The 55,566-nt window shown below is 64.2% G+C and carries 52 protein-coding genes, 1 tRNA gene and 1 pseudogene (1 of these 54 only partly in view); 34 read left to right on the forward strand and 20 right to left on the reverse strand.

All coding sequences use genetic code 11. The features are described from left to right. Positions 1–302: 302 nt before the first annotated feature. From POR01S_RS00005 to POR01S_RS00015, 3 genes are all read right to left on the reverse strand, one after another. Positions 303–758: a GNAT family N-acetyltransferase gene (locus tag POR01S_RS00005; RefSeq protein WP_042132860.1), complete on the reverse strand. Its 456-nt coding sequence runs from the start codon at positions 756–758 to the stop codon at positions 303–305. A 48-nt stretch (positions 759–806) separates the two neighbouring features. Further along, on the reverse strand, positions 807–1,940 hold the full coding sequence (locus POR01S_RS00010; protein ID WP_042132862.1) for a GGDEF domain-containing protein: 1,134 nt from the start codon (positions 1,938–1,940) through the stop codon (positions 807–809). A gap of 191 nt (positions 1,941–2,131) precedes the next feature. Beyond that, a complete protein-coding gene (locus POR01S_RS00015) occupies positions 2,132–3,043 on the reverse strand; it encodes a hypothetical protein (RefSeq protein WP_042132864.1) in 912 nt (303 codons plus the stop codon). 504 nt (positions 3,044–3,547) lie between these two features. Between POR01S_RS00015 and POR01S_RS23595 the strand changes: the two genes are divergently transcribed. Next, positions 3,548–4,447, forward strand: a complete 900-nt coding sequence (locus tag POR01S_RS23595) for a GIY-YIG nuclease family protein (protein ID WP_156044989.1) — start codon at positions 3,548–3,550, stop codon at positions 4,445–4,447. A gap of 52 nt (positions 4,448–4,499) precedes the next feature. Here POR01S_RS23595 and POR01S_RS00020 read toward each other — a convergent pair whose 3' ends face one another. The 3 genes from POR01S_RS00020 to POR01S_RS00030 form a co-directional block, all read right to left on the reverse strand. Beyond that, the gene (locus POR01S_RS00020; protein ID WP_042132867.1) at positions 4,500–5,750 is read right to left on the reverse strand and encodes a ribonucleotide-diphosphate reductase subunit beta; all 1,251 of its coding nucleotides are present in this window, start codon (positions 5,748–5,750) and stop codon (positions 4,500–4,502) included. Positions 5,751–5,930: 180 nt separating this feature from the next. Next, entirely contained in the window at positions 5,931–8,846 is a 2,916-nt protein-coding gene (locus POR01S_RS00025) for a ribonucleoside-diphosphate reductase subunit alpha (RefSeq protein ID WP_042132869.1), read from the reverse strand. A gap of 608 nt (positions 8,847–9,454) precedes the next feature. Next, on the reverse strand, positions 9,455–10,195 hold the full coding sequence (locus POR01S_RS00030) for a 4'-phosphopantetheinyl transferase family protein (RefSeq protein ID WP_042132871.1): 741 nt from the start codon (positions 10,193–10,195) through the stop codon (positions 9,455–9,457). A 376-nt stretch (positions 10,196–10,571) separates the two neighbouring features. Between POR01S_RS00030 and POR01S_RS00035 the strand changes: the two genes are divergently transcribed. Next, positions 10,572–11,921 carry a dicarboxylate/amino acid:cation symporter gene (locus tag POR01S_RS00035; RefSeq protein WP_027598064.1) on the forward strand — a complete coding sequence of 450 codons (1,350 nt, stop codon included), beginning with the start codon at positions 10,572–10,574 and terminating at the stop codon, positions 11,919–11,921. A 414-nt stretch (positions 11,922–12,335) separates the two neighbouring features. On the opposite strand, the gene POR01S_RS00040 is transcribed toward POR01S_RS00035, so the two are convergent. The 3 genes from POR01S_RS00040 to fabA form a co-directional block, all read right to left on the reverse strand. Continuing rightward, positions 12,336–13,550 carry a sugar MFS transporter gene (locus POR01S_RS00040; protein ID WP_027601621.1) on the reverse strand — a complete coding sequence of 405 codons (1,215 nt, stop codon included), beginning with the start codon at positions 13,548–13,550 and terminating at the stop codon, positions 12,336–12,338. Between the two features lie 253 nt (positions 13,551–13,803). Next, positions 13,804–15,021, reverse strand: a complete 1,218-nt coding sequence (gene fabB / locus POR01S_RS00045; RefSeq protein WP_027598063.1) for a beta-ketoacyl-ACP synthase I — start codon at positions 15,019–15,021, stop codon at positions 13,804–13,806. Between the two features lie 11 nt (positions 15,022–15,032). Beyond that, on the reverse strand, positions 15,033–15,548 hold the full coding sequence (fabA, locus tag POR01S_RS00050) for a 3-hydroxyacyl-[acyl-carrier-protein] dehydratase FabA (protein ID WP_007160484.1): 516 nt from the start codon (positions 15,546–15,548) through the stop codon (positions 15,033–15,035). A gap of 377 nt (positions 15,549–15,925) precedes the next feature. Here fabA and POR01S_RS00055 point away from each other — a divergent pair, with 377 nt between their 5' ends. The 6 genes from POR01S_RS00055 to POR01S_RS00080 are packed head-to-tail and all read left to right on the forward strand — an operon-like array spanning position 15,926 to position 19,924. Then, positions 15,926–16,948: an NAD(P)H-dependent glycerol-3-phosphate dehydrogenase gene (locus POR01S_RS00055; protein WP_042132876.1), complete on the forward strand. Its 1,023-nt coding sequence runs from the start codon at positions 15,926–15,928 to the stop codon at positions 16,946–16,948. A gap of 31 nt (positions 16,949–16,979) precedes the next feature. Further along, positions 16,980–17,279, forward strand: a complete 300-nt coding sequence (locus POR01S_RS00060; RefSeq protein WP_007160482.1) for a DUF4389 domain-containing protein — start codon at positions 16,980–16,982, stop codon at positions 17,277–17,279. Next, positions 17,276–17,731 carry a phosphohistidine phosphatase SixA gene (gene sixA, locus POR01S_RS00065; protein ID WP_042132878.1) on the forward strand — a complete coding sequence of 152 codons (456 nt, stop codon included), beginning with the start codon at positions 17,276–17,278 and terminating at the stop codon, positions 17,729–17,731. The genes POR01S_RS00060 and sixA overlap by 4 nt, the downstream gene beginning before the upstream one ends. A gap of 20 nt (positions 17,732–17,751) precedes the next feature. Continuing rightward, a complete protein-coding gene (locus tag POR01S_RS00070; RefSeq protein WP_017641977.1) occupies positions 17,752–18,195 on the forward strand; it encodes a hotdog fold thioesterase in 444 nt (147 codons plus the stop codon). A gap of 31 nt (positions 18,196–18,226) precedes the next feature. Then, positions 18,227–19,108, forward strand: coding sequence for an alpha/beta fold hydrolase (locus tag POR01S_RS00075; protein WP_042132880.1), 882 nt, complete (start codon positions 18,227–18,229; stop codon positions 19,106–19,108). Between the two features lie 6 nt (positions 19,109–19,114). After that, entirely contained in the window at positions 19,115–19,924 is an 810-nt protein-coding gene (locus tag POR01S_RS00080) for a DUF4892 domain-containing protein (protein ID WP_042132883.1), read from the forward strand. Here the strand turns inward: POR01S_RS00080 and POR01S_RS00085 are convergent. Continuing rightward, positions 19,921–21,111: a CynX/NimT family MFS transporter gene (locus POR01S_RS00085; RefSeq protein ID WP_255211778.1), complete on the reverse strand. Its 1,191-nt coding sequence runs from the start codon at positions 21,109–21,111 to the stop codon at positions 19,921–19,923. The genes POR01S_RS00080 and POR01S_RS00085 overlap by 4 nt on opposite strands. A 343-nt stretch (positions 21,112–21,454) precedes the next feature. Here POR01S_RS00085 and selD point away from each other — a divergent pair, with 343 nt between their 5' ends. The 5 genes and pseudogenes from selD (at position 21,455) to POR01S_RS24155 (ending at position 26,058) form a co-directional block, all read left to right on the forward strand. After that, a complete protein-coding gene (gene selD, locus POR01S_RS00090; RefSeq protein WP_027601626.1) occupies positions 21,455–22,489 on the forward strand; it encodes a selenide, water dikinase SelD in 1,035 nt (344 codons plus the stop codon). Continuing rightward, positions 22,489–23,589: a tRNA 2-selenouridine(34) synthase MnmH gene (gene mnmH / locus POR01S_RS00095; protein WP_042132886.1), complete on the forward strand. Its 1,101-nt coding sequence runs from the start codon at positions 22,489–22,491 to the stop codon at positions 23,587–23,589. The genes selD and mnmH overlap by 1 nt, the downstream gene beginning before the upstream one ends. Before the next feature lie 77 nt (positions 23,590–23,666). Then, on the forward strand, positions 23,667–23,957 hold the full coding sequence (locus POR01S_RS00100; RefSeq protein WP_042132888.1) for a hypothetical protein: 291 nt from the start codon (positions 23,667–23,669) through the stop codon (positions 23,955–23,957). Between the two features lie 1,027 nt (positions 23,958–24,984). After that, a pseudogene (locus POR01S_RS24150) lies at positions 24,985–25,173 on the forward strand (HAMP domain-containing protein); the annotation flags it as partial. Between the two features lie 42 nt (positions 25,174–25,215). Next, complete coding sequence (locus POR01S_RS24155) at positions 25,216–26,058, forward strand: methyl-accepting chemotaxis protein (RefSeq protein ID WP_371099733.1); 843 nt, start codon at positions 25,216–25,218, stop codon at positions 26,056–26,058. Positions 26,059–26,067: 9 nt separating this feature from the next. Here POR01S_RS24155 and POR01S_RS00110 read toward each other — a convergent pair whose 3' ends face one another. From POR01S_RS00110 to POR01S_RS00125, 4 genes are read right to left on the reverse strand one after another with little or no spacing between them, the layout of a single operon-like run. Then, the gene (locus POR01S_RS00110; RefSeq protein WP_042132891.1) at positions 26,068–26,802 is read right to left on the reverse strand and encodes a YciK family oxidoreductase; all 735 of its coding nucleotides are present in this window, start codon (positions 26,800–26,802) and stop codon (positions 26,068–26,070) included. Positions 26,803–26,810: 8 nt separating this feature from the next. Then, positions 26,811–27,482 (reverse strand): N-acetylmuramic acid 6-phosphate phosphatase MupP, encoded by a 672-nt coding sequence (gene mupP, locus POR01S_RS00115; protein WP_027601630.1) that lies wholly within the window; start codon positions 27,480–27,482, stop codon positions 26,811–26,813. Positions 27,483–27,485: 3 nt separating this feature from the next. Next, complete coding sequence (gene ubiG, locus POR01S_RS00120) at positions 27,486–28,184, reverse strand: bifunctional 2-polyprenyl-6-hydroxyphenol methylase/3-demethylubiquinol 3-O-methyltransferase UbiG (protein ID WP_007160470.1); 699 nt, start codon at positions 28,182–28,184, stop codon at positions 27,486–27,488. Positions 28,185–28,216: 32 nt separating this feature from the next. Beyond that, positions 28,217–29,542 carry a TRZ/ATZ family hydrolase gene (locus POR01S_RS00125; protein ID WP_042132895.1) on the reverse strand — a complete coding sequence of 442 codons (1,326 nt, stop codon included), beginning with the start codon at positions 29,540–29,542 and terminating at the stop codon, positions 28,217–28,219. Between the two features lie 118 nt (positions 29,543–29,660). Between POR01S_RS00125 and mtnA the strand changes: the two genes are divergently transcribed. From mtnA to pheA, 4 genes are all read left to right on the forward strand, one after another. Beyond that, on the forward strand, positions 29,661–30,734 hold the full coding sequence (mtnA, locus tag POR01S_RS00130; RefSeq protein WP_007160468.1) for an S-methyl-5-thioribose-1-phosphate isomerase: 1,074 nt from the start codon (positions 29,661–29,663) through the stop codon (positions 30,732–30,734). Positions 30,735–30,966: 232 nt separating this feature from the next. Next, positions 30,967–33,798 (forward strand): DNA gyrase subunit A, encoded by a 2,832-nt coding sequence (gene gyrA, locus POR01S_RS00135; RefSeq protein WP_027601631.1) that lies wholly within the window; start codon positions 30,967–30,969, stop codon positions 33,796–33,798. Then, complete coding sequence (gene serC / locus POR01S_RS00140) at positions 33,798–34,883, forward strand: 3-phosphoserine/phosphohydroxythreonine transaminase (RefSeq protein ID WP_007160466.1); 1,086 nt, start codon at positions 33,798–33,800, stop codon at positions 34,881–34,883. The genes gyrA and serC overlap by 1 nt, the downstream gene beginning before the upstream one ends. Before the next feature lie 2 nt (positions 34,884–34,885). Beyond that, on the forward strand, positions 34,886–35,980 hold the full coding sequence (gene pheA, locus POR01S_RS00145; RefSeq protein ID WP_027598051.1) for a prephenate dehydratase: 1,095 nt from the start codon (positions 34,886–34,888) through the stop codon (positions 35,978–35,980). A 24-nt stretch (positions 35,981–36,004) separates the two neighbouring features. Here pheA and POR01S_RS00150 read toward each other — a convergent pair whose 3' ends face one another. Next, the gene (locus POR01S_RS00150; RefSeq protein ID WP_042132897.1) at positions 36,005–36,481 is read right to left on the reverse strand and encodes a DUF4124 domain-containing protein; all 477 of its coding nucleotides are present in this window, start codon (positions 36,479–36,481) and stop codon (positions 36,005–36,007) included. A 288-nt stretch (positions 36,482–36,769) separates the two neighbouring features. Between POR01S_RS00150 and mgtE the strand changes: the two genes are divergently transcribed. Beyond that, the gene (mgtE, locus tag POR01S_RS00155; RefSeq protein WP_186354089.1) at positions 36,770–38,215 is read left to right on the forward strand and encodes a magnesium transporter; all 1,446 of its coding nucleotides are present in this window, start codon (positions 36,770–36,772) and stop codon (positions 38,213–38,215) included. 51 nt (positions 38,216–38,266) lie between these two features. On the opposite strand, the gene POR01S_RS00160 is transcribed toward mgtE, so the two are convergent. Continuing rightward, positions 38,267–38,581, reverse strand: coding sequence for an Arc family DNA-binding protein (locus tag POR01S_RS00160; protein ID WP_007160462.1), 315 nt, complete (start codon positions 38,579–38,581; stop codon positions 38,267–38,269). A 259-nt stretch (positions 38,582–38,840) separates the two neighbouring features. Between POR01S_RS00160 and POR01S_RS00165 the strand changes: the two genes are divergently transcribed. From POR01S_RS00165 to POR01S_RS00205, 9 genes are all read left to right on the forward strand, one after another. Continuing rightward, positions 38,841–38,917 (forward strand) — tRNA-Arg (locus POR01S_RS00165). A gap of 245 nt (positions 38,918–39,162) precedes the next feature. After that, complete coding sequence (locus POR01S_RS00170) at positions 39,163–40,185, forward strand: glycosyltransferase (RefSeq protein ID WP_027598048.1); 1,023 nt, start codon at positions 39,163–39,165, stop codon at positions 40,183–40,185. 47 nt (positions 40,186–40,232) lie between these two features. Further along, positions 40,233–41,297, forward strand: a complete 1,065-nt coding sequence (locus POR01S_RS00175) for an FAD-dependent oxidoreductase (protein ID WP_037006948.1) — start codon at positions 40,233–40,235, stop codon at positions 41,295–41,297. Next, positions 41,278–42,909, forward strand: a complete 1,632-nt coding sequence (locus POR01S_RS00180) for a hypothetical protein (protein WP_222932029.1) — start codon at positions 41,278–41,280, stop codon at positions 42,907–42,909. The genes POR01S_RS00175 and POR01S_RS00180 overlap by 20 nt, the downstream gene beginning before the upstream one ends. A gap of 5 nt (positions 42,910–42,914) precedes the next feature. Beyond that, positions 42,915–43,703 (forward strand): NAD-dependent epimerase/dehydratase family protein, encoded by a 789-nt coding sequence (locus POR01S_RS00185; RefSeq protein WP_042133248.1) that lies wholly within the window; start codon positions 42,915–42,917, stop codon positions 43,701–43,703. Further along, positions 43,703–44,536 (forward strand): sugar phosphate isomerase/epimerase family protein, encoded by an 834-nt coding sequence (locus tag POR01S_RS00190; protein ID WP_042132901.1) that lies wholly within the window; start codon positions 43,703–43,705, stop codon positions 44,534–44,536. The genes POR01S_RS00185 and POR01S_RS00190 overlap by 1 nt, the downstream gene beginning before the upstream one ends. Then, positions 44,533–44,889, forward strand: coding sequence for an SMR family transporter (locus POR01S_RS00195; RefSeq protein WP_027598043.1), 357 nt, complete (start codon positions 44,533–44,535; stop codon positions 44,887–44,889). Before POR01S_RS00190 ends, POR01S_RS00195 begins: the two co-directional genes overlap by 4 nt. A 13-nt stretch (positions 44,890–44,902) precedes the next feature. Next, complete coding sequence (locus POR01S_RS00200) at positions 44,903–45,751, forward strand: glycosyltransferase family 2 protein (RefSeq protein WP_027598042.1); 849 nt, start codon at positions 44,903–44,905, stop codon at positions 45,749–45,751. Positions 45,752–45,795: 44 nt separating this feature from the next. Beyond that, complete coding sequence (locus POR01S_RS00205) at positions 45,796–47,151, forward strand: MFS transporter (protein WP_042132903.1); 1,356 nt, start codon at positions 45,796–45,798, stop codon at positions 47,149–47,151. 42 nt (positions 47,152–47,193) lie between these two features. Here the strand turns inward: POR01S_RS00205 and POR01S_RS00210 are convergent, their stop codons facing one another. From POR01S_RS00210 to flgA, 4 genes are all read right to left on the reverse strand, one after another. Then, positions 47,194–47,928: a flagellar brake protein gene (locus tag POR01S_RS00210; protein ID WP_027601637.1), complete on the reverse strand. Its 735-nt coding sequence runs from the start codon at positions 47,926–47,928 to the stop codon at positions 47,194–47,196. Between the two features lie 88 nt (positions 47,929–48,016). Next, positions 48,017–48,484 (reverse strand): flagella synthesis protein FlgN, encoded by a 468-nt coding sequence (locus POR01S_RS00215; RefSeq protein ID WP_042132905.1) that lies wholly within the window; start codon positions 48,482–48,484, stop codon positions 48,017–48,019. Between the two features lie 60 nt (positions 48,485–48,544). After that, a complete protein-coding gene (gene flgM / locus POR01S_RS00220; protein ID WP_027598038.1) occupies positions 48,545–48,853 on the reverse strand; it encodes a flagellar biosynthesis anti-sigma factor FlgM in 309 nt (102 codons plus the stop codon). A gap of 160 nt (positions 48,854–49,013) precedes the next feature. After that, positions 49,014–49,742: a flagellar basal body P-ring formation chaperone FlgA gene (gene flgA, locus POR01S_RS00225; protein WP_081875130.1), complete on the reverse strand. Its 729-nt coding sequence runs from the start codon at positions 49,740–49,742 to the stop codon at positions 49,014–49,016. 98 nt (positions 49,743–49,840) lie between these two features. Here flgA and POR01S_RS00230 point away from each other — a divergent pair, with 98 nt between their 5' ends. The 7 genes from POR01S_RS00230 to flgF all read left to right on the forward strand — a co-directional run. Beyond that, a complete protein-coding gene (locus POR01S_RS00230; RefSeq protein WP_007160449.1) occupies positions 49,841–50,773 on the forward strand; it encodes a chemotaxis protein CheV in 933 nt (310 codons plus the stop codon). Between the two features lie 42 nt (positions 50,774–50,815). Next, on the forward strand, positions 50,816–51,643 hold the full coding sequence (gene cheR / locus POR01S_RS00235) for a protein-glutamate O-methyltransferase CheR (protein ID WP_027601640.1): 828 nt from the start codon (positions 50,816–50,818) through the stop codon (positions 51,641–51,643). Positions 51,644–51,865: 222 nt separating this feature from the next. Continuing rightward, positions 51,866–52,288, forward strand: coding sequence for a flagellar basal body rod protein FlgB (gene flgB / locus POR01S_RS00240; RefSeq protein WP_042132910.1), 423 nt, complete (start codon positions 51,866–51,868; stop codon positions 52,286–52,288). Between the two features lie 2 nt (positions 52,289–52,290). Continuing rightward, positions 52,291–52,728 (forward strand): flagellar basal body rod protein FlgC, encoded by a 438-nt coding sequence (gene flgC / locus POR01S_RS00245; protein ID WP_027601641.1) that lies wholly within the window; start codon positions 52,291–52,293, stop codon positions 52,726–52,728. A 12-nt stretch (positions 52,729–52,740) separates the two neighbouring features. Beyond that, positions 52,741–53,451: a flagellar hook assembly protein FlgD gene (locus POR01S_RS00250; RefSeq protein WP_042132913.1), complete on the forward strand. Its 711-nt coding sequence runs from the start codon at positions 52,741–52,743 to the stop codon at positions 53,449–53,451. Between the two features lie 26 nt (positions 53,452–53,477). After that, positions 53,478–54,827: a flagellar hook protein FlgE gene (gene flgE / locus POR01S_RS00255; RefSeq protein WP_027601643.1), complete on the forward strand. Its 1,350-nt coding sequence runs from the start codon at positions 53,478–53,480 to the stop codon at positions 54,825–54,827. A gap of 169 nt (positions 54,828–54,996) precedes the next feature. After that, positions 54,997–55,566: the 5' portion of a flagellar basal-body rod protein FlgF gene (gene flgF, locus POR01S_RS00260; RefSeq protein WP_042132915.1), read on the forward strand. The gene runs 174 nt beyond the window's last position; only the first 570 of its 744 coding nucleotides appear in the window; its start codon is at positions 54,997–54,999; its stop codon lies off the right edge, out of view.

The raw sequence follows: 55,566 nt of genomic DNA on the forward strand, positions 1-55,566 counted from the left end.
CTACAAAACCCGTAGCGTGGAAAACGGCGCAGCCTTTTCCACTGACGCCCACAGCGCACGGCCCAAAGCTCCCACATGGACAAGCTTCGCGTTGTCCACCCTACAAAACCCGTAGCGTGGAAAACGGCGCAGCCTTTTCCACTGACGCCCCCAACGCAAGGCCCCAAAGCTCCCGCATGGACAAGCTTCGCGTTCTCCGCCCTACAAAACCCGTAGCGTGGAAAACGGCGCAGCCTTTTCCACTCATGCCACCAACGCACAACCCCAGAGCTCCCGCGTGGACAAGCTTCGCGTTGTCCACCCTACGCCTCCAGTCGCTTCTCCATGAACACGCTCAACGGATCCTCCCGATACGCCCCAAAAGGACCACGCCGCTGGTAACCCGCAGACTCATAAAGCCTCAAGGCCTCCGGCTGATAAGGCCCCGTCTCCAGTCGCGCCAGCTCACACCCGCGGCCTGTCGCTTCACGCTCTAGCTCCGCCAACAGGCGACCGCCCAACCCTTGCCCGCGACCCCTGGGGCTCACATACATCCGCTTGATCTCGCCATAGTCGTCCTGCAGCACCATGGCCCCACAGCCCAGGGCAGTGCCGCTGTCATCCCGGGCGACCAGGAACAGCACGTTCGGCTGCATGAGCGATGCGAGATTCAGGGCATGACGACTCTCGGGCGGATAGAGGCCGTCCTGATAGGCATCCAGTTCGGCGATCAGGGCGATCACCTCGGGTTGGTCGGGGGATTCGAGGGCGATGGGCATGGGGGCTCCGGTCAGGCGATCGCCCAAGCCTAAGCCATTAGCGCGGCTTCATCCCAGGCTCATCCGCAATCCATCCCGCCCGCCGCGCTTGGCGGCGTAGAGGGCACCGTCCCCGCGCTCCAGCAAGGCCGCCAGACTTTCCGGTGGCTGATCGAACAGCACCGCGCCGATACTCAGGGTGACGGGCTCGGGCGTCCGCAAGCGCTGCGCCGCCAGCTGGTTGAAGCGCTGGCGCAGCGTGTCTGCCAAACGCACGACATCCGCATCAACCGCCTCACCCAGCACCACCACGAATTCATCACCCCCCAGCCGAGCGGCCAGCGCCTGGCGGGGCAGGGTGGTGCGCAGCAGGTCGCTCAGGGCGATCAGCAGACCGTCACCGGCCGCATGGCCATGGAGGTCGTTCACCAGTTTGAAGTTGTCCAGATCGATCAGTAGCAGGGCGCCGGGTCGAGCCGGTGTCGCCTGGCCGAACAGTCGTGGCGCCTCGGCCTCCAGCGCCCGGCGGTTATAGAGGCCGGTCAGGGGATCGCTGCCGGCCAGGCGCTCGATATGCTGCTCGCGGCGATAGCGCACCGTGCCGGTCATCGACAGGGCGATCAGCATCACCGCCATCACCCCCTCCACCAGGGAGATCTGGATGATGGCGCCGCGATAGACCGCCAGATCGATCAGGGTGCCGGGGGTGAGCGGCGGAATCATCTTGGTCAGGTAGAAGAGACCATGGATCAGCAGCACCGCACGCAGCTGCCGTTCCCCGGCATTGCGCCGCCGCAACAGCAGACTCGCCCGTATCGCCAGGATGCCGATCAGGAATGACTGCACCACCAGCATCACCTTGGACCACCAGGCCTCGTTGGGCAGCAGCAGCAACCCCAGCCAGACGGCGGCGATGGCCCACCAGCCCAGACTCAGCCGCCGCCCGGTGAAGCGCGCCACGCCGAGCAGAAAGAGCCCATGCACGAAGATCAGCAGCCCATTAGCGAACCAGATGCCCACCAGCAGCAGCCCCTGGCTGCGCAACAGCGCCAGGGTGCTACCCACGCAAATCAGGGCAAAGCCCGTGCTCCAGTACAGCAGCGCCGACTCGCGCACCGACCGCCACTCGATGGCCAGATAGCCTGCCGCGGCAGCCGCCAGGGCGATGGTGAGGGTCAGCATGGTGGGGGCATCGAGTGCCATGGGCGAATCGGACCTGTCTGGATACGAGAAGGGCGCTCCCTGCTTGGGACAAGCGCCCGCCAAAGCGAAGCCGCACCGCAGTCTTATCGACACGGCAGGCGCGGGCTTGAGGCAGAGGATTGCGCGCCATGATGACGGGCAGATAACGCTAATTCAAACCTGACCTTTGGCTTAGGCAGTTGGCCCACCCGTTACTGGTGTTTCACCAGCGCTCGAATCGCCGTGGCCGGCAACCGCGCCGTGCTGCCATCCGCCAGCCGCAGGACGAAGGCCTCGCCCAGCGACCAGACCACCTGCACCTCCTTGAGCACGCACTGGTCATCGGTGGGCAGCACTCTGGCCTGCTCCTTGGCGCAATAGGAGGTGTCGAGCACGATCGCCTTGGCGTGGTAGTTACCCAGGCCCAGCGTCCTGACCATGGTCTCGGGCAGAGTGGTAAGCACACCGCTATAGCCGGCCAGAAAGAGGGCGAAGAACAGCGAAAACATCATCGCCGCCTTCCAGCCGGCGATGAACAGCATGGAAGTCATGGTCGTGACGAAGGCAATGATGAAGGGGGCGATGGCCAGAGCACCCCACTTGAGCAGCGGCTGCCAATCGCTCACCAGTGGATAGGCCTGCGCCAGCATCCAGAAGATGAACAGGCCAACGACCGTTGTCGGCAGGTAAGCCTCCCAGACGAACTTCAGAAAACTGAAGCGGCGCAAATCGAACAGCCCCTGAATGGCCATACCCGCCAGCAGCGTGATGGCGATGGGCGCATGAAAGGCGACGCTGAGGAAGAGTTCAGGATCGACTAGGAGAATGGCCGCATCGCTGAACCCCGCCAGCAGATAGGGCACGAAGAACACCAGCGTCATCAACAGCATGATCTTGCGAAAGCGCCCCTCGCCGCGATAGGGCAGGGCGTAGGTGATGTCTTCCTTGATCGCCGCCGTATTGATAAAGCGGTAATAGACCCAGGCCCCAGGCAGGAATAATGCGGCGACGAAGGCGCCTATGGTGAGGAAGCCCAGACAGGCAGCGGCCAGCAGCAACGACGAAAACTGGAAGAGATCGAAGCTCGGATAGAAGTGATTACGGGCGAAATAGGCCAGGAACATCCCGAAGCCGAGAGTCGGTAGCAATACCTCAGCTGATAGCGAGTCGTGGCCAGTTGGGCAGTCTTAGGACGTTTAAGAATGAAGTCCAAGATATCATCGTTGGGTGCTGTTTGATGGGGGTTTAAATGTATAGCCATCCTGGAATGGCAATATATCATATTGCTGTTTATAGGGTATTTATAGGGTAAATATAACGCAAGCTTTTTGTTGTAAAGGGTGCGTGACTGAGGTTAATCGGTTAATCGGTTAATCGGTTAATCGGTTAAGGGGTTTAGGTTCGTGCTATTATTAAAGGAATTGCTGTTGCTATTTGCGTATTTGAATGGTTTGCATTATTAATGAAGGTTAAAATTTAGTGGTAGATTGGTGGTGCCACTTGATGTCGAATATTAAGCTTTTCACAGCGCTCAAGTTGGTTATGACTTATATCGCCAACTTGAAAATAAATATTTTACTTGGAGAGATGTTGTGAGGTGGATATATTTGGGTGGCATGAAACGAGCGATGAATCATAATTTTGGAGGTGTCTATTTATTAGTGCATGAAGGTTTTTTGAATAGGGTGGTGTATGTTGGGGTTTCTGAATTTATTGGAAGGCGGATTTTTCAGCATTACCAGGGTTTTCTCAGAGGAAATAGATCTGCTTGGAAAGTAACGGATTCAGAAGATTTATATTTTCTAATGAGTTCAGTTGGTATAAAAAATTATATTAAGTATTTTAGGGGTTTGGCTTTGCAGGGGAAAGTCTGGGCATCAACAACATTGGATCTTGTCTCTCCAAAAAACTTGCTTATGCCAAAGCAGGATTTTGAATTAAGTTGGAGAGAGTATGTTGAGGATAAATATGTTCCTAGGTTGGGGGTTTGGGCTTTAAACGTTTCTCCATTTGATAGGCGGCGCTCTGTTCTGATAGAAAGTGCGATTCAGCAAAGGTTAGTCAGCGGCTTCTGGTTAGGTCGTTTTTTTAATCATAAAGATTATTCTGTTCTTGGAAAGATCGAGCGTAACTCCAAGATGGTTCGTATAAAGGAAAATATTGGTAATATTCCTGAGCTGGATGATGCAAGCAAGGTTTTTTTATCGAGCCTTTCAGATTCTAATTTGCCTGAGCTAGGCGTGAAATTGGCAAGAGCTCAGCTTTCTCCAATAATTAGAATTCGTGACAATCAAAGAAAAATAAGATTGGCCGCTATCGCGGCGGTAAAAGAACGCTATCCGCGACATGGATGGGAGTGGGGGTTAGTTGACGAAGAGAAGTTGAGAGTGATGTTGGTCGACTTTGAAATGAGCGTCGCTGAAATCGCTAAAGAACTTGGTAGGAAGCCCGGTAGTGTAAGAAAGCGAATAGATAGAAATGATAAATTCACTGCTGGTAGGTGGAGGCAAGATATAAAAAACTTATAGCTTTATATATCTTTTGAGTAAAAAAAGCCCCGCATAGCGGGGCTTGATTAGCTTAGTCCCAGCTCAACGCCCCACCAGTCTGATACTCGATCACACGCGTCTCGAAGAAGTTCTTCTCCTTCTTGAGGTCCATGATCTCGCTCATCCAGGGGAAGGGGTTGGTGGCGCCCGGGTATTCTTCCTTGAGGCCGATCTGGGTCAGGCGGCGGTTGGCGATGAACTTGAGGTAGTCCTCCATCATCGCCGCGTTCATGCCCAGCACGCCGCGGGGCATGGTGTCGCGGGCGTATTCGATCTCCAGCTGGGTGCCCTGGAGGATCATCTGGGTGGCTTCGTCCTTCATCTGGGCATCCCACAGCTGCGGGTTCTCGATCTTGATCTGGTTGATCATGTCGATGCCGAAGTTCAGGTGCATGGACTCGTCACGCAGGATGTACTGGAACTGCTCGGCGGTGCCGGTCATCTTGTTGCGGCGACCCATGGAGAGGATCTGGGTGAAGCCGCAATAGAAGAAGATGCCTTCCAGCACGCAGTAGTAGGCGATCAGGTTCTTGAGGAACTGGCGATCGGTCTCCGGGGTACCGGTCTTGAACTCGGGGTCGGAGATGGAGCGGGTGTACTTCAGGCCCCAGCTCGCTTTCTTCGCGACGCTCGGGATCTCGTGGTACATGTTGAAGATCTCGCCTTCATCCATGCCCAGCGATTCGATGCAGTACTGGTAGGCGTGGGTGTGGATCGCCTCTTCGAAGGCCTGGCGCAGGATGTACTGGCGGCACTCGGGGTTGGTGATCAGGCGGTAGACGGCCAGCACCAGGTTGTTGGCGACCAGGGAGTCGGCGGTGGAGAAGAAGCCGAGGTTGCGCTTGACGATGCGGCGCTCGTCCTCGGTGAGGCCGTCCGCGCTCTTCCAGGTCGCGATGTCGGCGTTCATGTTCACTTCCTGGGGCATCCAGTGGTTGGCGCAACCATCCAGATACTTCTGCCAGGCCCAGTCGTACTTGAAGGGTACGAGCTGGTTGAGGTCGGCGCGGGCGTTGATCATCTGCTTGTCGCCGACGTGCACGCGCGCGGAGGAACCTTCCAGGTCGTCCAGGCCTTCCTGGATGTCCAGCTCGTTCAGCGCGGCCTTGGCGCGGGCCACGGCGTCGGAGTCGTCGGCGGACAGGGCGCGGGCGTCATGGACCAGGGCGTCGCCCTCGGAATCCAGGCGCTCGGTCTGGGCGGGCGCCTGCTGGCCGGCGGCCTGCGCGGGCTTGGCGATGGCGGTGTCGTCGTCTTTGTCGAATTCTTCCCAGTTCAGCATGGGGTGTCTCCTGGGTGGCTGTGTGGTGGGGGTGGGGCGGCGGGCCCTCACCCTAGCCCTCTCCCGGAGGGAGAGGGGATCTAGAGCGGTGCGCGGGTGGGGGTTAGGCCCTCACCCTGGCCCTCTCCCAGGGGGAGAGGGGATAAAGAGCAGCCCTCTGCTAAGAGAGGGCTTGGGTACTTACTGGCAGGCTTCGCACTCGGGATCGTCGAGGCTGCAGGCCTTGGGCACCGGAGCCGGTGCCGCGGCGGGCGCCGCTTCGACCTTCTGCGCCGGGGCGGGGGCCGCGCTGGCCTGGACGCCGGTGATGGGGTCGGCGCTCACGGCGTTCAGCTTGCCGGTGTTGATGGTCGACTTCTCGGTGCTGGTGGCGGCCAGGGCACGGAGGTAGTAGGTGGTCTTCAGACCGCGGAACCAGGCCATGCGGTAGGTCACGTCGAGCTTCTTGCCCGAGGCGCCGGCGATGTACAGGTTCAGCGACTGGGCCTGGTCGATCCACTTCTGGCGACGGCTGGCGGCCTCGACGATCCACTTGGTCTCCACTTCGAAGGCGGTGGCGTACAGGTCCTTCAGATCCTGCGGGATGCGCTCGATCTGCTGCACGGAGCCGTCGTAGTACTTGAGGTCGTTGACCATCACCGAGTCCCACAGGCCGCGGGCCTTGAGGTCGCGTACCAGGTAGGGGTTGATGACGGTGAATTCGCCCGAGAGGTTCGACTTCACATAGAGGTTCTGGTAGGTCGGCTCGATCGACTGGGACACGCCGGTGATGTTGGCGATGGTCGCGGTCGGCGCGATGGCCATGATGTTGGAGTTGCGGATGCCTTTCTTGGCACGCTCGCGCAGCGGGGCCCAGTCCAGGGTCTCGGACAGGTCGACCTCGATGTACTTGGCGCCGCGCTCTTCGATCAGGCGCTTCTCGGAGTCGATCGGCAGGATGCCCTGGGACCACAGCGAACCCTGGAAGCTGGAGTAGCTGCCACGCTCCTCGGCCAGGTCACAGGAGGCCTGGATGGCGTAGTAGCTGATCACTTCCATGGAGGTGTCGGCGAACTGCACGGCGGCATCCGAACCGTAGGCGATGTGCTGCAGGTACAGCGCATCCTGGAAGCCCATGATGCCCATGCCGACCGGACGGTGCTTGAGGTTGGAGTTCTCCGCCTGGGGCACCGAGTAGTAGTTGATGTCGATGACGTTGTCGAGCATGCGCACGGCGATCTTGACGGTGCGGGCAACCTTGGCGGTGTCCAGCTTGCCGTCGACGATGTGGTTCACCAGGTTCACCGAACCCAGGTTGCACACGGCGATCTCGTCCTTGTTGGTGTTCAGGGTGATCTCGGTGCAGAGGTTGGAGCTGTGCACCACGCCCACGTGCTGCTGCGGGCTGCGCAGGTTGCACGGGTCCTTGAAGGTCAGCCACGGGTGGCCGGTCTCGAACAGCATGGACAGCATCTTGCGCCAGAGATCCTTGGCCTTGATGGTCTTGTGCAGCTTGAGCTTGCCGTACTCGGTCAGGGCTTCGTAGTACTCGTAGCGCTCTTCAAAGGCCTTGCCGTAGAGGTCGTGCAGATCGGGCACGTCGGCGGGGGAGAACAGGGTCCAGTTGCCGTCCTCGAAGACGCGCTTCATGAACAGGTCGGGGATCCAGTTGGCGGTGTTCATGTCGTGGGTACGACGACGGTCGTCACCGGTGTTCTTGCGCAGCTCGAGGAATTCCTCGATGTCCAGGTGCCAGGTTTCCAGGTAGGCGCAGACCGCGCCCTTGCGCTTGCCGCCCTGGTTGACCGCCACGGCGGTGTCGTTGACCACCTTGAGGAAGGGCACGACGCCCTGGCTCTTGCCGTTGGTGCCCTTGATGTAGGAGCCGAGCGCACGCACCGGGGTCCAGTCGTTGCCCAGGCCGCCGGCGAACTTCGACAGCATGGCGTTATCGTGGATGGCGCCATAGATGCCGGACAGGTCATCGGGCACGGTGGTCAGGTAGCAGCTGGACAGCTGCGGACGCAGGGTGCCGGCGTTGAACAGCGTCGGCGTGGACGCCATGTAGTCGAAGCTGGCCAGCAGGTTGTAGAACTCGATGGCGCGGGCTTCCTTGTCCTTCTCCATGTGCGCCAGGCCCATGGCCACGCGCATGAAGAACAGCTGCGGCAGCTCGAAGCGGGTGCCGTGGCTGTGCAGGAAGTAACGGTCGTACAGGGTCTGCAGGCCGAGGTAGGTGAATTGCTGGTCGCGCTCGTGATCGATGGCGGCGCCCAGCTTGGCCAGGTCGAAGGTGGCCAGTTTCGGGTCCAGCAGCTCCAGCTCCACGCCCTTGGCGACGTAGGCGGGCAGGGCCTTGGCGTAGAGGTCGGCCATCTCGTGGTGGGTGGCGGACTCGGCGACGCCGAGGAAGCTCAGGCCTTCGGCGCGCAGGCTGTCCAGCAGCAGGCGGGCGGTGACGTAGGAGTAGTTGGGCTCGCGCTCGACCAGGGTACGGGCGGTCATCACCAGGGCGGTGTTGACGTCCTTCTCGGCCACGCCGTCGTACAGGTTCTTCAGGGTTTCCTTCTGGATCAGCTCGCCGTTCACCTCTTCGAGGCCTTCGCAGGCTTCGCTGATGATGGTGTTCAGGCGGCCCATGTCCAGCGGCTGGGTGGTGCCGTCGGCCTTGGTCACGCGGATGCTCGGGTGCGGCTCGGCGATGTCGCTCGCGGCGCCCTGCTTGCGCTCCTGGCTACGGGCTTCACGGTAGATCACGTAGCTGCGGGCGACCTTTTGCTCGCCGGCGCGCATCAGGGCCAGTTCGACCTGGTCCTGGATCTCTTCGATATGGATGGTGCCACCGGAGGGCATGCGGCGCTTGAAGGTGCTGCTGACCTGGTCGGTGAGCTGCTTGACGGTGGTGTGGATGCGCGAGGAGGCCGCGGCGGTACCGCCTTCCACGGCGAGGAAAGCCTTGCTGATGGCCACGGTGATCTTGTCGTCGGTGTAGGGGACGACGGTACCGTTGCGCTTGATGACGCGCAGTTGACCGGGGGCGGTGGCGCCCAGGTCCTGGCTGGCATCTTGCGCCGGGCGGCCCTGCTGGGCTTGCTCGCGGGTCAGGTCGGTGTGCATGCGGAACTCCCTTGATCGGAAAGAGGGGATCGTCGGCGAGCCGGCGATCCGGAAGAGTGTCGGCCCGTGGGCCTGCGCGACGACTGCCTGTCGCGCCATTACCAATGAAGATTCCAACGAAAAGCCGTACCAGCGCCGATTCCCGCAGGAGCCGGCGTTCGGGGTCAGGGACCCTGGAAATTCATAATTCGGGCGACAGGATAAGCCCTCCTCGTTAGGGAAGACAGTCTTGACAGAGGGGTGTTTCGCCGTCCCACCCCATGCCGACGAACTGCTATATATGGTGGTGCGGGGGTGCAAGGGCCACTAGATGTCGCGTTTGTCACGTTTCCGGCTGTGGATAAGACGTGGATAAGCTGTTCGGGACTGGGGGGTATCCTGGGGGTGGTGCCCAGTCAGTGCGCGTGGAGGCTAGGATCAGAGCGAAGTGGTCAAATAACGTACAACGTGACTAGGCGGGTGAGACAAAAGCGTCACGGGATATACCGGTTCGCTATGAGCATTTTCTCCACCATAAGAAAACGTTCGATAGCCGCTGCGACGTTCTGCCCCGGCCAGCGTTTGTGCACCCGATCGACCGGACGACCCTTTCTCTATATAGGAGAGCCTCAGCGACGGGGCGCGATCAGCGTGAGCAACCGCCGTTCTTCGTCCAGGCGGTAGTGACCGCGCAGTGAGGTCCCGGCGGACCAGCGCGGCGACAACTCGATCAGCAGCCGAATATCGAAGGTCCCGCCGGGATCGGTGCCAAGGATCTCGGCATCCTGGAAGAAGAACATCTGCCCGACCTGGGGATGCAGCGCCTTGAACAGACTCTCCTTGGCGGAAAACGCCAGGGTGATGGCAAAGGCCTGCTGCGCTTCGTCCAGCGCCTGCACGCTTTCCCGTTCGGCCGGGGTGAGGATCTGGTCGGCCAGACGCAGGGCCTTGGCCGGTTCGAGCAGGGTTTCCACATCCAGGCCGAGACCCAGGTAGTCCTGGGCGCTGCCCACCGCCGCGGCTGCCCAGCCGTGACTGTGGGTGATGGCGCCGACCCAGCCGGCGGGCCAGGCGGGGCCACGATCCTCGCGGCGATGACCGGGTACCGCCGGCGCGCCACTGAGCTGCCGCAGGGCCTCGCGGGCGCAGAGACGCCCGGCCAGGTATTCGGCCTGGCGCTTGGCCACGGCGCGACGGATGTTGTCCGGCGGCAGGGCGCCCAGGCGCAGGGCGTCGCGCTCGAAGCTCACCTGGGCGGGATCGAAGCGGCAGTGCAGCAGGGCCAGGGCGTCGAACTCCTCCGCCAGCGGCGGCAGCGGCGCGGGCGCTGTGCAGCAGCCGGGCAGGTCGGTAGGGGGCAGGGCGGGCATCTCGGCCGGATACTCCTCGAAGGCGGCAACGGATCAGGGCAGGCGCCGCTGGAAGGCGCGCAAAGGATAGCCGACTACCGACGGCGACTGGCGGAAAACCGCCTCGCGCGGTGGGGGATTTCCGCCCCTTTTCGTCGGGTGGCGGGGTTCCGCCCACCGCTGGCAACTAGACTTTCGACTGAAAGGTGCATGAAAGCTGGCCCTTTGATTGCGCACCAAGAAGTGGAACGGCGATTGCTTATATCCAGCCAGATACTGGTGTCACCGTCGCGCGGCCGCCAGGTCCACAACAAAAAGCTCTCAGGATGAGAGAGCCAACTTCAGTCAGGTGCCCACTCAGACAGGACGTCAGGTAGTGGCCACAAGGGAAAGAGCCATGACAGCAACCGTCGACACAACAACAACTACCACAGCTCCCGCGCCCAAGCGTCCCGTCAAGCAGCCGCTCTACAAGAGTCTCTATTTCCAGGTGATCGTGGCGATCGTCCTGGGTGTGCTGCTCGGCCACTTCTATCCCCAGACCGGCGCTGCCATGAAGCCGCTGGGTGACGGTTTCATCAAGCTGATCAAAATGGTCATCGCGCCCATCATCTTCTGCACCGTGGTGACCGGTATCGCCGGCATGCAGAACATGAAGGCCGTGGGCAAGACCGGCGGCATGGCGCTGCTGTACTTCGAGATCTTCTCCACCATCGCGCTGCTGATCGGCCTGATCGTGGTCAACGTCGTCCAGCCGGGCGCCGGCATGAACGTCGACGTCAGCACCCTGGACACCAAGGGCATCGCTGCCTACGCCGCGGCTGGCGAGAAGCAGAGCACCATCGACTTCCTGATGAACATCATCCCGTCGACGGTCGTCAACGCCTTCGCCACCGGTGAGATCCTGCAGGTCCTGTTCTTCGCCGTGCTGTTCGGCTATGCCCTGCATCGCCTGGGCGAGACCGGTCAACTGGTGTTCAACTTCATCGACCGCATCTCCCACGTCTTCTTCAACATCATCAACGTCATCATGAAGCTCGCCCCCATCGGCGCCTTCGGTGCCATGGCGTTCACCATCGGCAAATACGGCGTCGGCACCCTGGTGCAGCTGGGCTACCTGATGGCCTGCTTCTACATCACCTGCCTGCTGTTCGTGCTGGTGGTGCTGGGTGCCGTGGCGCGCATGCACGGCTTCAGCATCCTCAAGTTCATCAAGTACATCCGTGAAGAACTGCTGATCGTGCTGGGTACCTCGTCCTCCGAGTCCGCCCTGCCGCGCATGCTGACCAAGATGCAGAAGCTGGGCGCCGAGAAGTCGGTGGTCGGCCTGGTGATCCCCACCGGCTACTCCTTCAACCTCGACGGCACCTCCATCTACCTGACCATGGCTGCGGTGTTCATCGCCCAGGCCACCAACACCCAGATGGACATCACCCACCAGATCACCCTGCTGCTGGTGCTGCTGATATCCTCCAAGGGCGCTGCAGGCGTCACCGGTAGCGGCTTCATCGTACTGGCCGCCACCCTGTCCGCCGTCGGTCACGTACCGGTCGCCGGCCTGGCGCTGATCCTGGGTATCGACCGCTTCATGTCCGAAGCCCGCGCCCTGACCAACCTGGTCGGCAACGGCGTGGCCTCCATCGTGGTCGCCAAGTGGTGCGGCCAGCTGGACGAGCAGACCCTGAAGACCGAACTCGCTCGCGGCCCGAACGCCGTCGAAGTCGAGGAAGCTCGCCAGCCTGCCTGAGCCTGACGCGAGGGCCGCTCCTGGAGCGGTCCCTGCGGTAACGACAAGACGCCCGTATCGAAAGATACGGGCGTTTTCTTTTGCCTGGGATCTGGCCGGAGCAGAGTGGCCGCGCCGCGTCAGGCCGTAAGGCCAGGCCCTTCGATTGGCAGGTATGGGAGAGCCCTCCAAGCCGGCTTGGCTACGCCGAGAGCGAAGGGCAAGACGGGGCCCTTCAGACGGCCCCTGCCGATGCTGCATGGCGGGAGGTACGGGGATGGCGCAGGATGGGTCAGATCGCGCGTGCAGGGTCGTACAGCCCGCTATCTGGCAGGTGCGCAGGTCGGTCGATCAGCCGGGAGATAAGGAAGGAGGAGGGCGGAGGGGTAGCGGAAGGGACGAAGCGCCGGCAGGCCGCCAGCGCTTCGGGGTGGATCAGCGACGCAGGGTGGGGCGATAGCCCATTACGCCGTAGAACAGGATGTAGAGGTAGCAGACCAGCGGGATCAGGAAGGAGGGCAGCAGGCCGATGGTGTCGGCGAAGTAGCCCTGGATGGCCGGCACCAGTGCGCCACCGACGATACCCATGCACAGCAGGCCCGAACCCTTGGAGGTGAACTTGCCCAGGCCCTTGAGTGCCAGGGAGAAGATGGTCGGGAACATGATGGAGTTGAAGAAGCCGATGGCCAGCAGCGCCCACATGGCGACCTTGCCACCTTGCAGCACGGCCACGGCCAGCAGCACGCCAATGGCGATGGCATTGAAGGTCAGCACCAGGTTCGGCCGCACCTTGGTCATGATCACGCCGCCGATGAAGCGACCGACCATGGCGCCACCCCAGTACAGGGACAGGTACTTGGCGGCGGTGGCGGCGTTCAGGCCAGCCACGTCCGGGCTTTCCATCAGGCTCACCAGATAGCTGCCGATGGACACTTCCGCACCCACGTACATGAAGATGCCGACCACGCCGAGCAGCAGATGGCGATAGGCCCAGACGCTGTTGGCGGTCAGGGCGTTCTCGTCGGTGGCGTTGTCCTGCTCGGTGTCCTTGATCTGCGGCAGGCGGAAGAGGCCGATGATCACCGCCAGGGCGACCAGCATGCCGGCCAGGATCAGGTAGGGCAGCTGCACCGAATGGGCGGCGGAGTCTTCACCGACCAGCGCCAGAATGGTCACTGCGCCCACCAGCGGGCCGACGGTGGTACCCAGGGAGTTGAAGGCCTGGGTCAGGTTGAGGCGCGAGGCCGCGGTTTCCGGCTTGCCGAGGATGGTGACGTAGGGGTTCGCCGCCACCTGCAGCACGGTGATACCGGCCGCCAGCACGAACAGGGCAGTCAGGAAGAAACCGTAGGAGTGGGCTCCGGCGGCCGGGTAGAACAGTACGCAACCGACGCCGGCGGTGAGCAGGCCGACGATGATGCCCTTCTTGTAGCCCAGGCTTTCCACCAGGCGACCGGCCGGGAAGGAGACGATGAAGTAGGCGGTGAAGAAGCAGAACTGGATCAGCGAGGCCTGCAGATAGCTGAGGGTGAAGACCGCCTTGAGGTGGGGGATCAGGATGTCGTTCAGCGAGGTGATCAGACCCCACATGAAGAACAGCATGGTGAGGACGATCAAGGGTCCGCGGTAGCTCTGGTTTTGATTGTGCATTGGGGCTCCATGGGTACAACAGTTTCTTGTTTCTGCCCGCTAGTTCGGACAGCGCTGTCTATGGCGGCTGCGCAGATACAGCGAAGCGGCGCGAGATTAAGCTATTCGTGCTGCTGAATCCATTCTTCCTGGAGGTTCGCAGGCGAAGTGCCGGCGCCTTCGACCGCGGGGCCCGTGACCGGTTCAGCGGGGCAGGGAGCAGAAATGAAAAACGGCGCCAGAGGCGCCGTTTGGGTCACACAAGCGAGGGCTATCAGCCCTGCCAGCGCTTGAGTACCAGGGTGGCGTTGGTGCCGCCGAAACCGAAGCTGTTGCTCATGATGAGGTCCAGCTTGGCGTTTTCCTTGGTCTCGCGCAGGATCGGCAGGTCGGCGACTTCCGGATCCAGTTCGTCGATGTTGGCCGAACCGGCGATGAAGTTGCCTTCCATCATCAGCATGCAGTAGATGGCCTCATGCACACCGGCAGCGCCCAGGGAGTGACCCGACAGGCTCTTGGTGGAGCTGATGGCCGGAGCCTTGTCGCCGAACACGGCGCGCACGCCCTTGATCTCGGCCACGTCGCCCACCGGGGTGGAGGTACCGTGGGTGTTCAGGTAGTCGATCTCGCCGTCGACGGTGGACAGCGCCTGCTGCATGCAGCGGATGGCGCCTTCGCCGCTCGGGGCGACCATGTCGTAGCCGTCGGAGGTCGCGCCGTAGCCGACGATCTCGGCATAGATCTTGGCGCCGCGGGCCAGGGCGTGTTCGAGCTCCTCGACCACCACCATGCCGCCGCCGCCAGCGATGACGAAGCCGTCACGCTTGCTGTCGTAGGCACGGGAAGCCTTTTCCGGCGTCTCGTTGTAGTCGCTGGAGAGCGCGCCCATGGCATCGAACAGCATGCTCTGGGTCCAGTGCTCTTCCTCACCGCCACCGGCGAAGACCACGTCCTGCTTGCCGAGCTGGATCTGCTCCATGGCCAGGCCGATGCAGTGGGCGCTGGTGGCGCAGGCCGAGGCTACGGAGTAGTTCAGGCCCTTGATCTTGAAGGGGGTGGCCAGGCAGGCGGAGACCGTGCTGCTCATGGTCCGGGTCACGCGGTAGGGACCGACACGCTTGACGCCCTTCTCGCGCAGGATGTCCAGGGCTTCCATCTGGTTGAAGGTGGAAGCGCCACCGGAACCGGCGATCAGGCCGGTGCGGGGGTTGGAGACCTGCTCTTCGGACAGACCGGAGTCCTTGATCGCCTGCTCCATCGCCAGATAGGCGTAGGCGGCGGCATCGCCGACGAAGCGCTTGACCTTGCGGTCGATCAATTCTTCGAGGTTCAGGTCGATGGAACCGGAAACCTGGCTGCGCAGACCCATCTCGGCATATTCCGGATTGTGACGGATGCCGGCACGACCCGCGCGCAGGTTGGCGGAAACGGTGTCTTTATCATTGCCCAGGCACGAAACGATACCCAGACCGGTAATGACGACGCGACGCATGCGAAAAGCCCTTAGAAGCTATCGGTGGAAGTGAACAGGCCGACGCGCAGACCTTCGGCGGAGTAGATCTCGCGGCCGTCCACGCTAACGGTGCCATCGGCGATGGCCAGAATCAGCGACCTGTTGATGGTGCGTTTGATATGGATATTGTAGGTGACCTTCTTGGCGGTCGGCAGTACCTGGCCGAAGAACTTCACTTCGCCAGAGCCCAGGGCGCGACCGCGACCCGGATTGCCCTGCCAGCCAAGGTAGAAACCGACCAGCTGCCACATGGCATCCAGGCCCAGGCAGCCCGGCATCACCGGGTCACCTTCGAAATGGCAACCGAAGAACCAGAGGTCGGGACGGATATCGAGTTCCGCCACCAGTTCGCCCTTGCCGTATTTCCCGCCTACCTCACTGATATGCGTGATCCGATCGATCATCAGCATGTTCGGTGCGGGCAATTGGGCATTGCCCGGACCGAAGAGCTCGCCACGGCTGCAGCGCAGCAAGTCTTCGTAGGTAAAGGCGTGTTGTTTGGTCATGCAAGCTCCTGTAGCTGGCCTAGGTCCAGGCTCTGGCGACTCCGAAGGTCGCTCTGGGTATGGCTTCGTGTAGCAGTAGACTGCCGGGGCATCGGGAAAGTCACAGGCCAGCGCCCCGCTCGTTAACGGACCATTGTGCACTTTTCGCAGTCAATTCTCCATCCTGGGCGCCCGCTCGGGGTCGCGCGCGCCCTGGGGCGACGCGGCGGGCAGCACCGGGAAAGGGGTGTTTGCCCACCCTAGATAAGTATTCCTCGGGCGTTTTCAATACCGTTCGGCCGATACGCGGCAGACCGTGAACCGGCCCTGAGGCCGGCGCGCGGCTACCGTATACTGAGCGACGAGGCCGCGTGATTGCGGTGAAGCCGAGAGTTTCGATGACAGTCCAATCCCCCATCGCCGTCCTGGGCGGCGGCAGCTTCGGTACCGCCCTGGCCAATCTGGTCGCCGAGAACGGGCTGCCGGTGCGCCTGTGGATGCGCGATCCGCACCAGGCCGAGACCATCCGCCGCGAGCGCGAGAATCCGCGCTATCTGAAGGGTATCAAGGTGCACGCCGCGGTCGAGGCCACCAGTGACCTGCAGGGCGCCATCCAGGGCTGCGAGCTGATCCTGGTGGCCCTGCCGTCGAGCGCGCTGCGCCAGGCCCTGGCACCCATCGCCCAGCAGCTGGAAGGGCGTTTCCTCGTCAGCACCACCAAGGGCATCGAAGCGCATTCCTTCATGCTGATGAGCGAGATCCTCGCGGAAATCGTGCCGCGGGCGCGCATCGGCATCATCTCCGGGCCCAACCTCGCTCGCGAGATCGCCGAGCACCAACTCACCGCCACCGTGGTGGCCAGCGAGGACGAAGAGGTGTGCCGGCGGGTCCAGGCGGCGCTGCACGGCCGCACCTTCCGCGTCTATGCCAGTGCCGACCGTCTCGGCGTGGAGCTGGCCGGCGCCCTGAAGAACGTCTACGCCATCATCGCCGGCATGGCCGCGGCCCTGGCGATGGGCGAGAACACCCGCAGCATGCTGATCACCCGGGCCCTGGCCGAGATGACCCGCTTCGCCGTGCAGCGCGGCGCCAATCCCATCACCTACCTGGGCCTGGCCGGGGTAGGGGACCTGATCGTGACCTGCTCGTCGGAGAAGAGCCGCAACTACCGAGTCGGCCATGCTCTGGGGCGAGGATTGACCCTGGACGAGGCGGTGGCGCAGATCGGCGAGACCGCGGAAGGCGTCAATACCCTGCGCGTGCTCAAGGAAAAAGCGGACGAGTTGGGCGTCTACATGCCCCTGGTCAACGGCCTCTATGCGATCCTGTTCGAGGGCCGCAGCCTGGGGCAGGTGATCGAGGCCCTGATGGGCGGCGAGCCCAAGACCGATGTGGATGTGGCGGACGCCCCCTTCAATTGAGCCGCTACACTGTCTGAAAAGAGGAATTCCCATGTCCCAACCCGAACATTCCCGCGAGCTGCTAGGCCTGCGCCTGATCTGGATGCTGCTGTTCCTGTTCGTCTGGCTGGGTGCGCAGTACGTGCTGGCGGTAGTGGTGCTGGTGCAACTGGTGGTGCGCCTGATCAAGGGCGAAGCCAATCCCGGTTTGACCGCCTTTGGCGCGGCCCTGGGCAGCTATCTGGCGCAGATCGTCCGCTTCGGCACCTTCGCCAGCGAAGTGAAGCCCTGGCCCTTCGCCGACTGGCCGGCCACCGAGCAACCCGACGACCGTTCCGCCACCGCGCCATGAAGCTCTGGCTGCTGCGGCATGGCGAAGCCGAGGCGCGGGCGCCCAGTGATGAGGTGCGCGAGCTGACCGCTACCGGTCGCGCCGAGGTGCTGCGCAGCGCCCTGCAGCTCAAGGGTGCCAAGTTGCAGCTCATCCTCGCCAGTCCCTATGTGCGCGCGCAGCAGACGGCGGCCCTGGTGCAACAGCAGCTGGGCTGGCCGGGCGAGTTGCGCAGCGTTTCCTGGGCCACGCCCGACGGCGAGCCGGAACGCGCCCTGGCGGAGCTGGCGCGACTGGAGGTGGAGGAGCTGCTGCTGGTGACCCACAATCCCTTCGTCGGTGAACTGGCCGGCTGGTTGCTGCACGGTCATCGGCAGGCGCCGGTGCCCATGAGTACCGCGTCCCTGCTGTGCCTGGAGGCGCCGCTGCCCCTGGCCGGCGGTTTCGATCTGGTCAGTCGCTTCCACGGCTGACGCCCTTGCAAGGAAAGTACATGAGCATCTGGCAGACCCTTCCGGATCCTGAGGACCTCGGGCGTGCGCTCGAGAACACCCTGGCCGAACACCTGGACATGCGGATCGAAGCCTGGGACGACAGCAGCCTGACCGCCAGCATGGTGGTCGACCGCCGCACCCACCAGCCCATGGGGCTGTTGCATGGCGGCGCTTCGGTGGCCCTGGCGGAAACCGTGGGCTCGATCGCCAGCATGCTCTGCGTGGATCGCTCGCGCTTCTATTGCGTGGGTCAGGAAATCAATGCCAACCACCTGCGGGGCGTGCGCTCCGGGCGGGTGACGGCGGTGGCGCGTCCCCTGCACCTAGGGCGCAGCAGCCATGTCTGGGACATCCGCCTGAGCGATGAAGAGGGGCGCCTGACCTGTGTCTCGCGGCTGACGGTAGCCGTGGTGCCCTTGCAGCGGGATGCCTCCCCGGCATGAAGCGCGCACTGGCACCCGCGGAGTGGAAATCATGACCGCCCAGGTGCAGGAATTGCGGCTGGAATTGCCCCATATCGAGTTGAGCGCCCGGGCCTTCGGTCCGGAAGATGGCTATCCGGTGCTGGCGCTGCATGGCTGGTTGGACAATGCCATGACCTTCGCCCAGCTCGCGCCACGGCTGCACGGCCTGCGCATCGTGGCTCTGGACCTGCCGGGTCATGGTCTGTCAGCCCATCGTCCTGCGGGCGTTGGGTATGCGATTCAGGACTATGGGCTGGATGTGCTCGCGGCCGCGCGACAATTGGGCTGGGATCGCTTCGGTCTGCTTGGCCATTCGATGGGCGCCATCGTCGGCGTCATCGCCGCCGCGGCCCTGCCGGAGCAGATCGAACGCCTGGCGCTGATCGATGGCCTGCTGCCCTATACAACGCCGGCAGAGGAGATCGCCGAGAAACTCGGCAAGGCGCTGCTGGCGGAGCTGGAGCTGCCCAACCGGCGCAAGCCGGTCTACGCCACGGTGGAAGACGCCGTAGCGGCGCGGCTGAAGGGGTCGCTGACGGTCAGTCGGGAAGCCGCCGAGCTGCTCGCCGAGCGTGGCTTGATGGCGGTGCCCGGTGGCTACACCTGGCGTTCTGATCCCCACCTGAGGCTGCCCAGTCGAATGAGGTTCACCCCGGAGCAGGCCGAAGCCTGTCTGCGCGCGGTGCGCTGCCCCACAGCCCTGGTGGTGGCCACGGGTGGCCTGGTGGCGCCCCATGCCGAGGCCATGCGCCTGGCGCGAGAACAGCCGAACTTCAGCCTTCACGAATTGCCGGGCGGGCACCATCTGCATCTGGACGATGCGGCGGGCGCCCAGGCCGTCGCAGATTGTTTCAATGCCTTCTTTGCCGCCGGCACCGGGCACGACGAATAATGCGGCATGCCTAGCCGTCTGTTCTGCCCGCGCTCCCGCTCCCTGCGACGCCTCCTGCTGATCGGCCTGCTGCTGTCCCTTGGGACGACGCAGGCGGAGGTGCTGCCGGAGATCGCACCCATGGACCATGCCCAACTGGTGCGCGAAAGCGGACCGGCAACCGCCGAACGCCTCTATCCGCTGGGGCCAGTCAGTCGCATCGGCGGTCGCCTGCGCCTGGAGGATTCGCTGCAGGTGGAGGGCCAACTCCAGACCCAGACCTTCGAGCTGGCCAGCGGCCATCCGCCGCTGGCACGGCTGGACAGCGAGCGGCAGCGCCTGCAGCAGCAGGGCGCGACGCTGCTCTACTGGTGCGAAGGGCGTGATTGCGGCGCCAGCAACGTCATCGCCAACAGCCTGCTGGGCGAGGCCATGCTCTATGGACCGGACGATCAGCAGGGGCTGCTGGTGCTGCAACTGGCGGAGCCGCAGACGGTGCTGACGCTCTATGGCATCACCCGCGGCAACCGTCGCGGCTACCTGCATGCCGAGCGGCTGCAGGCTGGCCAGCCTCTCCCTGAACTGTTGCCGAGCGCCGCCACCCTGCTCAAGGAGTTGCAGCGCGACGGTCAGCTGCTCCTGCCCGCCCTGGAGCGGGCCCCTGAGCAACCCTGGATCGCCCGGCTGGCGGCGGCCCTGGCGCTCAATGGCGATGTGGCGGTGACCCTGGGCGGCGACCAGGCAGACGCCTGGCAGCGTGCCCTGCGCGAAGCGGGTATCCGCGCGCCGCGGCTGCAGACCGAGGCCAGTCGAGCCGCCGGACTCTATCGCCGCTAGACGTCGTTGACGTAGCGGGTCCGCCCCGCACCCAGGCCGAACAGCGTGGCCAGCACGGCGATCAGGGTGAAGAGCACGCCCATGGGGGCCCAGCCGTGGGTGGCGTCGTGGATGATGCCCACCAGCAGCGGACCGAGCGAGGCCAGGCTGTAGCCCGCGCCCTGGGCCATGCCCGATAGCCGTCCGGCGGTTTCCGCATCCCGCGAGCGCAGCACCAGCAGGGCGAGCGCCAGGCTGAAGGTCCCGCCCTGGCCCAGGCCGAGTATCACCGCCCACAGCCAGAGACTGCCGACCGGGGCGTAAAGGCAGCCCAGCAGGCCGGCGAGGGTCAGACTCATCACCACCACGATGGCCAGGCGCTGGTCCTGGCCCCGCGTCGCCAGCCAGGGGGCGGTGAGAGCGCTGACCAGTTGGGTCATCACCGAACCCGACAGCATCAGGCCGGCCTGCACCATGCCCAGGCCGCGATCCATCAGCAGGGTGGGCAGCCAGCCGAAGACGATATAGGCCAGCGACGACTGCAGGCCCATGTACAGGGTGATCTGCCAGGCCAGCCGATTGCGCCACAGCGAACCGCCAGCCCCGCGGCGCGGTGCGATGGTGGGTGGCTGGCGCAGTTGCGGCAGCCAGACCAGCAGGGCCACCACGGCGACCAGGGCCCAGGTGGCGAGGGCCGGTTGCCAGCGGCCGTCGAAGGCCTCGGCGAGCGGCGCGGTGGCCCCGGCGGCCACGGCGGCGCCGATGCACAGCATCATGGTGTAGAGCCCCATCAGCTGGCCGGCCTGGGCGGGGAAATCGCGCTTGACCAGGGCCGGCAACAGGACGCCGAGGATACCGATGCAGGCGCCGGCGATCAGGCTGCCGAGAAACAGGCCCAGGGGCGGCAGCAGGCTGCGCAGGACGATACCAGCGGCCAGCAATGCCAGGATGGCGCCGAGCGTGCGTTCGCCGCCCCAGCGGCGGGCCAGGCGCGGAGCCAGGGGCGCGAACAACCCCAGGCAGAGCACCGGCAGGGTGGTGAGCAGGCCTATGGCGCTGCTGGAAAGACCCGTGCTGGCCTCGATCTGCCGTAACAGGGGCGCCAGGCTGGAGAGCGCCGGGCGCAGGTTGAGGGCGATGAGCATGAGGCTGGCGAGCAGCAGGCCGCGTTGCCAGGGGGTAAGGGCGGAGGAGGCTGGAGAAGACATGAGTACGGCTATGACCGGGGAAACTGGCAATGCTAGCGCACCCTGGCCATAACGCACGGCGCTTCCGTTCGCTACCCTTCAACGGGAAAAAATAGTTGGCGGACCGGCTAAAAAATCGCCAGTTCGTCCATCGCCGCACCGCCGCTCGCTTGTCCGGGGTCGGTTGGAGGTTTTCCACGAGGTTATCCACAGCAACTGTGGATTACCGCCAGAAAACAGCCCTTTTGCTTTGGCTGGCGATCTGTTAGGCGCGGTCGGTGCCCGCCGGCTGACGGGCATTTGCTACTATTACGCCCCTTCGCGCTGGCTGTCGAACCAGCGCCACCGCTGAACCGGAGTAACGATGACCGATCCCATTCGCCTCACCCAATACAGCCACGGCGCCGGTTGTGGTTGCAAGATCGCCCCCAAGACCCTGGAGACCATCCTGGCCGGCAGCGGCGCCCAGCACCTGGATCCGCGGTTGTGGGTGGGCAATGCCTCGCGCGACGATGCGGCGGTCTATGGCCTGGACGAAGAGCGCGGCGTGGTCTCCACCACCGATTTCTTCATGCCCATCGTCGATGATCCCTTCGATTTCGGGCGCATCGCCGCCACCAATGCCATCAGCGACATCTACGCCATGGGCGGCGACCCCCTGCTGGCCATCGCCATCCTCGGCTGGCCGGTCAACGTGCTGCCGCCGGAAGTGGCGCGCGAGGTCATCGCCGGCGGTCGCCGCGTGTGCGACGAAGCCGGCATTCCCCTGGCGGGCGGTCATTCCATCGACGCCCCCGAGCCGATCTTCGGCCTGGCCGTGACCGGGATCGTGGAAAAGCGCCATCTCAAGCGCAATGACACCGCGACCCTGGGCAGCCGCCTCTATCTGACCAAACCGCTGGGTATCGGCATCCTCACCACCGCCGAGAAGCGGGCGTTGCTGCGCCCCGAGGATCGCCATCTGGCGCGTGACACCATGTGCCAGCTCAATCGTCCCGGTAGCCGTTTCGGCCGCCTGGCCGGCGTCACGGCGATGACCGACGTCACCGGCTTCGGATTGCTCGGCCACCTGGTGGAGATGGCCGACGGCAGTGGCCTCACCGCCGAACTCGACTTCGCCGCCATTCCCCGCCTCGAAGGCGTGGATTTCTATCTGCAGCAGGGCTGCGTGCCTGGCGGGACCGAGCGCAACTTCGACAGCTACGGCAGCCGTATCGCCCCGCTGGACGAAGGCCGCCGCCAGCTGCTGTGCGACCCCCAGACCAGTGGCGGGCTGCTGGTGGCCGTGGCACCCGAGGGCGAGGCGGAATTTCTCGCCGTGGCGGCGGAGCTGGGCCTGGCCCTGCAACCCATAGGGCAGCTGGTGAGCCGGCGCGCCCATGCGGTCGAGGTGGCCTGATGATCCAGCGTGAGGATGCCCGCGACCTGCGGGCACTGTTCCTGAGCGATGTCCCCCTGGTCGATGTCCGCGCCCCCGTGGAATTCGCCAAGGGCGCCTTTCCCCAGGCCACCAACCTGCCGCTGATGAATGACCTGGAGCGCCAGCGCGTCGGCACCCGCTACAAGCAGCAGGGTCAGCAGGCGGCGCTGCAACTGGGTCACCAGCTGGTGTCCGGGGCGGTGAAGGAGGCGCGCATCCAGGCCTGGGCCGACTTCGCCCGGGCCCATCCGGAGGGCTACCTCTATTGCTTCCGCGGTGGCTTGCGCTCCCAGATCAGCCAGGAATGGCTGCGCAGCGAAGCCGGCATCGCCTATCCACGGGTGGTGGGTGGCTACAAGGCCATGCGTACCTTTCTCATCGATACGCTGCAGCAGGCCCTGGCCGAGTGCGGCTTCGTGGTGGTCGGTGGCATGACCGGCACCGGCAAGACCGAGGTGGTGGCCCAGCTCGACAACGCCGTCGACCTCGAAGGCCATGCCAATCACCGCGGCTCCAGCTTCGGCAAGCGGGCCACGCCCCAGCCGGGCCAGATCGATTTCGAGAACAGCCTGGCCATCGACCTGCTGCGCCGCCGTCATGGGGGGCAGGCGCAGTTCGTGCTGGAAGACGAATCGCGCCTGGTCGGTCGCTGCTCCCTGCCGCTGGAATTGCACCAGGGCATGCAGCAGTACCCGCTGGTCTGGCTGGAAGACAGCCGGGAAAACCGCATCGAGCGCATCCTGCGCGACTATGTCATCGACCTGGCGGCGGAATTCGTGGCCCTGCACGGCCCCGAACAGGGCTTCGGCCTGTTCGCCGAACAGCTGCGCAAGAGTCTCTCCGGCATTGCCAAGCGTCTGGGGGGCGAACGCTTCCAGCGCCTGTCGGCCATTCTCGAGGACGCCCTCGCCGAGCAGGAGCGCTCGGGCGACGTCGCGGCGCATCGCGGCTGGATCGAGGGTCTGCTGGCGGAATACTACGATCCCATGTACGCCTATCAGCGCGAGAGCAAGGCGTCCCGGGTGATCTTCAGCGGCGACCAGGCCGCGGTGGTCGAGTTTCTGCGCAACCGGCGCTGAACAGTGCTTGGGGGTGGCGGTCTACGCTGCGGTTATCCGGCCGTTCCGGCCGGTTGCAGGTGCAAGGAGAAAGAGAGATGAAAGCGAAACTGGTTCCCGTCCTGGCCGCTATGCTGGCTGCCGTGGTGCTCGCTGGCTGTTCGGGCAAGGTGGTCAATCGCGACAGCTGCGCCGCCCAGACCCGTTCCGCCTGGCAGGAACTCGACCTGGCCAAGGCCGAAGGCTTTTCCGGCACGGTGAGCTACTCCAAGGCGCTGGCCTTGCTGTCCACCGCCAAGACGCAGCAGCAGGTCGAGGCCTACACCGGTTGCGTGAAGAACGCCGAAAAGGCGCGCTTCTACATTCGCGAGTCCCGCGCCGGTCGCTGATCGCTCGGCTCCCTGGCCAACGGCCGCCGTCCAAAGCGACGCCGACATAACCGCGCGCGACGGATAGTGGCGGTTTGCTCCGCACCCTCTCAAGAATCGGCTTCTGCAGACGACAGCGTCGGTAGAACTCATTTTGTCGGGGTGCGGTATGAAAGGGATTGCGCGCTATCGCCTGGCCAATTGGCGAACCGCGACCAAGCTGGCGGTGGGCTTCGGGCTGGTGCTGCTGCTGACCCTGGTGGTGGCCCTGCAGGGCGGGCTCGCACTCAAGGATGTCGAGCATAGATTCGGCTCCCTGCGCGACATGGCGGCGATCAACCGGCAGGTGATGCAGGTCCGCGCCCTGGAGCAGGGCTTTCGCCTGAGTGGCGAGGCCGCCCAGGCCGAGCATCTACGGCAGGCCCTGCCGGCAGTGCTCGAGCGGTTGGGACAGCTGGAGGCCGAGGTGGGCAGTGCCAACGCTGTCGACCTCGGCGCCGCCCGTGAGGCCATCCAGGCCTATGGCGCTGCCTTCGCCGACTTCGAACGACTCCACACCTCGCGCCGTCTGGCCATGGAGGGGGCCGCCTTTCTGGTAGAGGGCGCGGCCAACAGCCTGGACATCCTCCAGTCCGGTCTGCTGGATGACGGCGCCTATGCCCTCAAGGATTCCGGCGGCAAGCAGGGCGCCGAACTCCTGACCCTGTCGCAGCAGGTCGGCGAACTCTATCGCCTGATGCTCAAGAGTCTTGACGAAGCCCAGGCACGGGCCGGCAAGAGCACGGTGGACGACCAGCCGCTGCCCTCGGCCAGTGCCGCCCTGGAATTGCTGGCCAAGGTCGAGCCGCAACTGAGCGATCCGGCCTATTCCTCGGTCATCCAGGACGTCTCCACCAACATCAAGGAATTCATCCGCCGCCTCGGCGACTATGCCGCCGCCCTGGCCCAGGAGCAGACCGCCGGTGCGCGGATGACCAGCCTGGCCGAGACCGCGGTGCAGCGGGTCGATGCCCTCTATGGGCAACAGGAAACCGAACTGCAGGCGATGATGACCAAGCGCCTGCTGACCATCGGCGGCGTGGCCCTGCTGGCGCTGATCGTCGGCGCCCTGGCTGCGCTGATCATCACCCTGGCCATCGTCCGGCCGCTGCGCAAGGTGATCGCCGCCGCCGAGCGCATCGCCCAGGGCCAGCTGGATGTCGAGTTGACGGTGGATCGGGGCGACGAGATCGGCCAGTTGCAGCGTTCCAGCGCCAGCATGGTGGCGGCGCTGCGCGGCATGGTCCTGCAGCTGCAGAGCGGTATCGGCCGGCTTGGCCAGTCCGCCGCCGCCCTGGCCGAACAGGCCCGCGAGGCGCAGCGGGGCGTGACCCGGCAGCGCGAGGAAACCGATCAGGTGGCCGCGGCCATGGCCGAACTGGCCGCCACGGCCCAGGGGGTCGCCGCAGATGCCGAGGCCGCCGCCGGTGCCGGCGATCAGGCCGAGCGCCAGGTCAGCGATGGCCAGGCGGTGATCGGCCGCAGTCTGGCCGGTATCGAGACCCTGGGGGTGGATGTCCGGTCCGCGGCGGAGCGCCTCGAAGGCGTGTCCCACGACAGCCAGGCGATCAGCAGTGTGCTGGACGTGATCAAGGCGGTGGCCGAGCAGACCAACCTGCTGGCGCTCAACGCGGCCATCGAGGCGGCGCGTGCCGGTGAGCAGGGGCGAGGGTTCGCCGTGGTCGCTGACGAAGTCCGGGCCCTGGCGCGCCGTACCCAGCAGTCGAGCGTCGAGATCGAACGGCTCATCGTGGTGTTGCAGAAGGGCAGCGGCGAAGCGGTCGCACGGATGCAGCAGAGCGAGACCCTGCTCGTCGACACCCTGGACAGTGCCGGCGATACCCGGCGCGCCTTTGCCGGTATCGCCACGGCGGTGGCCAGCATCCAGCAGAGGAATCAGCAGATCGCCGCGGCGGCCGTGCAGCAGCGCGGGGTGGCCGAAGAGGTGGCGGTCAATGTCACCCGGATTCGCGACGGCGCCGATCAGTCCAGCCAGGCGATGGCGGCCACGGCCTCAGCCAGCCGCGAGCTGGCCGAACTGGGTGACGAGCTCGCGCGCCTGGTGCAGCGCTTCCACGTCTGATCGACTCCGCTACTGGGCGTTGAGCGCCTGGCCAGTGGTGCCCCGGCTGGCCGGACCGAGCAGATAGAGATAGACCGGCAGGATGGCCTCCGCCGCGGGCACCCGGGCCGGGTCCTCTTCGGGATAGGCCGCCGCCCGCATGGCGGTGCGGGTACCGCCCGGGTTGACGCTGTTGACCCGGATGCCGTCCTCGGCCAGCTCCTCGGCCCAGACCTGCATCAGGCCCTCGGTGGCGAACTTGGACACCGAATAGGCGCCCCAGCCGCCCCGGCCCTTGCGACCGACACTGCTGGACGTGAAGATCAGCGAGGCCTCACCGGCCGCCCTGAGCAGCGGCAGCAGGGCCTGGGTCAGGGCGAAGCCGGCCTGGACATTGACCTGCAGCACCTGCGCCAGCGCGGCGGCGGGCGTCTCTTCCAGCAGCACCCGCGGCCCGAGCAGGCCGGCGTTGTGCACCAGGCCATCCAGGCGCCCGTGACGTTGTCTCAGCCGCTCCGCCACGGCGGCATAGGCGGCCGCATCGGCCTGTTCGAGATCCAGCACCAGGGTCTCGGCCTGGCCACCGCTGGCCAGGATCTCCTGACACACCTGATCCAGCGCCGCGGCATCGCGACCCTGGAGGATGACGCTGGCGCCCAGGGCGGCGCAGCCCTTGGCGAGGGCGGCGCCGATGCCGCGATTGGCACCGGTGACGAGGATAATGCGGTCCTTGAGCAGCTCGGCCGGAGCCTGGTAGTCGAACATCTGAACCTCTAGCAGCCGCACAGCGCGCGATCGAGCAGGGCGCGCAATTCCAGCGGATGGTCGATGATGGCGTCCGCGCCCCAGTGCTCGGGGCGGTCGTCCGGATGGATGTAGCCGTAGCGCGCTGCCACCGTCTTGCTGCCGGCGGCGCGACCGGATTCGATGTCGCGCAGGTCGTCACCGATGAACAGGGCGGTCTGCGGATCCACGTCCAGTTGCCGGCAGGCCAGCAGCACCATCTCCGGATCCGGCTTGCTGTGCGTGACATGGTCCGGGCAGACCAGGCAGGCCGAGCGCTCGGCCAGGCCCAGGCGCTGCATGATCGGCTCGGCGAAGCGCACCGGCTTGTTGGTCACCACGCCCCAACGCAACCGGGCGGCGTCGAGATCGTGCAGGATCTCGTCCATGCCGTCGAACAGCCGGGTGTGGACCGCGCATTGCGTCTGGTAGCGCTCGAGAAACTCCAGTCGCAGGGGTTCGAGTTCGGCGCCCAGGGGGTCGATCTCGAAGCCGGCCAGGATCATCGCCTTGGCACCACCGGAGATGACCCCGCGCAGGCGGGCCTCATCGGCGGGCGCGAGGCCCCTGTCCTGGCGCATGCCCTGGATGATGGCGATGAAGTCCGGCGCCGTGTCGAGCAGGGTGCCATCCATGTCGAAGAGGACCGCTTGCAGACGCATGGCCTAGTCCTCGCGCTGGGTGCGCACCATGTAGTTCACCGTCACGTCGCCTTCGAGCTTGTATCTCTTGGTCAGCGGGTTGTAGGTGAGGCCGATGACGTCGCGCAGGTTGAGGCCGGCGGCGCGGGCCCAGGCACCCAGTTCCGAGGGGCGGATGAACTTGCGGAAATCGTGGGTGCCCCGCGGCAGCAAGCGCAGCACGTATTCGGCACCGACAATGGCGAACAGATAGGCCTTGGGATTGCGGTTGATGGTGGAAAAGAACACCTGGCCGCCCGGCTTGACCAGGTCGTGGCAGGCCTTGATCACCGAGGAGGGATCCGGCACGTGCTCGAGCATCTCCAGGCAGGTCACCACGTCATAGGTGCCGGCGTGCTTGCGCGCGTGGTCCTCGGTGGTCTCCTGGATGTACTCCACTGGCACGCCGGATTCCAGCTGGTGCAGGCGGGCGACGGCCAGGGGCGCCTCGGCCATGTCGATGCCGGTCACCTGGGCACCACGTTGTGCCATGGCTTCGCTGAGGATGCCACCGCCGCAGCCGACGTCCAGTACCTTCTTGCCGGCCAGGCCGGCGTGCTGGTCGATCCAGTTGACGCGCAGCGGATTGATGTCGTGCAGCGGCTTGAATTCGCTCTCGCGATCCCACCAGCGGTAGGCGAGGGCCTCGAACTTGGCGATCTCGGCGTTATCGACGTTGGACATGGGGTTCTCCAGAGGCAAGGGAGCGGGGCGCGTCAGACGCCCTGCTGGATACGGGTGGCCCACTGCTGCGCATTGGCTATGAGTTCGGCCTCGTCCAGGCGCACGAGTTCGCTCTGGCGCAGCAGCGGCACGCCGCCGACCCAGACGTCGCTGACGCGGTCGCGGCCGGTGGCATAGATGAGTTGCGAAACGGGGTCGTAGAGCGGCTGCTGGGCGAGGCCGCTGAGGTCGACGGCGGTCAGGTCGGCGGCCTTGCCGACTTCCAGCGAGCCCAGGCAGCGCTCGAGACCCAGGGCGCGAGCACCGTTCAGGGTGGCCAGACGCAGCGCACGGTGGGCATCGAGGGCGGTGGCGGAGCCGGCCACGGCCTTGGCCAGCAGGGCGGCGGTACGGGTCTCGCCGAGCAGATCGAGATCGTTGTTGCTGGCCGCGCCGTCGGTGCCGATGGCGACGTTCACGCCGGCCTGCCAGAGCCGCTCCACCGGGCAGAAGCCGCTGGCCAGCTTGAGATTGGATTCGGGACTGTGGATGACATGGCTGTTGGTCTCGACCAGGTTTTCCAGGTCCTCGTCGTCCACCTGGGTCATGTGCACCGCCTGGAAGCGCGGCCCGAGCAGGCCCAGTCGCCGCAGCCGGCTGAGCGGCCGCTCACCGGTCTGCTGCAGCGCCTGCTCCACCTCGAAGGCGGTCTCGTGCACATGCATCTGGATCGGTGCCTGCAGTTGCTCGGCCAAGACCAGGATCTGTTCGAGCTTGGCGTCGGCCACGGTATAGGGCGCATGGGGGCCGAAGGCCACGCTGATGCGCTCGTGCAGCTTCATGTCGTCGAACAGTTCCAGGCCACGGCGGATCATGTCGTCCGCGGTGCGGGCGCCGGGAATGGGGAAGTCGAGGATCGGCAGGCAGACCTGGGCGCGCACCCCGGTGCGATGGATCGCCTCGCAGGCCACCTGGGGGTAGAAATACATGTCCGAGAAGCAGGTGATGCCGCCGCGGATCTGCTCGGCGATGGCCAGGGTGGTGCCGTCGCGGACGAAGTCCTCGTCGACCCAGCGCCCTTCGGCGGGCCAGATGTGATCCTGCAGCCAGGTCTGCAGCGGCAGGTCGTCGGCCATGCCGCGAAACAGGGTCATGGCGGCGTGACCATGGGCGTTGATCAGCCCGGGGATCAGCACCTTGCCCGGCAGCTCCAGGGTCTCCTTGGCCGGCTGGCGCAGGGCCTCGCTACGCGGCGCGAGCAGGGCGATGCAGCCGTCGCGCACGCCCAGGGCGTAATCGCGCAGGACTACTCCGGCAGGCTCCACCGGCACGATCCAGCTGGGGAGCAACAAGAGGTCCAGGGGCGCGGGGGTGGGCATCGGCGGCGGTTCCAAGGGGGGCGAGCCGGCAGTATAGCGGTCCTTGCGGCGCTACCGCTAAATCCGCACGCCGATGCCGGTATACTGGCTGGCTACAGATTCAGGTCGAGGAGAGATCATGCGAGAGCGTCTGCTGGCGGCGGAAAAGATCAAGGCGATCGAATGGCGGGACGGTGCCCTGCACCTGCTCGACCAGCGCCTGTTGCCGCTGCGCGAACACTGGGTCGCCTGTCACAGCGCCGCCGAGGTGGCCCAGGCCATCCGCGACATGCTGGTACGCGGCGCGCCGGCCATCGGCATCAGCGCCGCCTATGGCGTGGTGCTGGGTGCCCGGCAGCGTGCCGCGGCGGGTGAGGACTGGCAAGCCACCGTCAGTGCCGACTTCGAACTGCTGGCCGCTTCGCGTCCCACCGCCGTCAATCTGTTCTGGGCGCTCAACCGGATGCGCGAGCGCCTGACGCGCATGGCCGGGGAGGGTGCCCTGGCGGCGCTGGAAGCCGAGGCGGTGGCCATCCACCTGAGCGATCGCGAGGCCAACCTGACCATGGCGCAGCTGGGCGTCGAGCTGATCCGCAAGCACGACGCCAGCAAGCAGACCTTCCTTACCCACTGCAACACCGGCGCCCTGGCCACCGGCGGCTTCGGCACCGCCCTGGGCGTCCTGCGCGCCGCGCACCTGGACGGCCTGGTGGAATGCGTCCACGCCGACGAGACCCGCCCCTGGCTGCAGGGCTCGCGCCTGACCGCCTGGGAGCTGGCCGGCGAGGGCATTCCGGTCAGTCTCAACGCCGATGCCGCCGCCGCTCACCTGATGAAGACGCGCAACGTCGCCTGGGTGATCGTCGGCGCCGATCGGATCACCGCCAACGGCGACGTGGCCAACAAGATCGGCACCTACAACCTGGCGGTCATCGCCATGCACCACGGCGTGCGCTTCATGGTGGTGGCGCCCAGCTCCACCATCGACATGAATCTGGCGTCCGGTGACGACATCCCCATCGAGGAGCGCGCCGGTCACGAGTTGCTGGAAGCCGGTGGCCAGCGCATTGCCGCCGAGGTCGAGGCCTTCAATCCGGTGTTCGACGTGACCCCGGCCGATCTCATCGACGCCATCGTCACCGAGCGCGGGGTGGTGGAGCGTCCGGACGCCAAGAAGATGGCCGAGCTGATGAATCGGCGCCGCCTGCATTGAGGTGATCGCCAGGGGCGGATACATCCCTGAATGTGTTAGAATTTCGCTCTTTGCACAGGCTTTGTTCGAAAGCCCTCGGCAGGCGGTGATGCAGTGCTGAAAACCGGCTGGAGCGCCTTCGCGCCGCCGGTGGCAGGCGCCGCCAGACGGGCTTTCGCCTCTCCTATATCAGGCTCGACCGACATGCGGACGAGCCCTAGCGCTTTTCAGATCAGAAGGAACCAGGCTTCTCATGGGTGAACTGGCCAAAGAAATCCTCCCGGTCAATATCGAAGACGAATTGCGGCAGTCGTATCTCGACTACGCGATGAGCGTCATCGTCGGCCGGGCCCTGCCGGATGTGCGCGACGGCCTCAAGCCGGTGCACCGGCGCGTGCTCTACGCCATGAGCGAGCTGGGCAACGACTGGAACAAGCCGTACAAGAAATCCGCCCGCGTGGTGGGTGACGTCATCGGTAAGTACCACCCCCACGGCGACACCGCCGTCTACGACACCATCGTGCGGATGGCCCAGCCCTTCTCGCTGCGCTACATGCTGGTGGATGGCCAGGGCAACTTCGGTTCGGTGGACGGCGACAACGCCGCGGCCATGCGATACACCGAAGTGCGGATGTCCAAGCTCGCCCACGAACTGCTGGCCGACCTGGACAAGGAAACCGTCGACTGGGTGCCCAACTACGACGGCACCGAGCAGATCCCGGCGGTGATGCCCACGCGCATCCCCAACCTGCTGGTCAACGGTTCCAGCGGCATCGCGGTCGGCATGGCCACCAACATCCCGCCGCACAACCTCGGCGAGGTCATCGATGGCTGCCTGGCGCTGATCGAGAACAGCGAGCTGACCGTCGACGACCTGATGCAGTACATCCCCGGTCCGGACTTCCCGACCGCGGGCATCATCAACGGTCGCGCCGGCATCATCGAGGCCTATCGCACCGGTCGTGGCCGCATCTATGTGCGGGCCCGCGCCGAAGTCGAGGACATCGACAAGAGCGCCAATCGCCAGCAGATCGTCATCACCGAGCTGCCCTACCAGCTCAACAAGGCACGGCTGATCGAGAAGATCGCCGAGCTGGTGAAAGAGAAGAAGATCGAAGGCATCACCGAGCTGCGCGACGAGTCCGACAAGGACGGCATGCGCGTGGTCATCGAGCTGCGTCGCGGCGAAACCCCCGAGGTGGTGCTCAACAACCTCTACGCCCAGACCCAGCTGCAGACGGTGTTCGGCATCAACGTGGTGGCCCTGCTCGACGGCCAGCCGCGGACCCTGAACCTCAAGGAACTGCTGGAAGCCTTCATTCGCCACCGTCGCGAAGTGGTGACCCGGCGCACCGTCTACGAACTGCGCAAGGCGCGCGAGCGTGGCCACATCCTCGAAGGCCAGGCGGTCGCCCTGTCCAACATCGATCCGGTCATCGAGCTGATCAAGAGCTCGCCGACCCCGGCCGAAGCCAAGGAACGCCTGATCGCCACGCCCTGGGAATCCAGCGCGGTACGCGAGATGGTCGAGCGTGCCGGCGCCGATTCCTGCCGTCCGGACGAACTGCCCGAGCAGTACGGCCTGCACGAGGGCAAGTACCACCTCTCGCCCGAGCAGGCCCAGGCCATCCTGGATCTGCGTCTGCACCGCCTGACCGGCCTGGAGCACGAAAAGCTCATCGCCGAGTACCAGGAGATCCTGCTGCAGATCGGCGAGCTGATCCGCATCCTGACCAACCCTGAGCGGCTGATGGAAGTCATCCGCGAGGAGCTGGAGAAGGTCAAGGCCGAGTTCGGCGACAAGCGTCGCACCGAGATCATCGCCTCCCAGGTGGACCTGACCATCGCCGACCTCATCACCGAGGAAGACCGCGTCGTCACCATCTCCCATGGCGGCTACGCCAAGTCCCAGCCGCTGCATGCCTACCAGGCCCAGCGCCGGGGCGGCCGCGGCCGCTCGGCCTCGGCGGTCAAGGAAGAGGACTACATCGAACACCTGCTGGTCGCCAACAGCCATACCACCCTGCTGCTGTTCTCCAGCCTGGGCAAGGTCTACTGGAAGCGCACCTACGAGATCCCCGAGGCCTCCCGCGCTGCCCGTGGCCGTCCGCTGGTCAACCTGCTGCCGCTGGCCGAAGGCGAGCGCATCACCGCCATGCTGCCGGTCGATCTGGAAGCCATACGTCAGCAGGCGCCGGCCGGTGACGAGGACCTGGGCGAGCAGGACGACAATCTGGACATCGAAGACGCCGTGCTGGTGGAAGACGATGTCGAAAGCGAAGGCGAAGAGGGCGAACTCCTCGATGCCGACCAGGACGAGCCCACCGGCGCCTACATCTTCATGGCCACTCGCAACGGCACCGTGAAGAAGACCCCGCTGGTGCAGTTCAGCCGTCCGCGCAGCAACGGCCTGATCGCGCTGAAGCTGGAAGAGGGCGACAGCCTGATCGCCGCCGCCATCACCGATGGGGCCCGCGAGGTCATGCTGTTCTCCGACGGTGGCAAGGTCATCCGCTTCAAGGAACGCCATGTGCGCACCATGGGCCGTACCGCCCGCGGCGTGCGGGGCATGCGTCTGGCCGAGAACCAGCGGCTGATCTCCATGCTGATCCCCGAGCCGGGCGCCGAGATCCTCACCGCCAGCCTCAACGGCTTCGGCAAGCGCACCGCCATGGCCGAATACCCGCAGCGTGGTCGTGGCGGCCAGGGCGTGATCGCCATGGTCATCAACGAGCGCAACGGCCCCCTGATCGGCGCCATCCAGGTGCTGGACGGCGAGGAGATCATGCTGATCTCCGACCAGGGCACCCTGGTGCGGACGCCGGTCGAGGGCATCTCCCGTACCGGCCGCAACACCCAGGGCGTCACCCTCATCAAGCTCGGCAAGGGCGAGAAGCTGGTGGGCCTGGAGCGGGTGCAGGAGCCTTCGGTGGACGAAGAGCTGCTGGATCACGAAGCCGAGCTCGACGACGAGGTGCTCGACAAGGAATTGCCGGTCGACAGCCACGAACCCGACCAGGACGATGTGCTGCCCGGTGCCAGCGACGTGCCGAGCGATGATCTGCCCAACGAGGATGACGAGTGATGAGCAAGCGTGCCTACAACTTCTGCGCCGGCCCGGCGGCCCTGCCTGAAGCTGTGCTGCGCCAGGCCCAGGCCGATCTGCTGGATTGGCAGGGCCGTGGCCTGTCGGTGATGGAGATGAGCCACCGCGGTGAAGACTTCACCGCCATCTCGAACCAGGCCGAGGCCGACCTGCGCGAGTTGCTGGCCATCCCCAGCAACTACAAGGTGCTGTTCCTGCAGGGCGGCGCCAGTCTGCAATTCGCCCAGCTGGCGATGAATTTGATGCCCGAGGGCGGCAAGGCCGACTACATCGACACCGGCATCTGGTCGCGCAAGGCCATCGAGCAGGCGCGGCACTATGGCACCGTCAACGTCGCCGCCAGTTCCAAGGGCTACGACTACTTCGCCATTCCGGGGCAGCACGAATGGCAGCTGTCCAAGGACGCCGCCTACGTCCACTACACCCCCAACGAAACCATCGGCGGTCTGGAGTTCGACTGGATTCCGGACGTGGGTGACGTGCCCCTGGTGGCGGATGCCTCTTCCGACATCCTCTCGCGCCCGCTGGACGTCTCGCGTTTCGGGCTGATCTACGCCGGCGCGCAGAAGAACATCGGGCCGAGCGGCCTGGTGGTGGTGATCGTCCGCGAAGACCTGCTGGGTCGCGCCCGCGCCGCCTGCCCGACGCTGCTCGACTACAAGGTCGAGGCCGACAACGGCTCCATGTACAACACCCCGGCCACCTTCTCCTGGTACCTGTCGGGCCTGGTGTTCAAGTGGCTGAAGGAGCAGGGCGGTCTGCCCGCCATGGAGCGCCTGAATCGCCAGAAGAAGGAGCTGCTGTACGGCTTCATCGACGCCAGCGACTTCTACAGCAACCCCATCGCCAAGAACGACCGCTCCTGGATGAACGTGCCCTTCCGCCTGGCGGACGAGCGCCTCGACAAGGCCTTCCTCGAGGGCGCCGAAGCGCGCGGTCTGCTGTATCTGCAGGGCCATCGTTCGGTGGGTGGCATGCGCGCCTCCATCTATAACGCCGTGACCCTGGAAGCCGTCCAGGCGCTGGTGACCTATCTGGCCGAATTCGAGAAGGAGCACGGCTGATCATGTCCGAACACGAGCTCAAGGCCCTGCGCCTGCGTATCGACAGTCTGGACGAACGCATCCAGGAGCTGATCAGCGAACGTGCCCGCTGCGCCCAGGACGTGGCCCGGGTCAAGATGGGAACGCTGGCGGAGGGCGAAAAGCCCGTGTTCTACCGGCCCGAGCGCGAGGCCCAGGTGCTCAAGCGGGTGATGGAGCGCAACGGCGGTCCGGTCCGTGACGAAGACATGGCGCGACTGTTCCGCGAGATCATGTCCTGCTGCCTGGCCCTGGAAGAGCCGTTGCACGTGGCCTACCTCGGCCCGGAAGGTACCTTCTCCCAGGCCGCGGCGCTCAAGCACTTCGGCAAGGCCGTGGTGACCCGGCCCATGGCGGCCATCGACGAGGTCTTCCGCGAGGTTGCCGCCGGCGCCTCCAACTTCGGCGTGGTGCCGGTGGAAAACTCCACCGAAGGGGCGGTCAACCACACCCTGGACAGCTTCCTCGAGCACAACCTGTCGATCTGCGGGGAGGTGGAGCTGCGCATCCACCACCACCTGCTGATCGGCGAGAACACCAAGGCCGACAGCATCACCCGCATCTATTCCCACGCCCAGTCGCTGGCCCAGTGCCGCAAGTGGCTGGACTCCTACTACCCCAGCGTCGAGCGGGTGGCGGTGGCCAGCAATGCCGAAGCGGCGCGGCGGGTGAAGGGGGAGTGGAACAGCGCGGCCATTGCCGGTGACATGGCGGCCTCGCTCTATGGCCTGACCCCGGTGCAGCAGAAGATCGAGGATCGCCCGGACAACTCCACGCGCTTCCTCATCATCGGCAACCAGGAGGTGCCGCCCAGCGGCGACGACAAGACCTCCATCATCGTCTCCATGCAGAACAAGCCGGGTGCCCTGCACGAGCTGCTGCTGCCGTTCCACACCAACAACATCGACCTCAGCCGGATCGAGACGCGGCCCTCGCGCAGCGGCAAGTGGACCTATGTCTTCTTCATCGATTTCCTCGGCCACCAGGCCGATCCGCTGATCCGCGACGTGCTGGAGCGCCTGTCCACCAGCGCCGTGGCGCTCAAGGTCCTCGGCTCCTACCCCCGCGCCGTGCTCTGAGGCGGCGCCGGCCGGTTGCGGGCGTCAGCGTCGACGCACGCAACCCTTGTCGTCGAAGGTCACCAGGCGCGAGCGTTCCTTGCGCTGGCGCGCCTCGTAGTGATAACGAGTCAGGGCATCCAGCTGGGAAATCCGCTGCGGTGGTCCCAGGGCGTTCTCCACGTCCGCCCGGCTCATGCCGACCCTGACCTGTCCCCGGATGATCGCCTGCCGCCTTTCGCTGGGGCTGAGCAGATCGCCGCACCCATCCGTTCTGGCTGCCACCACTGTTGGTGGGCGTTGCGCCTCCTTGCGCGGAGGGGCCTTGGGTTTCGCCATCAGCGTGGGCCTGGCGCCGCCCGGGCGGGGATTGTCCGCGCGTTGCAGGCGGCTGTCGCTGTCCGAAGCACAGCCGCTGGTGGAAAAGGTGAGGTGGCCGGCGGCATCTTCGCAACGATAGACCGTGGCCGCCTGGGCAGAGGCGCAGCCCAGCAACAGGCCGAGCACGACGAGCTTCTTCATGGGACGTCCTCCTTGACGTAGCGCTCAAGCTTAGCGGAGTAACGACCGCGGGACGAGCGTTGCAAGCGCGGCTTCGATACCGCCCCAGAGCCCTTGCAAATAGCTGTTTTGAAAACCTTTTGCGTTCGCACCCGCAACCGGTCCGGTGTATCATCCCCGCCGTCAGCCCCGCCGGGGCAGTGGTCATCCCCCCTTATGGACTTACCCAGTCAACACTCAATCGCCTTTTTCGTCCCGTTGTTGAGATAGGGTTCGTCGGTGCGCTCCGCCGGCGGGCCGGAGTGCGCTATGACCGTAGTGAACGAAGCAGAAATCAGAAAGCCCCACGAGACGCTACAGGAGCGTCTCGCCCAGGTCGTCGAGTTGCTGGAGCGCTACGACCTCGCCGTCGAGGCGCGTGAAGACCACGACCGCGCCCCCGTATCCCCCGCCGATATTCCCGAAGAAGGCCTCGAAGAGCTGCGTGCCCGGCTGGACGAGCTGCACCCGGCCGACGTCGCCTTCATCCTCGAAGCCCTGCCGCAGGAAGACCGCCTGACCGTCTGGGGGCTGGTCAAGACCGAGCGTGACGGCGAGATCCTGCTGGAGGTCTCGGACGCCGTCCGCGAGACGCTGATCGCCGACATGGACGATCAGGAAATCCTTGCGGTGGCCGGTCAGCTCGACGCCGACGAACTCGCCGACCTGGCGCCGGACCTGCCGCGCGACGTCGTCCATGAACTGATGGAGGCCCTCGACGCCCAGCAGCGCGAGCGGGTGCGCTCCGCCCTGTCCTACGAAGAGGACCAGGTGGGCGCGCTGATGGACTTCGAGATGGTGACCATCCGCGATGATGTCGCCCTGGAAGTGGTGCTGCGTTATCTTCGCCGGCTGAAAGAGCTGCCCGACCACACCGACAAGCTGTTCGTGGTCGACAACGACAGCATCCTCAAGGGGGTGCTGCCGATCAAGCGACTGCTGGTCAACGATCCGGAAAAGCTGGTTGTCGAGGTCATGGCGAAGGAGGCGGTGGCCTTCCATCCGGACGGCGACGCCTATGACGCGGCCCAGGCGTTCGAACGCTACGACCTGGTTTCGGCGCCGGTGGTGGACAAGAACGGCAAGCTGATTGGCCGTCTCACCATCGACGAGATGGTCGACCTGATCCGCGAGGAAAGCGAAAGCGAAGTCCTCAACATGGCTGGTCTGCGCGAAGACGAAGACGTCTTCGCCTCGGTGTGGAAATCGGTGGGCAACCGCTGGACCTGGCTGGCCACCAACCTCATCACGGCCTTCATCGCCTCGCGGGTCATCGGCCTGTTTGAGGGCTCGATCGAGAAACTGGTGGCCTTGGCCGCGCTCATGCCCATCGTCGCCGGCATTGGCGGCAACTCGGGCAACCAGGCCATCACCATGATCGTGCGCGCCATGGCGCTGGGGCAGATCAGCGTGACCAGCACCGCGCGCCTGCTACGCAAGGAGATGGGCGTCGCCCTGTGCAATGGCGTCATCTGGGGTGGGGTGATAGGGCTGGTGGCCTTCTATCTCTACAGCAGCTGGTCCCTGGGCCTGGTGATGATGGGGGCCATGACCCTGAATCTGCTGCTGGCGGCGTTCATGGGCGTGCTGATTCCCATGACCCTGCAGCGCTTCGGTCGCGACCCGGCCATGGGGTCGAGCGTCCTGATCACCGCGGTCACCGACAGCGGCGGCTTCTTCATCTTCTTGGGACTCGCCACCCTGTTCCTGATGTAGGGCAGGGCAGGGTGCAGCGGGCTGCCCAGGCGCAGGGCAGCCCGGACGCCGTCAGGATGCGGCGTCGATGTCGTGGGCGATCAGCGAGATCAGGGCGTTCTGCTGGCGACCCGACAGTTGCCGAAAGCGCTGCAGCAACTCCCGCTCGCTGGCGGTGATCTCCGGACTGTCCAGGCGAAGCCCGGGTTCGTCCCCAAGGGCGCCCTCTTGCTGCAAGCTCTGCTCGAGACGCGCGATGATTTCGGAGTTCATGCTGCGATGATGGTTGCGGGCCACATCCGCGATGCGCTCTCGCATGCCCTCGGGCAGACGCACGACGAATTTGTCAGCGGTACGGCTTGAGTAGGATCTAATGGCCTGGGTCATTGAGGTACTTCATCTGGAGTCAAAAATCAGTGAAGGCATAAGCCCTCGTCTCGTTCCGCTAGCACTCACGGCACCTTGGACTCTGTAACCACCTGTCCCTAGGTATCTGTTTTTATTGACGTCAATTTACCGACGTACAGAACAAATTGCAAAGCTGCCGAAGAACTTCCTGCCTGTGCCGCCCCGCGCGCAGTGTCGCGCTGCCTGAACCGGAACATGACAAACCTTCCGCTGCTCGTTACCATGAGCGCCCTTTCCTGTCCCAGTAGCTCAATTGGATAGAGCATCCCCCTCCTAAGGGGAAGGTTGGTGGTTCGACCCCACTCTGGGACACCAGATTCCTTTCCAGAACCTCTCCTCGCGATCCGACGCCTTCAACTGCCCTTGCCGAACCGTTACAGCAGTTTGGAGGATAGGGCAAAAACGGCGACCTTGTCCGACTTCCAAGCTCTTCCAGTGGCGATTTGTGGCTGTGATCACAGCATAGAGCAGCAGACAAAAACCTGCCGAATTTATCTGTACTCTCCGTTGGCTAACCGTCTGCATTGCTTGTATCTGGAGCGCCTCTGGAGGTTCGCGTCATGGCCTTTTATCCCGTCCTACTTTCAGTCGTGTTCGTTGTGCGTAATCAGGCTACCGAGTTGCAGAGCGTCCTGGAGCGCGCGGCAACTGTTATCGGTCCCTTGGTAAGTGACTACGAACTTATCATTGTCGACAACGCCTCTTCTGATGACAGCGTAGCTCGATTGAAGCAACTCACCAGCATCAATGGCCTGCCCAATCTGCAGGTATATGCCCTGACCAAGGAAGTGGACTCCGATACCGCCGCCTGGGTGGGACTGGAGAATGCGCTGGGAGACTTCGCGGTCGTCATAGATCCGGAAACCGATGACATCGCCTTCTTGCCCGACATGTTGCAACAGGCTGCGGGTGGCATCGACGTGGTGTTCGCCAACAATCAGCAGAAAGTTCGGCAGACCCTGTCCTACAGTCTTTGCTCCAAGGGCTTCAACAGTCTCTACAAGCAGTTCAACGGCGTCGATCTGGCCAAGGATGCGCCTCAGTACCGGATGCTCAGCAAGAAGGTCATCAATTACATCCTGCGCCACCCCGCGCCGGCGCTGACCTATCGCCATCTGCCGGCGACGGCGGGCTTCTCGCGGATCAATCTCGAATACAGCATGCCGCCGCGCAGCACCAAGCCCAAGCGTTTGTCCGGCAGCTTCGATCGCGGTGCCCGGCTGCTGGTGTCCTCCACCCGCAAGCCCATGCGCATGGTCAGTTTCCTGTCCATCGTCGGGGCCCTGTCCAATCTGCTCTATTCGATCTACGTCATCGCCATCGGCCTGTTCAAGGATGACGTCGCGCCAGGTTGGGTGACGATTTCATTACAGCAGTCCGGCATGTTCTTTCTCATTTCGCTGGTCCTGCTGGTGCTCGGCGAATATGTCCTGCAGTTGACCCACAGAGTCAACGAAGGGCCGCTCTATCATGTCGCCCAGGAGTTCACGAGTGCGGTCATGACGCGCCGTGACAAGCTCAATGTCGAAGTAGTGCAGGGCGGCAATGCCGCAAGGCCGGCCACTCAATCCGGCATGGCCTGACGATCATGAGAGATGCGATCGTCATAGGTGGCGGATTTTACGGGGCCATGACGGCCCTGTATCTCATGCGCGTGAGAGGCTTTGCGAAAGTCACTCTGGTCGAGCGGGAAGACGGGCTGTTGAAGCGCGCCTCTTATCACAATCAGGCACGCGTCCATAACGGTTATCACTATCCCCGCAGTTTCGTCACGGCCTTTCGCAGTCGAGTCAACTTGCCGCGCTTCTTGCGCGATTATCCGGATGTGGTGGTGCGCGACTTCACCAAGTTGTATGCCATTGCCCGCAACAACTCCAAGGTCACGGCCAAACAGTTCGAACGCTTCTGTCAGGGGATCGAGGCGTCGCTGCAACCGGCGTCCGAGGAATTAAGTCGATTGTTCGACGATCGACTGATCGAGGCGGTTTATCTCACCGAGGAATATGCCTTCAACTCCGCCGTACTCGCCGCTGAAGTGAGTCGCGAACTGGATGCCGTCGGCGTCGAGTTGCGCTTCAAGAGTCGCGTGACGGCGATCCGCGGCGAAAGCGGCGGCCTGGGGGTCGACGTGGTGGACGAAGCCGGCGGCCAGGAGGAGATGCAGTGCCGCTATCTCTTCAACTGCACCTACAGCGGCCTTAACCAGTACGGTGGCGATTTCCCCGGGACCGCCACCCGGCTGCGTCACGAAATCACCGAGATGGCGCTGGTGGAGATGCCTCCGGAACTGCGCAACCTCGGGGTGACGGTCATGGACGGTCCGTTCTTTTCCATGATGCCGTTCCCGGCCCGGGGTCTGCACACCCTGTCCCATGTGCGCTACACCCCGCACCTGAACTGGGAAGACGCCAATGGCACCGATCCCTATGCGCTGCTGGACGGCTATGACCGCGCCTCGCGGGCGGACTGGATGGTGCGCGACGTGGCCCGCTACATGTCGGCAGCGGCGCGGGTGGAGTACCGGGATTCGCTGTTCGAAGTGAAGACCATTCTGATGAAGAACGAAGGCGACGACGGCCGTCCCATCCTCTTCGAACAACATCCCCAACTGCCCGGCTGCTATTCGATGCTGGGTGGCAAGATCGACAACATTTTCGATGCCCTGGAGCGCCTCGATGCCGAACCCTTCCACTGAAGCGACACCCAGGGGGGTGTCCGGCGTCGCCGGCTTCATCAGCGTTCTGGTCTTTTCCATCATCAATTTCTTTCTGTTCGGCAAGGGCGTCATCCTCGATCCCTTCCACCAGGGGGAGTATTTCGCCACATTGCCGACGCTGCTGCACAGTCAGCCGGGCGCCCATGCCTTCACCATCCATGGTGGCCTGGATTTCATCCCGGTATGGCTGGCGGAGACCTGGTTCGGCGCCCAGCACACCTTCCTGGTGACCCAGATCCTCTATGGACTGTGCAACACCGGTGCGGCACTGCTGCTCTGGGGAACGGCCGTGTTGCTGTGCCCGGTACCCAAGGGCCGCGCGCGCCTGATCCTGCTGGTCGCAGTGGGCGCCGTGGCGACCCAGGTGGTGGGCTATCGCGATCTCTTCCTGCTGCTGTCGCTGTTCCTCTTCTGCCTGCATCGCAAGGTGGAGACCACGCCGCGGCGACTGCTGTGCGAGGTGCTGCTGGGTCTGGCTGCCGGCTTCAACCTGTTCTGGTCCTATGACCGCGGCATCGCCGGGGTGCTGGCCATCGGCTCGGCGGTACTGCTCACGCTGCTCCTGCAGCGGCGGCATGTCCTGTCTCTGCTGAGCTTCGTGGCGACCGTCGGCTGGCTTGGCTTTGGTACCGATTTCTTCGCCCTGACCGATTACGTCAAGAACCTGACCTTCCTCCTGGAGACCTCGTCCCAGTGGGGCTACGGGCTGAGTGCCCGGCCGCTGGCCCTGAGCCTGCTGCTGGCGGTGCCCACGGCCCTGGCAGGTTTCGCCCTGATCCGTTGTCTGCCCTGGCCATGGCGCTGGAGCGAGGACCTGCCACTGATCGGTGCCCTGGCCGTGCTGCTCGCGATCTTCTTCAAGATCGGAGTCAATCGCGCGGACTTTCAGCACATCCAGATGGGTTTCTGGGTCCCCCTGCTGAGTCTGCTCTATGCCGCCCGGCGGCAACGCCTCGCGCGCAATGGCGGTTGGGATATCTCGGCCCACCCGCGCGCGGCAGTCGCGGCCATTGCCGCTGCGGTGCTGCTGGGGCTGGTCGGACTTAATCCCTCGCCGTTCTTCGCGGTACTGCTGGTTGGTGCGCTGCTGGCTTTCAGCCGGCGCCTGCTGGTGCCCGCCCTGGCGGCGCTGCTGGTGCTGCTCGCCGCCTTCAACCTCTACAAGTCGCCGGTGGAGCGAGTGTGGGCCCAGGGGCTCGCCTGGGTGCCGAAGCTGGCCGCCTTGCCGGATGACGCCGCCCTGGCAACGCCCGGGGTGCAATGGGCCTCGCAGCGCCTGCTGGAGAGCGGCGCCCACTGTGTGTTCGACCTGGCCAACAACGGGGTCATCAACGGGGTGACCGATCTGCCGGCCTGTACCAAGTACATCTATCCGGTCTATGCCACGCCGCCCTACGAGGCCGATCTGCTCAGCGATCTGCAGCATGCCGATCCGCCGGCGGTGGTGTATTCGACGACCTTCTGGTCGTTCAACCTGAACAACATTTCCATGCACGACAAGTTTCCACGACTCAAGGCCTACCTGGACGAGCGTTATCCCGTCGAGGAGTGCCAACCGGACTATTGCCTGAGATTCAAGACCAAGGGGTGAGCAACATGAAGACCGACGCATTGATAGGGTACAGCGGCTTCGTGGGGTCGACGCTGCTCAAGCAGAAGGCCTTCGGCGCGCTGTTTCGCTCCACCAATATCGACCAGATCGGCGACCAGCCCTATGGCCAGGTCATCTGCGCCGGCGCCCCTGCCCAGAAGTGGATCGCCAATCGCGATCCCGAGGCCGATCGCCAGAAGATCGATGGCCTGATCGGTCATCTGTCGCGGATCCAGTGTGATTCCTTCGTGCTGATCAGCACCGTGGACGTCTTCAAGCAGCCGCTCGGGGTGGATGAGACCACCGCGGTGGACGAAGAGGGCCTGCACGCCTACGGCGCCAATCGCTATCGGCTGGAGCAGTTCGTCCGGGAGCATTTCGCCAATTCCCTGATCGTCCGCCTGCCTGGCCTGGTCGGTCCCGGCCTGCGCAAGAACGTGATCTATGATCTGCTCAACGACAACAACCTGCACGCCGTGGAAAGTCGCGGCGTCTTCCAGTTCTATCCGATGGTCAATCTCGGCTATGACATCCAGACCGCCCAGGCCGCCGGGCTGGACCTGGTGCACCTGACCGCCGAGCCCATCAGCGTGGCGGACATCGCCCGCCAGGGCTTCGGACGCGACTTCGGCAACACCCTGGAGGGTACGCCGGCGCGCTACGATTTTCGCAGCGTGCATGCCGAGGTCTTCGGCGGGCGTGACGGCTACCAGTACAGCGCCCGCGACACCCTGCTCGCGGTTCGCGCCTACGCCCAGTCGGAACCCCCGGTCATCAAGGCGGAGGGTCAGTGATGCGCATCGCCATCTCCAATATCGCCTGGGAGCCGACCGATGACGCCATGGTCGCCGAGATCCTGCAGCAATACCGGGTCGATGCCATCGACATCGCGCCTGGCAAGTACTTCGCCGATCCCAAGACGGCCACCGCCCAGGACATCCAGGCGGTGCGTCAGCAGTGGCAGGCCCGCGGCATCGAGATCACCGGTATGCAGGCCCTGCTGTTCGGCACCACCGGACTCAATGTTTTTGGCGCCGACGATATCCAGCGCGCGCTGCTGGCGCAGCTGGAGGGCGTCTGCCGGGTCGCCGAGGGACTGGGCGCGACGCGCCTGGTGTTCGGCTCGCCGCGCAATCGCGATCGCTCGGGATTGAGTGACGACCAGGCCCTGGCACAGGCACGGGATTTCTTTCGCCGTCTGGGCGATGTGGCCGCGACCCATGGCGTGCAGATCTGTCTGGAGCCGAATCCGCCCCGCTATGGCGCTAACTTCATGATCGACAGCGATTCCACCGCCGCCGTGGTGCGGGCGGTCGAGCATCCGGCGATCCGCATGCAACTCGATACCGGCGCCCTGACCATCAACGAGGAAGATGCCGCTCGCGTGCTCGAAGAGCATGCGGAGCTGATCGGTCACGTCCATGCCAGCGAGCCGGACCTGGTGACCCTGGGGGAGGGCGGTACCAACCACGATGGCATCGCCTTCGCCCTGACCCGCCGCTTGCCGGAGCAGGTCGTCAGCATCGAGATGCTGCCGGCCAAGCAGGGCTCCAACCTGGCCGCGCTGGAGCGTGGCGTCCAGGTCGCGGTCAAGGCCTATCGAGACCTGCCGGAGGCTGCCGCATGAAGTGGCTGATCCTGATCCTGGGCATCGCGTCCAACGCCTCGGCGAGCGTGCTGGTGAAACTGGCCATGCTGCCGCCGCGGCGTTTTCCCAGCCTGAGCGATCCCATGGCTGCGCTGGCCAACTGGCCGTTCTGGCTCGGGCTGTTCATGTATGGCCTGGCCTTTCTGCTGTACGCCGCCGCCCTCGCCAAGCTGCCGCTGAACGTGGCGCATCCGGTGCTGACGGCCGGGGCCATCGCCAGCGTCGCACTGCTGTCGGTGGTGATCTTTCGCGAAGCCTTTCCCTGGACCACGGCGGCAGGCATCGTCCTGATCATCGCCGGCGTCGCCCTCATCACGGCCCGTGTCGGTTGAACCTGGAGGACCTATGACTACTGCAATTCCCGCCACCGAGCGCGCCCTCTGGCAGGTGCCCAGCTATTCGACGACCTTCTGGAACGGCCGTAGCCGCCCGCACTGCGTGGTGATTCCGGTCATCAACGAAGGCGAGCGCATTCTCAATCTCCTGCGGCGCATGGCGGCGGTCAGGATCGCCGACATCGCCGATGTCATCATCGTCGACGGCGGCAGCACCGATGGCTCGCTGGAGCCGCAACGGCTGCAGGAACTGGGCGTCCGCGGGCTGCTGGTCAAGACCGCGCCGGGCAAGCTGAGCGCCCAGCTGCGCTGCGCCTATGCCTTCGTCCTCGACGAGGGTTACACCGGCATCGTGACCATCGACGGCAACGACAAAGACGACCCGGACGCCATTCCGCGCTTCATTGAAGCCATCGAGCAGGGTTACGATTTCGTCCAGGCCTCGCGCTTTCTGGCTGGCGGCGTGGCGGAGAACACCCCCAAGTCCCGTGACTTCGCCATTCGCTTCATCCATGCACCCATGCTGAGCCTGGCCTCGGGTTTCCACTGGACCGACACCACCCAGGGTTTCCGCGCCTACAGCCGGGCCATGCTGCTGGATCCGCGCGTGGCACCGTTCCGCGACGAGTTCACCACCTACGAGTTGCTGGCCTATCTGTCCTACCGGGTACCGAAATTGGGCTATCGCTGCGTGGAACTCCCCACCGTGCGGCGCTATCCGAAGGGCGAGGTACCCACCAAGATCAGCAGCGTCAGAGGTAATCTGTCGGTGTTGCAGGTACTGATGAAGGCCTGTGCAGGCCACTACAACCCACGCCTGGGCGAGGATGCCCAGTTGGCGGCGCAACGACGAAGCTGATCCCGTCGCGCTCGCCTGATGCGCAAGAGACGATGGAGTAGGCAATGGTGCGTGTGCTGTCGGCGTTTCGCGGGCTCTATTTCGCGACGCTGTTGATGTTGATCGGGACCGGTCTGCTGAGTACCTATCTCGGCCTGCGACTGGCCGCCGATCAGGTGCAGGGACTCTGGGTCGGCGCTCTGACCGCCGCCTATTACGCGGGACTGGTGATAGGCGGCAAGCTCGGGCATCGGCTGATCGCCAAGGTTGGCCATATCCGCGCCTATGTGACCTGCGCCGGGGTGGTCGGCGCCGCGGTACTGGGCATCGGCCTGCTGCCCTGGTTGCCGGTGTGGCTGGCGCTCAGGGTACTGATCGGCATGGGGATGATGTGCCAGTACATGGTGCTGGAAAGCTGGCTCAACGAGCAGGCTGGCCCTGGCGAGCGGGGCAAGGTCTTTTCCGGCTACATGACCGCCTCCTACCTTGGCCTGGCGCTGGGGCAGGTGGTGCTGGTGCTCTCGCCCGATCTCGGCGTCGACAAGCTGATGCTGGTCGCCATCTGCTATGCCCTGTGCCTGGTGCCAGTAGCGGTCACCGGCAAGATCCACCCGGCGCCGCTCAAGCCGGCGCCGCTGGAGCCCACGTTCTTCATCCAGCGGATTCCGCAGTCGTTGACGACGACCCTGGTCGCCGGACTGGTGATCGGCTCCTTCTATGGCCTGGCGCCGCTCTATGCCAGCGCCCAGGGCCTGCCCACCGAGCGCATCGGCCTGTTCATGGCCTGCTGCATCTTCGCCGGTCTGATCGCCCAGTGGCCGATCGGCTGGCTTTCGGATCGGCACGATCGCAGCTGGCTGATCCGCGTGGTCGCCATCGCCCTGACTCTCGCCGCCCTGCCGTTGGCCGTGCTGCCCCATGTGCCGCCAGTGGTGCTGCTACCCCTCGGCCTCATCGCCAGCCTGCTGCAGTTCGTGCTGTATCCGCTGGCGGTGGCGCTGTCCAATGACCATATCGAAGGGGAGCGCCGGGTCTCCTTGAGTGCCATGCTGCTGGTGACCTTTGGCATCGGTGCCTGTATCGGTCCGCTGGTGGTGGGGGCGCTGATGAATCTGGTCGGACCCAATATGCTCTATGCCTTCGTCGTCCTCTGCGGGGCTATCCTGATCTGGCGCATCCGGCCGGATGCAGTCACCGGCAAGCACCTGGTCGACGAGGCGCCGCTGAGCCATGTGCAGATGCCCGAAGGGTCGACCAGTTCGCCGCTGGCGGCCGCGCTGGATCCACGGGTCGATAGCCAGGTGGTACACGACCAGATGCATACTGAACCGGTCGTGGAGGAGGAACCCGCCGAGGAGGGGGCACCTCTGCAGGAAGAGATCGAGTTTCCCCGGAATCCGCCTGAATCCAAGGCGACCTGAGAGTTGGAGGAGGGCGCCCAGCAGCCGTGGGCGCCCGATCGGTCACTCGAACCGGCGATTTTCTCGCTGCAGCTGGTAGATGAAGCGCTCGACCTGGCGCTGGGCTGCGCCACTGAGGTTGTCGAAGCAGACGCCCACGTCGCTGTATTCCAGGCGGTCCGGACAGGCGACGTGGCGGATGGTCACCGGCGTGTTGATGGCGCCTATGGGCAACTCGGCGGTAAAGCTCTGGACCCGCTGCCCGGGTTGCAGCAAGTGGGTCACGTTGCCGGGAAAGCGTAGCTTGCAGCCCGTGGCCGACAGGTCGATCAGTTGACCACGCAGCTGGATCTGGCTATTGCCCTGGCTCAACTCGGCCGTCGCCGGCTGGGTCAGCAGCAGCTTGACCCGATAGGCATTGCGCCGCTGGTGATAGGTGAGCTCGGTGGGCAGGCCGATCCAATAGCAGCGATTGCCGTCCAGTTCGCTGAACTCGACCGGGCGATCGATCTGCCAGGTGACCTTGATGCCTTCGTGGAAGCTGTCCACCCGAAACGCCTGGCCCTGTTCGAGCAGGCGTTCGGCTTCGCGTGGGATGAACTCGTCCAGCGCGATCAGTCCCTTGGCTTCGTCGATTTCGACGACGAAGCTCTGGAATTGCTGCCCCTGACGATTGAAGGTGATCCGCAGCGGAATGTGCTGCTGTTGCGCCGGCCGCAGGCAGGCCAGGATCTCGCCCTTGGAGCGATAGATCTGGGGTGGCTGAGCGGCGTTGTCGCTAGCGGAAGAACCTTGCACCTGGAAACTCCTGTAAACAGCGGTCAGCAAGAATACTGGCTAGCTGCCATCTGTACAGCAAAAACGCGTTGGGGGAAAAGCTTCGAGCTCAAGCCGAACTCAGCGGACGCTGATAACCGCCACCGGTCTGGCTGCCGCGGCGGTTGTACAGCGTGGGTGCCGAGGTGCCCTGCAGCACGTTCAGCAGCTTGCCGACCACGAAGCGGTTGGCCTGGATGATCTGGCCATTGCGGACGTTGTGCGCCTTGCACTGCTCCATGAGCTGCGCGAGCCGACTGGAAAGCGCCAGCAGTTCTTCCCCATCGGGTAGCCGCGCAGCCAGGGCTTGCAAGCCCTGCAGATCCGCGCGCAGACCGTGGGCCTGAAGCAGGGCAGTGCGCTGCTGGGCATGCTGGTCGAGCTGCTTGAGCAGGATCTGCTTGGTGCCCAGCAGGGCTTCCAGCCGATCGAGCTGACGGTCGCTCAATGCCTGGAATTCCTGCTCGATCAGGGCCAGCAGTTGCTCGCTCAGGTCGATGTCGTGGCGGGTGATTTCGAGCAAGGTGGCATTGGGCATGGCACGGTTTCCTTTCGAACGTTAGAGACGATCGTCAGAAAGGCCGTGCCGAACCGGGCGTCAGGACTCGAACGCCATCAGTTTGTCGGCCACTTTCTGGCTGTCGACCTTGTAAGAGCCATCGGCGATGGCCTGTTTCAGGCGGCTGACCTTGTCGCTGTCGACCACCGGCAGATCCTTTAGCCCTGCCGTCAGGGAGCTCAGTTGCTTGGCTTCAGCGCTCAAGCTGACCGACTCGCCGGAGGCGGTGCTCTGGGTAGCCTTGACGTCGCTGGTCTGGGCCGCGGACACGTCCTTGGTGGACGCCGCCTTGGTATTGCCTATGCCCGCAGTAGAGGACGAATTCAGGCGATTGATATCTAGAGCCATGAGTGGAGATCCTCGTGTCGTCTCGTTCGCATGTCCGGCTTATCGGCGTGCAATGCCGAAACTTTAGCCGTAGACCTGTGCGCCCCGTCACATCCTTCGACAGGATGACGCGCAGAGGTTCAGGAAGCGGACGTTCAAGGTACCTCTTTTGGCTCCTGCGCTAAAGGGCTACCTCCACCTGGCCCTGATCGACGACCCGACCGTGGATTACCCGGTTGGAGCTGAGGTTGCGTACGCGGATCTCCTCGTCCTTGGCGCCGGCGCTGAGGGCCTCGCCCTGCATGCGGATGCTGAAGGAGGCGCTGCGGGCATTGATGACCACCTGCTCGCCCTTACGAATGAGTTCGGCCTGCTCGATAAAGGACGGCGCCAGGACCTGCTCGCTGACCACCTGACGCTTCAGCTGGGTGCCTATCACCTGCTCCAGGCTGGTCAGGTAGCCCTGGGTCAGGGTGCCGACATCACGCTCCACCAGCGCCACGTTCTGGCTGTCCAGCACCGCGCCACGCAACAGGGGCTGCAGCGTGACCACCACCGGGCGATACAGCTTGACCTGCGCGGGCACGAATACCGTCCAGGGACTAGCGCCCTCGCAGCGTACCTTGACGTTTATCCGACCCACCGGGGTCGGGTTGCCCTGCTGCGACAGCGTCAGGGGTTTGTCGCAGGCGGCCAGTCGCAAGCGGGAATCCAGCGAGTTGATCTGGGTTTCATGGCGCGCGTTGGAATGGGTCTCCAGCAAATATTCCTGCACGCGCTCCTCAAGAAAACTTTCGACGGCGCCGATAAGTTCGTCAGATGAGGTGTAGTCGCCTTCTGCATAGGCCTTTCCGCCCAGGCATGTCAGGATCAGCACAAGATTCGCAGCCCAGCGGCAAGAAGTCTTCATAGGTCGGAAACACGTCGCTTCGATCTTTATGAGTCACATCTAAGCAAGCCCTGTGCCGAGTTTTCCAACCGGTCCGTGGCAACGAGAGGAGTCGCCAAATGGCTGGTGTATTGGACGCAGTCAACCAACGTACCCAACTGGTGGGCCAGAACCGTCTGGAACTGCTGCTGTTCCGCCTGGACGGCTCGCAGCTCTATGGCATCAACGTCTTCAAGGTGAAGGAGGTGCTGCAGTGCCCCAAACTCACCGTGATGCCGAAATCGAGTCCGGTGGTACGGGGCGTGGCCAGCATTCGCGGCGGCACCTTTCCCATCATCGACCTGGCCATGGCCACCGGTCGCCGTGGGCTGGAAGACATCAACAACTGCTTCGTGATCATCACCGAGTACAACACCAAGGTGCAGGGCTTCCTGGTGCGCTCGGTGGAGCGGATCGTCAACATGAACTGGGAAGGCATCAACCCGCCGCCCAAGGGCACCGGTCGTGATCACTACCTAACCGCCGTCACCCGGGTCGACAACCAGCTCGTCGAGATCATCGACGTGGAAAAGATCCTGTCCGAAGTCGCACCGTCCGTCGAAACCGTATCGGCCGGCGTCATCAGCGAAGTGGTACAGGCCAAGGCCGTCACCAAGCGCGTCCTGATCGTCGACGACTCCTCGGTGGCCCGCAAGCAGGTGAGTCGCTGCCTGGAAACCGTCGGGGTAGAGGTCATCTCCCTCAACGACGGCCGCCAGGCCCTGAATTACCTCCAGGCCATGGTGGCCGAAGGCAAGCGCCCGGAAGAGGAATTGCTGATGATCATTTCCGACATCGAGATGCCGGAAATGGATGGCTACACCCTGACGGCGGAAATCCGTCATGATTCGCGGATGCAGAAAGTGCATATACTGCTGCATACCTCCTTGTCCGGCGTCTTCAACCAGGCGATGGTCAAGAAGGTTGGTGCGGACGACTTCCTGGCCAAGTTCCGCCCCGATGATCTTGCCTCCCGGGTAGCCGAGCGCATCAACGCGGTCGACAGTCACTAGGTGAAGGCGTCTCTATCCCGGTATCCAGAAGGCGGAGCGGCAGTGTCAGCAGTCAACGCGGATTTTGTGCTTTTTCGTGATTTCCTCGAGAAATCCAGCGGGATCCTGCTCGGTGACAACAAGCAGTACCTCGTCTCCAGTCGGCTCAACAAGCTGATGGAGACCGAAGGGATCAAGACGTTGTCGGAGTTGGTGCAGCGCATCCAGATGCAGCCCCGTGGCGGGTTGCGGGAAAAGGTCATCGATGCGATGACGACCAACGAAACCCTGTGGTTTCGCGACACCTATCCCTTCGAGGTGCTCAAGAACCGCCTCTTGCCGGAGTTGACCAAGAACACCTTCGGCCAGCGCCTGCGGGTCTGGTCGGCGGCCTGCTCCTCGGGTCAGGAACCCTATTCGCTGTCCATGACCATGGACGAATTCGAGCGCAGTGCGGCAGGGCAGGGGCGTGGCGGCATGCAGATCGTGGCGACCGACCTGTCCGGTGCCATTCTCACCGCGGCCAAGTCCGGCGAATACGATTCGCTGGCGATCGGTCGGGGGCTGTCCCCGGAGCGCCTGCAGCGCTACTTCGACGTGCAGCAGCCGGGGCGCTGGGCGGTCAAGCCGGCGATTCGCAGCCGCATCGAATTCCGTGCGCTGAATCTGCTGGACAGCTATGCCAGCCTCGGCAAGTTCGACATGGTGTTCTGCCGCAACGTGCTGATCTACTTCTCCGCCGAGGTGAAGAAGGACATCCTCACGCGCATCCACGGCACCCTCAAGCCGGGCGGCTATCTGTTCCTGGGCGCCTCCGAGGCCCTCAATGGCCTGCCGGATCTCTATCAGATGGTGCAGTGCAATCCGGGCATCATCTACAAGGCCAAGTAGGCCGGTCGATGGACACCCCAAGGGCAGACCCAGGTCTGCCCTTTCTTTTGCGCCAAAGTTTTGCCGCCCCGGCCTCGGGGCCCGGCAAGGACGGCGGAAAAACCTTGCCGCTTGCCGTCGTTCTGACTGCCACCTTGCGCTAAGCCCTTGATTTAGATGGATGCTGGAGACTGGCACGGGCCTTGCTAAATCGCTTGCAAGCCACGTCAAAGGTCTCTCGACATGAGCATCAGTTTCGACAAAGCACTCGGGTTGCACGAGCAGGCGCTGAACTTCCGTTCGCAGCGTGCCGAGGTGTTGGGCAACAACATCGCCAATGCCGACACCCCGGGCTACAAGGCACGGGATCTGGATTTCAGCGCCGTGATGGCGGAGCAGGCGGCCAAGAGCGCACCAGGGGCTTCCGGCCACTATCAGCTGGAAACCACCAACAGCCGCCATATCGCTGCCGAAGGCTTCGACATGAGCATGGGCGACTCGGCGTTGAAATATCGCATCCCCACTCAGCCCTCGGTGGACCAGAACACCGTGGATGCGCAGGTCGAGCAGGCCAACTACGCGGAGAACGCGATGAATTTCCAGGCCAGTTTCACCCTGCTCAATAGCAAGTTCAAGGGGCTGATGTCGGCCCTGCGCGGAGAATAGCCATGTCCCTGAGTTCGCTGTTCAACATCGCCGGCAGCGGGATGAGCGCCCAGAACGTTCGCCTCAATACCGTGGCCAGCAACATGGCCAACGCCGATTCCGTGTCTTCCAGCGTCGACCAGACCTACAAGGCGCGGCATCCGGTGTTCGCCGCCCAGCTCAACGACGCCCAGGGTGGCGCCTCGCTGTTCGACGACCAGGGCCAGGCCGGGGTCGGGGTGGAGGTCAAGGGCATCGTCGAGGACCAGAGCGAGGTGCAGAAGCGCTATGAGCCCAACCACCCGATGGCGGACAAGGACGGCTACGTCTACTACCCCAACGTGAACGTGGTGGAAGAGATGGCCGACATGATTTCGGCCAGTCGCGCCTTCCAGACCAATGCGGAAATGATGAATACCGCCAAACAGATGATGCAGAAGGTACTGACCCTCGGTCAGTAAGGAACCGGCGCCATGGCCATAAGCACGACCAATTCCACCGCTCAATCGGTGCTCGACAAGTACTCCGTCAACAAGACGAGTGCCACGGGTGACAGCAGCGGTAGCGAGACCAAGAAGAGCAGCCAGCTCGGCAAGGACGAATTCCTCAAGCTGATGGTCGCCCAGATGAACAACCAGAATCCGCTGGAGCCCCAGGGCAACGGCGAATTCATCGCGCAGCTGGCGCAGTTCAGTACCGTCGAGGGCATCACCAACCTCAACACCAGCGTCAGCTCGATCCTCTCCGGCAGTCAGTCTTCCCAGGCGCTGCAGGCGTCCACCCTGGTGGGCCGCAAGGTGATCGTCGATACCGACAAGGTCAAGGTGGATACCAGTGCGGATTTCAAGGGTGCGCTCAACCTGACCGCGTCCAGCCCGAACGTCTGGGTCAACGTCTACAACGACGCGGGCAATCAGGTGAATCGGCTGAATCTGGGGCAGCAGTCCAGCGGCCTGGTGAACTTCACCTGGGACGGTACCGACGCCAACGGCAAGAAGCTCGATGCCGGCACCTATCGCTTCGAGGCCCAGGCGAACGTGAACGACACCACCACGGCCATGAAGACCAGTCTGCCGGCCAACGTCGACAGCGTCACGCTGGGGCAGAACGGCGGCGAAATGACACTCAACCTTGCCGGCGTCGGCAGCATCGGCATCTCCAAAGTCCAGGCGGTCGGCCAGTAAGGCGCGGCACACGAGAGGAATCCAGCATGTCTTTCAATATCGGTTTGAGCGGCATCAAGGCCGCGTCCAGTGACCTCAACATCACTGGCAACAACATCGCCAACGCCAGCACCGTCGGCTTCAAGCAATCGCGCGCGGAGTTCCAGGATCTCTATGCCGCCTCGGTACTGGGCACCGGCAAGAATGCCCAGGGCAGCGGCGTGCTGCTCGGCAACGTCGGCCAGCTGTTCAACCAGGGCACCATCGATTCCACGCAGAACGCGCTGGACATGGGCATCAACGGCAACGGCTTCTTCGTCACCAGCAACAATGGGGCTATCCAGTACACCCGTGCCGGTTACTTCGGGACCGACAAGCAAGGCTTCATCGTCGATAACAACGGCTATAGGCTGCAGGGCTATACCACCAACGACCAGGGCCTGCTGCAGCCGGGCGTGCGCAGCGACCTGCGCATCGAGACCGCCAGCCAGGCGCCCAAGGCGTCCAGCTCGATCAAGCAGACGGTCAATCTGAATTCGACCCAGACGACGCCGACCACTACCCCGTTCAATCCGTCCGATCCGACCAGCTACAACTCCTCGACCTCGGTGAACATCTACGACAGCCAGGGCAACGCCCACGTCCTGTCGCAGTATTTCGTCAAGGGCGCGAACAACTCCTGGACCATGAACGTGCTGATCGACGGCCGCAATCCGGGCGACCCCACCAAGGAGGATGCGACCACAAAGGTCGCCACCCCCTATACCGTGACTCTGCCGTTCACCAGCAGTGGTGCGCTCGACGGTGCCAATGTGGCCTCGACCGATCTCAAGCAGGTCAATAACGCCACCACCAACACCTTCGAGGGCGTGCTCAAGCTGGACAACTGGGTACCGGCCATTTCCAACGGCGGCACCCCGGCGACCTGGTCCTCCAACGGCGCCGTGGCCAATCCGGCTGGCATCACCCTGGACATGCGTGGCTCGACCCAGTACAGCAGCGCCTTTGCCGTGACCAGCGTCAACCAGGACGGCTACACCACCGGCCAGCTGTCGGGCCTCGAGATCGATGACACTGGCCAGATCTTCGCGCGCTATACCAATGGTCAGTCCAAGGTGCAGGGCCAGGTCGTGCTGGCGAACTTCGCCAACGTCCAGGGCCTTACGCCCATGGGCAAGACCTCCTGGACCGAATCTTCCGAATCGGGCCAGCCGGTGGTGGGCACCCCGCGGGCCGGCACCCTGGGGGCCCTGCAATCCGGTGCGCTGGAGGCCTCCAACGTGGACATCTCCACGCAACTGGTCAACATGATCGTGGCGCAGCGCAACTACCAGGCGAACGCCAAGACGATCGAGACCGAAAACGCCATCACCCAGACCATCATCAACCTGCGTTGATGTCGTTTCTCTGACGGCTTGCCGCTCAGACGTCAGGAAAAGCCTCCCTCGGGAGGCTTTTCTGTTTTCAAGCCCTTGATTCAGCAGGTTTTTCGTTTTCTGGAACGGGCCTTGCTAAAGAACCTCCGAACGCAAGCTTGGCGGCAATCGGCCGCCGTTGGAGGATCAGATGGACAAGCTGCTGTACGTCGCCATGACCGGCGCCAGCCAAAACGAGATGGCCCAGCGCGCCCATGCCAACAACCTGGCCAACGTCTCGACCTCGGGATTCCGCAAGGATCTCGAGCAGGCGCGCTCGATGCAGGTGTTCGGCGAGACCATGCCGTCGCGCGTCTATTCCATGAGCGAACGGCCGGCGACGGACTTCACGCCCGGCGCGCTGCAGGAAACCGGGCGTGATCTGGACGTGGCCATCCAGGGGGCGGGTTTCGTCGCGGTCCAGGATCCCTCCGGCAAGGAGGCCTATGTGCGTACTTCCAGCCTGCAGATCGACCCCCTCGGCATGCTGCGGACCGGCAGTGGTATGCCGGTGCTCGGCAATGGCGGACCCATCGCCGTGCCGCCCGCTTCCAAGGTGGAAATCGGTCAGGACGGCAGCATCACCATTCGCGGCTCCGGCCAGGCGGCCAATGCCCTGGCCCAGGTCGATCGCATCAAGCTGGTCAATCCCGACACCAAGCAGATGGAAAAGGGGCTCGACGGCCTGCTGCACATGAAGCAGGGCCAGGCGGCGCCGCCC

Source organism: Pseudomonas oryzihabitans NBRC 102199, assembly GCF_000730625.1.
Taxonomy (GTDB): domain Bacteria; phylum Pseudomonadota; class Gammaproteobacteria; order Pseudomonadales; family Pseudomonadaceae; genus Chryseomonas; species Chryseomonas oryzihabitans.

Excerpts from the sequence above, each read along its gene's own strand:
- POR01S_RS00005 (WP_042132860.1), bottom strand. The coding sequence starts at position 758 with ATGCCCATCGCCCTCGAATCCCCCGACCAACCCGAGGTGATCGCCCTG.
- POR01S_RS00010 (WP_042132862.1), bottom strand. The coding sequence starts at position 1,940 with ATGGCACTCGATGCCCCCACCATGCTGACCCTCACCATCGCCCTGGCG.
- POR01S_RS00015 (WP_042132864.1), bottom strand. The coding sequence starts at position 3,043 with ATGTTCCTGGCCTATTTCGCCCGTAATCACTTCTATCCGAGCTTCGAT.
- POR01S_RS23595 (WP_156044989.1), top strand. The coding sequence starts at position 3,548 with ATGAATCATAATTTTGGAGGTGTCTATTTATTAGTGCATGAAGGTTTT.
- POR01S_RS00020 (WP_042132867.1), bottom strand. The coding sequence starts at position 5,750 with ATGCTGAACTGGGAAGAATTCGACAAAGACGACGACACCGCCATCGCC.
- POR01S_RS00025 (WP_042132869.1), bottom strand. The coding sequence starts at position 8,846 with ATGCACACCGACCTGACCCGCGAGCAAGCCCAGCAGGGCCGCCCGGCG.
- POR01S_RS00030 (WP_042132871.1), bottom strand. The coding sequence starts at position 10,195 with ATGCCCGCCCTGCCCCCTACCGACCTGCCCGGCTGCTGCACAGCGCCC.
- POR01S_RS00035 (WP_027598064.1), top strand. The coding sequence starts at position 10,572 with ATGACAGCAACCGTCGACACAACAACAACTACCACAGCTCCCGCGCCC.
- POR01S_RS00040 (WP_027601621.1), bottom strand. The coding sequence starts at position 13,550 with ATGCACAATCAAAACCAGAGCTACCGCGGACCCTTGATCGTCCTCACC.
- fabB (WP_027598063.1), bottom strand. The coding sequence starts at position 15,021 with ATGCGTCGCGTCGTCATTACCGGTCTGGGTATCGTTTCGTGCCTGGGC.
- fabA (WP_007160484.1), bottom strand. The coding sequence starts at position 15,548 with ATGACCAAACAACACGCCTTTACCTACGAAGACTTGCTGCGCTGCAGC.
- POR01S_RS00055 (WP_042132876.1), top strand. The coding sequence starts at position 15,926 with ATGACAGTCCAATCCCCCATCGCCGTCCTGGGCGGCGGCAGCTTCGGT.
- POR01S_RS00060 (WP_007160482.1), top strand. The coding sequence starts at position 16,980 with ATGTCCCAACCCGAACATTCCCGCGAGCTGCTAGGCCTGCGCCTGATC.
- sixA (WP_042132878.1), top strand. The coding sequence starts at position 17,276 with ATGAAGCTCTGGCTGCTGCGGCATGGCGAAGCCGAGGCGCGGGCGCCC.
- POR01S_RS00070 (WP_017641977.1), top strand. The coding sequence starts at position 17,752 with ATGAGCATCTGGCAGACCCTTCCGGATCCTGAGGACCTCGGGCGTGCG.
- POR01S_RS00075 (WP_042132880.1), top strand. The coding sequence starts at position 18,227 with ATGACCGCCCAGGTGCAGGAATTGCGGCTGGAATTGCCCCATATCGAG.
- POR01S_RS00080 (WP_042132883.1), top strand. The coding sequence starts at position 19,115 with ATGCCTAGCCGTCTGTTCTGCCCGCGCTCCCGCTCCCTGCGACGCCTC.
- POR01S_RS00085 (WP_255211778.1), bottom strand. The coding sequence starts at position 21,111 with ATGTCTTCTCCAGCCTCCTCCGCCCTTACCCCCTGGCAACGCGGCCTG.
- selD (WP_027601626.1), top strand. The coding sequence starts at position 21,455 with ATGACCGATCCCATTCGCCTCACCCAATACAGCCACGGCGCCGGTTGT.
- mnmH (WP_042132886.1), top strand. The coding sequence starts at position 22,489 with ATGATCCAGCGTGAGGATGCCCGCGACCTGCGGGCACTGTTCCTGAGC.
- POR01S_RS00100 (WP_042132888.1), top strand. The coding sequence starts at position 23,667 with ATGAAAGCGAAACTGGTTCCCGTCCTGGCCGCTATGCTGGCTGCCGTG.
- POR01S_RS24155 (WP_371099733.1), top strand. The coding sequence starts at position 25,216 with ATGGTCCTGCAGCTGCAGAGCGGTATCGGCCGGCTTGGCCAGTCCGCC.
- POR01S_RS00110 (WP_042132891.1), bottom strand. The coding sequence starts at position 26,802 with ATGTTCGACTACCAGGCTCCGGCCGAGCTGCTCAAGGACCGCATTATC.
- mupP (WP_027601630.1), bottom strand. The coding sequence starts at position 27,482 with ATGCGTCTGCAAGCGGTCCTCTTCGACATGGATGGCACCCTGCTCGAC.
- ubiG (WP_007160470.1), bottom strand. The coding sequence starts at position 28,184 with ATGTCCAACGTCGATAACGCCGAGATCGCCAAGTTCGAGGCCCTCGCC.
- POR01S_RS00125 (WP_042132895.1), bottom strand. The coding sequence starts at position 29,542 with ATGCCCACCCCCGCGCCCCTGGACCTCTTGTTGCTCCCCAGCTGGATC.
- mtnA (WP_007160468.1), top strand. The coding sequence starts at position 29,661 with ATGCGAGAGCGTCTGCTGGCGGCGGAAAAGATCAAGGCGATCGAATGG.
- gyrA (WP_027601631.1), top strand. The coding sequence starts at position 30,967 with ATGGGTGAACTGGCCAAAGAAATCCTCCCGGTCAATATCGAAGACGAA.
- serC (WP_007160466.1), top strand. The coding sequence starts at position 33,798 with ATGAGCAAGCGTGCCTACAACTTCTGCGCCGGCCCGGCGGCCCTGCCT.
- pheA (WP_027598051.1), top strand. The coding sequence starts at position 34,886 with ATGTCCGAACACGAGCTCAAGGCCCTGCGCCTGCGTATCGACAGTCTG.
- POR01S_RS00150 (WP_042132897.1), bottom strand. The coding sequence starts at position 36,481 with ATGAAGAAGCTCGTCGTGCTCGGCCTGTTGCTGGGCTGCGCCTCTGCC.
- mgtE (WP_186354089.1), top strand. The coding sequence starts at position 36,770 with ATGACCGTAGTGAACGAAGCAGAAATCAGAAAGCCCCACGAGACGCTA.
- POR01S_RS00160 (WP_007160462.1), bottom strand. The coding sequence starts at position 38,581 with ATGACCCAGGCCATTAGATCCTACTCAAGCCGTACCGCTGACAAATTC.
- POR01S_RS00170 (WP_027598048.1), top strand. The coding sequence starts at position 39,163 with ATGGCCTTTTATCCCGTCCTACTTTCAGTCGTGTTCGTTGTGCGTAAT.
- POR01S_RS00175 (WP_037006948.1), top strand. The coding sequence starts at position 40,233 with ATGACGGCCCTGTATCTCATGCGCGTGAGAGGCTTTGCGAAAGTCACT.
- POR01S_RS00180 (WP_222932029.1), top strand. The coding sequence starts at position 41,278 with ATGCCGAACCCTTCCACTGAAGCGACACCCAGGGGGGTGTCCGGCGTC.
- POR01S_RS00185 (WP_042133248.1), top strand. The coding sequence starts at position 42,915 with ATGAAGACCGACGCATTGATAGGGTACAGCGGCTTCGTGGGGTCGACG.
- POR01S_RS00190 (WP_042132901.1), top strand. The coding sequence starts at position 43,703 with ATGCGCATCGCCATCTCCAATATCGCCTGGGAGCCGACCGATGACGCC.
- POR01S_RS00195 (WP_027598043.1), top strand. The coding sequence starts at position 44,533 with ATGAAGTGGCTGATCCTGATCCTGGGCATCGCGTCCAACGCCTCGGCG.
- POR01S_RS00200 (WP_027598042.1), top strand. The coding sequence starts at position 44,903 with ATGACTACTGCAATTCCCGCCACCGAGCGCGCCCTCTGGCAGGTGCCC.
- POR01S_RS00205 (WP_042132903.1), top strand. The coding sequence starts at position 45,796 with ATGGTGCGTGTGCTGTCGGCGTTTCGCGGGCTCTATTTCGCGACGCTG.
- POR01S_RS00215 (WP_042132905.1), bottom strand. The coding sequence starts at position 48,484 with ATGCCCAATGCCACCTTGCTCGAAATCACCCGCCACGACATCGACCTG.
- flgM (WP_027598038.1), bottom strand. The coding sequence starts at position 48,853 with ATGGCTCTAGATATCAATCGCCTGAATTCGTCCTCTACTGCGGGCATA.
- flgA (WP_081875130.1), bottom strand. The coding sequence starts at position 49,742 with ATGAAGACTTCTTGCCGCTGGGCTGCGAATCTTGTGCTGATCCTGACA.
- POR01S_RS00230 (WP_007160449.1), top strand. The coding sequence starts at position 49,841 with ATGGCTGGTGTATTGGACGCAGTCAACCAACGTACCCAACTGGTGGGC.
- flgB (WP_042132910.1), top strand. The coding sequence starts at position 51,866 with ATGAGCATCAGTTTCGACAAAGCACTCGGGTTGCACGAGCAGGCGCTG.
- flgC (WP_027601641.1), top strand. The coding sequence starts at position 52,291 with ATGTCCCTGAGTTCGCTGTTCAACATCGCCGGCAGCGGGATGAGCGCC.
- POR01S_RS00250 (WP_042132913.1), top strand. The coding sequence starts at position 52,741 with ATGGCCATAAGCACGACCAATTCCACCGCTCAATCGGTGCTCGACAAG.
- flgE (WP_027601643.1), top strand. The coding sequence starts at position 53,478 with ATGTCTTTCAATATCGGTTTGAGCGGCATCAAGGCCGCGTCCAGTGAC.